The following is a 57,671-nucleotide window of genomic DNA, read 5'->3' as shown; positions in this document are numbered from 1 at the left end:
GCACATCAGGTTTGGCGACCAGTTCGTAGTCAACATCCTTGACGGTGGTCAAAACACCACCTTGCATGGGTTTGTGATCCGCATCGTGTGGCCCTGCCCATGCGAGTCCGCTGAGGAAAAGCGACGATGTGATCAAGAGCGTATGGAATTTCATGAGATGTCCTTTTGAGGTTTTGGTTGAGGTTGAAGAAACGAATGAATGGTCAGAATGCTTCAGCATCTTTGTCTTGCAAAAGCGCCTCGGCAGGTTTGCGGCCAAAGAGCCAAAACATGGCAGGCGTCAGAAAGGTGTCGAGCAGCGTCGAGCTGATCAAGCCCGAGAAAATCACCACGGCGACCGGGTGCAAAATTTCGGTGCCGGGGCGTTCGGCCTCGAAGAGCAAGGGTGCCAATGCGAAGGCAGTCACCAAGGCCGTCATCAACACAGGGCTCAATCGTTCCATCGAACCGCGCAAGATCATGGGCTTGGTGAAGGACTCTCCCTCAAAGCGCATGAGGTTGATGTAATGGCTGACTTTCAAAATGCCGTTGCGCACCGAAATGCCAGCCAACGTGATGAACCCGACCAAGGCGGCCACCGACAAGGGCTGACCTGACAGCCAAAGACCCAACACGGCACCCACGAGCGCCAAGGGAATGTTCACCATGATCAAGGCCGACAAAACGGCGGACTTGTAGCGGCTGTAAAGCACCACAAACATCAACACCACAGAGACCACCGAGAGCAAAGAGATCAGGCGCGAGGCTTCTTCTTGCGCCTGAAACTGTCCTCCAAGGGTGATGAAGTAGCCCTCTGGCAATCGAGAATCCGCCGTCACTTTGCGTATGTCGGCCACAACTTCTGACAATGGGCGGCCCGAAGCGTTGGCAGAAATCACGATACGCCGCTTGCCGTTGTCCCGACTGATTTGGTTGGGACCATCGGCGTCTTCAATCGTTGCGATTTTGGACAGCGGAATTCTGCCCGAGGGTGTTTCGATCAACACCTGGCCCAAGCCTTCCAGCGATCGTGCGGATTCTGGTAAACGCACAACCAACGCAAAGCGGCGACCTCCCTCCATGATTTGCGTGACACGTTCACCTTCCACCAGGGTCTGCAGTGTGGCAAGCACTTGCGCGCCAGACAGGCCGTATTGCGCCGCTGCCGCATAGTCCAACCGTACCTTGATCTGGGGTGCAAGAACTTGTTTTTCGATTTGCAGGTCAGCTATGCCCTCGATACCTGACAGCCGTGAGCGCAGCGCATCGGCTTGCCCGCGCAGCACGTCCAGGTCTTCGCCAAAAATCTTGATGGCGATTTGGGAGCGCACCCCAGACAGCATGTGGTCGATGCGGTGTGAGATGGGTTGCCCCACCTCAATCGAAGCAGGCAGGTTGACCAAGCGTGCACGGATGTCGGCACGGACCTCATCCATTGAGCGCGTCAACTCGCCTGAGGGTTTGATGCCCACGTCCAATTCGCTGACATGAACACCTTCGGCATGCTCATCCAGTTCAGCACGTCCGCTGCGCCTGCCCACATGCAGCACTTCGGGCACCTGCTTGACCAGCACTTCGGCCTGGCGCGCCAGGTCAGAGGACTCGGTCAAGGTCACGCCCGGGTTCAGCCGTATGCCCACCAGCAAGGTGCCTTCATTAAAAGGAGGCAAGAAGGTGGTCGGAAAAAACGGAACAGCCGCCGCAGCCAACACCACCGCCACACATGCACTGGTTATCGCCACGCGTGGCTTGTCCAGCACTTTTTGCAAACTGCCTTTGTAGCCTTGCTTGAGCCATGCCAGCACTTTGGTGTCGCCATGGTCCAGGTTTTTCATGCCCGGCAAGAGGTAGTAGCTCAGCACCGGCGTCATCGTTACCGACACCAACAAAGAGGCCAGTGTCGAGATGATGAAGGCAATGCCCAGCGGCACAAACAACTTGCCTTCCAGGCCCGGCAAAGCAAAAAGCGGCAGGAAGACCAGCACGATGATCACCGTCGCATAGAGGATCGCCGAGCGGACTTCCATGGACGCCTTGGCCACGAGCGCGAGCAGCGACAGGCGCTGACTGGGGTCCTTGGCACGGTCTTCTTTCATGCGCCGCAAGATGTTTTCCACATCCACCACGGCATCGTCCACCAGTCCGCCAATGGCAATCGCCAGTCCTCCAAGCGTCATGGTGTTGATCGACAAGCCAAAATACTTGAACACCAGTGCCGTGATGAAGATGGACACTGGGATGGCGGTGAGCGCAATGATGGTGGGTCGAACTGTGCCCAAGAAGAAGAAAAGGATCGCGGCCACAAACAGCGACGCACCGATCAACTTGCCTTGCAGCGTCGAGATCGACGCCTCAATGAAGCTGGCCTGGCGGAAGGTCACACGGGGTGCCTCCATCCCCTCAGGAAGGGATGCCTTGAGATCCGTAATCGCTTCTTCAATCGACTGTGTCAAACGGGTCGTGTCAGCGGTGGGTTGCTTTTGAACGCCCAGAATCACGGCGGGCTTGCCCTCAAAGCCTGCATCCCCACGTTTGATGGCTGCGGCAAAAGTGACCTCAGCGATCTGGCGCAACAAGATGGGCTGACCGTTCTTGGCGGTGATGGCCAGATTGCGCAAGTCCTCCAGGCGTGAAGTGCGACCAAGATTTCGAATCAGGTACTCGCGCCCGTTGAGTTCCAGAAACCCCCCCGAGGTGTTGGCCGAAAACCCGCGCAACGCCGACTCCAACTGGTCCAAGGAGATACCCAAGTCCGACAGGCGCGCTGTGTTGGGCTGCACCTGAAACTGACGCACTTCGCCGCCAATGGGAATGATCTGTGCGACACCCGGTATGGACAAGAGTCGCGGCCGGAGCACCCAGTCGGCGTACTCACGCACCGCCATAGGGGAGATTTTCTGCGGATCGACAGGAATAGCGATCTGCATGATCTCACCCATGATGGAGCTGATCGGTCCCATGCGGGGTATCACCCCGGCAGCCAAACCTTCTTCCATGGACGAGAGACGTTCAGACACCAGTTGGCGTGCCCGAAAAATCTCTGTGTCCCAGTTGAAGGTGACATACAAAAAGGACAGGCCAGCAGAGGAAGTAGAACGAACCGATTCGACCCCAGGCAAGCCATTCATGGCCGTCTCCAGAGGAAAGGTAATCAGTTGCTCGACCTCTTCGGGCGCCATGCCACCCGCCTCGGTCATGATCGTCACAGTAGGTTTGTTGAGGTCGGGAAAGACATCGACTGGCGTTCGAGACAATGTGAATGCCCCGTAAGCCATCAACACGGCACCCGCTATCAACACCAGAAGCCGGTTGGTCAGGCTATTTTCGAGAAGCCACTTGAACATATCGTGACCCCTTTAACGGACTTGGTTGATGAGCGTGGCACCTTGGGTCGCCACACGATCGCCAGACTTTAAGCCCGAGATCACCGTGACACGCGCTCCATCCAGGGGCTCGAACGTCACTGTGCGTGGTTCAAACTGCTCAGCTGCAGACTTGACCCACACCACGTTCTGATTGGCAGCGTTTTTCATCAGTGCCGACTGGGGGACCGCAATACCCTGTGTCTTTTGCTTGGACTGCACATAGACTTTGACGGGCTGTCCAACGGCCAGGCCTAATAGTTCCGGGCTTTGCACTTGGAAGTTCAGCGGCAGAGCTTGCTCTCGCAAACTGCGCGCTGCACCCATGAAAACCAGTGGTGTGCGCTGGTCGCCGACAGCCAATGTGGCACCGCCGATGTTGTTGGCCACTGAGCTATCAAAAGCCAAGGCTTCGATACGCAGCCGCTTCGGGTCGACAATTTCAAAAATCAATTCCCGCGTGTCCACCACTTGGCCTGCTACGACATGCGCCGAGGCAATCACGCCAGAAACGGGCGCGACCAGTGCTTCTTTGCTGCTGAGGCCGCCACCAATGGCCGACATGCGGTCGGTGAGGCTGAGCACATCACTCTCTGCGGCTTCCACTTCCTTGCGCGGCACGGTATCTGATAACTCGCGCAAACGTGCCAAACGCTTTTCAGCAAGCGCTTTGGCAGCGCGAAATTCGGCCAATTGAGTCAACTGGCTGGCCCGCTCTAGGGGGGCGACCGCAGGGACCACGTAGGCCAATACCTGACCCTTCTTGACGGTTTGCCCTGCGTTGGGCAGGCCATTAGGGCCGGGTTCTATGCGTCCGGCGTTGATGGGCTGGACTTTGCCCCCAGCGTTGGGGTCCATCAGTACCTGACCATTGAGTTCAAAGGCGCGTGGCAGCTCAGCGGTTTCCACCACCATCGTGCGCACATTCAGTTGGCGTTGGGCTGGTTTGGGCAGAAACACGCTGCCATCGGCCATGCGCTGTGGACCATTGGCATTGGCCGTCGCAGGCGCAGCGCCGTGGTCATGGCCTTCGCCCGCGTACGTAGGCAGCGCAGCACCTGTAAGGGTCAAAGCAGTGGCCAGTGCCATCCAGTGGCGTTTTTTTGAAGTGTTGATTGTTTTCATGCTGAGGCTCCTTAGGCCGTACGAGCTTGTTGACGAAAGCGAACGATCGCGCCTAATGCCATCAGGGCCAATAACCCCCCGCCGATCCACAGGGCGATGCCTTTCCAAGAAGAACCACTGACAGGTTCATCTTCGTCCTCGTGCAAATCGAGTTCGCCAGTCAGCAGGTCGTTCAGTTCACCGGCCTGAATGGTTGCGGTGATGGCAATGACGCCAGGTTTGAGCGTGTCCTTGAGGATGACTTCGTATTCACCTACGCCATGTTTTTCGGCTTTGTATTTGCCGCCTTGAATATCGATGTCAATTAGGGCGTCATTGACCGGACTGTTGTCTGTAAAACGGTCCAGGTAAATCGTCAGCTGCTTGCCATTGACAATGCCGACCATTTCCAGATCCTCTGAAAACGCGACGAAACGCGGCAGTGCTGTTCCCTGGGTTTTTGGCGCAGCTTCCGTGTGATCGTGACCCGCACCGGCAATGGCCATAGGACTGAGTAATGTGAATATCAGCGCCATAAAGGTGGCGACTGTTGAATGAATGATCTTCATAGTGTTCCTTGAATTTTTGAGGGGTGTCAGCATCACTGAGGCAGCAGGCCCAAGGACTGCCGCAATGCCGAAATGGCGGAGGCTAGGTCAATTCGGCTTCGAGCGGCTTGTCTCGCGGCCTCTGCAGCCTCTGCTTCAATGCGCAAGCGGGTGGGCAGATCCGACTCGCCCAGCCTGAACGACTTGTCAAAAAAGCTGCGGGACTCGTTGGCCAGCTGGGCTCGTCGCTGCGCAGCATCAAGTTGAGTGCGTGCGGCCTCCAGACGAGCAGCAGCGCCTTGTTTGTCGGCTTGAATGCGCGCCTGCTCGAGGACCAGTTGTGACTGCACTTCTATCGCTTCGGCTTGTGCAGTCGCAAGACGGGCGTCATGCCTAGGGCCTGCACCCAAGGGCACGCGAATGCCAATCAGCACAGTCTGGCCATAGCGTTCTCCAAATGCCCCACGGCCGCGCGTGGTGGCCACCGTGAGTTCCGGGTTGGATCGCCTCTGGGCGCTGATCAGCTGAGCCGTCCGCTCGGCCATCGTGATGCGATCCTCCAGTTCAGCCAACAAGGGATGCCCCACTGACGCACCCGTATGTGGGGTCGAATCTGGCGTTGGCTCCACCGCCGCGTTGACTTTCAAGTCTGCCGGTGCCGTCCTGCCTGTTAGCGCCATCACTTGTGCCAAGGCTGCGGCAGATGCAGCTTGAGCTTGGGCGGCATGCGCTTGGGCCGCAGCGACAGCGCCTTCGGCTTGATGCTGGTCGGACTTTGCCAGATCACCCGCGTTGGTCCGTTTGGCAACATCAGCGGCGAGGCGTTGTGCATTGGCCAGTTGTTCGCTCGCCAGTTCAGCATCTACGCGAGCTCGCAACCAGCCCCACCAAGCATCCCTGACGGAAGAAGCGAGCCGAAGTTGTGAGGCGAGCAGCTTGCGCTCAACCAACGAGATTTCAGCTTGCGCCAGATCGGCACTGGCTGTGCGTTGTCCGGGTAGCCAAATTGGAACGGCGATACCCACCTCAGCTTCCCGCGCACCGCTGTTGCCTGTCATCCGGTCTGATCGCTGACTTATCTCCAGCGAGGGCGGCTCGGGGGACAGCATCGACGCGGCTTTGGCCTGGGCCAGGGCGGCATCGCGACGCGATTGAAGCGCGTGCGCCTCGGGTTGCCTTTGCCACGCCGTTTCGAAAACATCTTTCAAGGACACCGAGCCACTCAACGCGGCGGCGGATGTGCCTTGTGCTTGGGCCGTCAGCACCAAGCCACTCAGGGTCATGACCAACAGCGCGATTCGAATCGGTGTCGGTCTTTTTTTGTACAAACTCATAGCTCATCTCCAATGGTGAAAACATCCAAGGAGATCAGCGAGCAGCGACAACACGTCGCTAGGCGATGACGCACAACGCGCAAAGCGTCATGTGCATCCGCACACAGGGGATTCGAAAAGAGGGAAAGGTAAAGAAACCCGAGGCTCGCCGATCAGGCAAGCACGGGCCATTGAGGCCGTTCAGGACGTTCACTTGCCATATGAGAAGCAATGACCTGAAGGTGAAGTGGGTGATCGTCAGAGGCTGCTAATGTGGTCTTGCTCAGATCGCTGACCAGGGCAGCGGCACAACCCATATGGCAAGTGGCACAGTCATGGTCCATGCCCGCCGATTGAGGGGGATTTTTGCTGGACTCTTGCTGGTCAATTGACGCATGGTCATGGGTGTGGTGACCAGGGTGCTTGGCAGTTACACTGGTTTCGTGCTCGCAATAGCTTGCCATTGCTGCCCAGCTGTATTGCAAGGGCAACAGAACCAGCAAGAAAATTGCCAAGAACTTTTTCATAAGTTGATAGTATAGTCGCTTCAGGCTTGCTTGATCACGGGACGAGGCGTTGGCCTCAGTAATCCTGAGGAAATGGAAGAGGTTTACAGCTGCCAAGGAGCCATCACTTGACTGCCTTGAGAAGCCGAAGCCCGTTGAAAACCACCAACAAGCTTGCGCCCATGTCGGCAAAGACCGCCATCCACATAGAGGCGTCATCAAAGATGGCCATCAGCAAGAATACTGCCTTGATACCCAGAGCGAGGGTGATGTTCTGCCACAAAATGACATGGGTCCGTTTGGATAGGCGAATCGTCTCGGGCAATCGGCGCAGGTCGTCGTTCATGACGACGACGTCAGCCGCTTCCATGGCTGTGTGAGTGCCCGCAGCGCCCATCGCAAAGCCAATGTTCGCCTTTGCAAGTGCCGGGGCATCATTGATGCCGTCACCGGTCATGGCCGTCACACCGTATCTTCCTTGGAACTCTTCAATCGCCTTGAGCTTGTCCTCAGGCAGCAGGTTGCCTCGGATTTCTGAAATGCCTGCCAAGTGTCCGACGGTGCGCGCCGTTGCGGCGTTATCACCTGTCAACATGATGGGAACGACCCCCAGCGCCTTCATCTCGGAAATGGCCTCGATCGATGACGGTTTGATCGTGTCCGCTACAGCGAAGAGCGCGATCACCCGGTCCCGATTGGCCAAAATGGTCACAGTTCGCCCCGCCTCCTCATGGACCGCCAGGCGTGCTTCCAATGGCGCAGAACACTGGCCGCGCTCTTCGATCCAGCGGTGATTGGCCAGGATGTAGGGGTGGCCATCGATCACCCCCTGGACGCCACGACCTGCGACCGCTTCAAATACTTCGACTTCCTGGGCTTTTACCGCTAGGCCTTGAGCAATCGCTTTCGAGACCGGGTGGTCTGAACGCGCAGCCAGGCTCTTTGCGAGCAGTTCTACCCGTTGCTCAGGCTCGTCGGGCGCGATGGGCTCGAACGCCACTAATTTGGGCTTCCCTTCGGTGATGGTGCCGGTTTTGTCCAAAGCGACGGCTTTGATCTTTCGGGCTTCCTCAAGGTAAACGCCTCCCTTGATCAAAATACCCCGCCGTGCCCCTACGGCCAGACCACTCACCACCGTGACGGGTGTGGAGATGACCAAGGCGCAAGGGCATGCAATCACAAGCAGGACCAAAGCCTTGTAGACCGCTTCGAGCCACGTGATCCCGGCCACCCAGGGCATCAGGACGGCAACCAGCAGCGCAAGGGCAAAGACCGCAGGTGTGTAGACGGCGGCGAACTGGTCAACAAAACGCTGCGTCGGTGCGCGAGAGGCTTGCGCTTCCTCGACGGCTTTGATGATCCGGCTGAGCGTGCTGTCTGAGGCGGGCGATGTGACCCGGACTTCCAGAGCAGAGGCCTGGTTGATGGTTCCGGCAAACACCTCATCACCAGGTCCTTTGTCCACGGGCAGGCTCTCGCCTGTCAAAGGCGATTGATCGACCGCGCTCTGACCCGCCAGCACGTTGCCATCAAGCGGAACACGCTCACCCGGAGAGATACGTACCACCGAGTTCAATGCAACAGACTTGACGCCAATCCGAAGCCAGCCGCCGTCCTCCTGGCGTACCTCGGCTTGCTCTGGTGATAAGGCAAGAAGGCTTTTGATGGCACCTCGAGCGCGATCGACCGCCCGCGCTTCGATGGCCTCTGCAATGGCATAGAGCGCCATCACCATGGCGGCCTCAGGCCACTGGCCGATCAGGAAGGCACCTGTGACGGCTACTGCCATGAGGGCGTTGATGTTCAATCGTCCTTGCCGCAGCGCAGTCAGCCCCTTTCCGTAGACGCCGAATCCTGAAAGGAAGATGGCACCCAAAGCGATGCCCATGCCCAGGGCTTTGATCCAGGTCGTCGCAGGGAAGGCGTACGCGATCGCCTCTGCTGCCAATGCCAAGCCGAGCGCAGCCAGAAGTTTTCCCCATATGTCCAAAAACGTCGCAGGCGCAGTAGGCGTAACCGAAGGGGTGTTGGCGTCTTCGTCGATGGGTTCAGGCTTAAAGCCCGCTTTTCGAATCGCCTGCAGTGCGTCTGGCAGTGCAGCTTGGCTCGCGGAAATGGTCAGTAGGCGTGCCCCAAGATCGAATCGCAGGGCTTCGATTCCCGGGATGCTATCCACAGCGCGCCGGATCTCGGACTCCTCTGAGGCGCAGTCCATGTTGGAGATACGGAACCTTTTCTGTGACTGGTCTGTGTTCATATGCGCCACGTCCTGCTCAGATTGCACCAAGGGTACGCAGGAAGCGGCTGAACATCCGCTCTCAGTCGGGCGGACCTGTGGCTTTGCGCCTTCGCAAGATGTACTTGTACTCATGATTTCTTCCTCGTTACAGCGATTAGAAACCCTGTAGCCACTTTAGAGTCAAGCGCCTAAAATATGGTCAACCGCTGATGGAGGACACCATGAGGATTGGAGAGCTCGCCAAGGCCACCGATACACAGGTGGAGACGATTCGCTACTACGAGCGTGAGGCCTTGTTGCCACAGCCGGGGCGAACAGAAGGCAACTACCGCGTCTATGGACCGGAGCACGTTGAACGACTTTCGTTCATTCGGTACTGCCGAAGCTTGGACATGGCCCTGAATGAGATTCGAGCGCTGTTGCGCATGAAAGATTCCCCCCCACAGGACTGTTCTGACATCAACGCCTTGGTTGATGAGCACATCAAGCATGTGGCGGTTCGAATCAGAGAGCTGAAGGTCTTGCAAAGGCAACTTGTTGAGTTGCGAACCGGTTGTGCCGGAAACGGCTCTGTCAGTGAGTGCGGTGTGCTTTCCGGAATTGCTCAGGCCTCTAAGGAAGTGGGGCCGGTGGGCAAGCGAGGCGCGCGCCATGTGCATGGGGCGCACTGATTTGCGTCAAAGGGGTACGAGTCCCTTTGAGCGCCCGTAAACACTGTTCCGAGATCCGCAAGCAAGGCGCTTTTTTCAAAGCATTCTCCAAATTGAGGATCTGTTCCTAGCGCGGTTGAAAGGCAATGATGCTCATACCCAGCAGGGCCACGGCAACACCCGCGACATCCCAATTCGATGGTCGGATGCCGTCGACGGCCCATAGCCAAAGAATAGCTGCAAAGATGTAGACACCCCCGTAAGCAGCGTAGACGCGTCCGGTGGCAGCTTCGTGCAGTGTCAGTAGCCACGCGAAGGCCGCCAGACTGACTCCGGCGGGTATCAGCAACCATGGAGATCCGTTTTGCTTGAGCCAGAGCCAGGGCAGGTAGCACCCCACGATTTCAGCGATTGCGGTTGCGAAATAGAGCGTGATGGTCTTCATTTGATCTCCTGTGCCTGATTTTCCATACTAGTTCATACCCCAGTTGCGTATTCCAGTGATGTTGACCAATCAACCCAGCAACGTGACCAACTAGTCCAATCGTTGTAACCATCGACAGCTATCGGCCAAAAGCGGACGATGCTGTTGTTGTATCAATCTGTGATTTAGGCTGGTTGTAGTCACTCGCGGTAAGTGGACGTCATAGTTGCGGCGATTACTACCGGTCATTTAAGCGGGAGGAGCTACGAGGACCGTTGTAATTGAAATACCGGTCACTCGACATGCCGCGTATGCGATCCGTGCTTATGCGAACATGATCGGGCGGTCTGGTGCTGGCTGTACAGACACCCCGCTGTCATGGAGTCAGTCGCCATCACTATCTTTTACAGTCCCGTCTCACCAAATCCGTAACCGCTGCTCCTCCCACAGCGCAGGCGGGTCCACCGCAAGATCAAACAGCGTCAGGTGATCCGGCAGCGTATCCTCCAAAATCGCCTCGACGATGTCCGGTGCCAGCGTAGTCAAATTCACCATCCGGCTGACGTAGCTGTTGTCGACTCCCTCCAGCGCTACATTTTCAGTCAGGTTTTTCAACTTGCCGTACTCCAGCATTGCCAACCACCGGTGGCCCCTGGCCAGCGCCAGTTCCAGCGGTGTGGCCGCCACGTCCCACGGCCGCAGCAGTTTCCCCGGTCGCCTTGATTGCTCATTGGGCAGTCTCATTTGTTTGCGCCCGCTGCGGCGGTTGTTATGAATCGGTACAGCGCGATCCGGCCCTCTCTTGTTCACGCAAAAGGCGTTATTCAGGGCCGACTAAGTAGTTCAGTCGCTTGCCTCATCCTTGCTTGAAGCCCTGGAAAAACAAGCCTGAATCGAGTCCACTCCTGGTCTGAAGTAACCGAGATCGCCCCGCCATGGGCCTCGACGATGGCTTTGGTAATCGACAGCCCCAAGCCTGCCCCGTCAGAAGCTGGGTGCCTGCGTGCTGAGTCTGCGCGATAGAAGCGCTCGAAGACTCTCTGCTGGACATCCAATGGAATCTCCTTGCCCGTGTTTTTGACAGTGACTTCAATTCCACGCGACGAACTTTCGATTCTGACGCCCACGACACCGCCGACTGGTGCATGCCTGAGCGCATTGGATAGGAGGTTGCTCAAGGCACGTCTGAACATCAAACGATCGCCATAGATTCGCCCATCACCTTCCACGCTCATCAAGATGCGTTTTTCGTCCGCAACGGCTTCATAAAATTCAACGAGTTCGCGAGCTCCTTGTGCTGCCGAGAAGGACTCCTTATGGGGCAGGTCTACCCCCCGCTCTGTCTTGGCGAGGAATAGCATGTCTGATACCACCCGAGCCAAACGCTGCAATTCCTCTGCGTTGGACGCCAGCGTATCTTGGTATGTCTTAAGGTCGCGTTGGGTGGACAGCGTCACCTGTGTTTGGGTGAGGAGATTGCTGATGGGTGTGCGAAGTTCATGTGCCAAATCCGCCGCAAAATCAGCAAGCTGTTTGAAGTCGTTCTGCAGGCGACCCAACATCTCATTGAGTTCCCTTGCCAAATCTGCCATTTCAATCGGGACGGCATCCTCGGGCATGCGCTCTTGCAACTGTTGGCCTGTCACTGCAGCGGCGCGACGTTTCATTGCGCGCAGCGGAGACATGCCTTGATGAGCCGCGAACCAAGCCAAGAATCCGCTTAGAAGAATGGCCAGCACAGCATAGATCGCAATGCTGCGCCGGAGCTCCCTCATGAATTCTTGGTGGTGCTGCGTATCGACGGCGAGTGATATTTGGAGCGGCCCGGCCATTCCCTGAACCATGCCAGCAGTAAAGCTCATCTCATGGAACTCGCGACCGCCACTCCTCCAAGACTGAAGCCCGTGGCCGTCGTCATTCGTGATGAATGATGCTTGCGTAGTCGGGCCGCTGTATCCGTTGGTCTGGTACAACTTTTCACCCTGCGGTCCTTTGACCAGAGCGTAAAGGCTGTGGTGATGGCTCAATGCTTCGTTCAGGCGACTGCGAGCTTCTTCATGGGATCGAGAACTGGCCAGAATGCCCTCGATCAGGTGCTTTTTATCATCCAAGGCGGCGCTATCGAGGTCGACGAAGTGCCTATCAGCCTCTACCATGAAAAGAAGCGCCAAGCCCAGGATGACCGAACTGGCCAGCGCTATAAAAAAGATGGTGAGGCGGGATGTCAGTGACAGCCTGCGAAACATCTAGCGACCCTCCGGCGCTTCGAGCACGTAGCCCATGCCGCGTACAGTTTGGATCAGCTTGAACTGGTGATCATCATCGATCTTGACGCGCAGACGCCTCATGGCCACCTCGATGACGTTAGTGTCGCTGTCGAAGTTCATGTCCCAAACCTGAGAGGCGATCAGCGACCTGGGCAGGACTTCTCCCTGCCTACGCATCAGCAGTTCTAGCAATCCAAACTCCTTGGCGGTGAGATTAAGGCGCTTGCCGTCTCGGGTGACGCGGCGGCGTAGCAGATCAAGTTGGAGGTCTGCCACCTGCAAGATCGTGGATTCGGTGCCACTACGACCGCGGCGCACAATGGTGCGAACTCGGGCCAAGAGCTCGGCAAAGGAAAACGGCTTGACGAGGTAATCGTCGGCGCCTAATTCAAGCCCCTTCACGCGATCTTCCACCTGATCGCGGGCGGTGAGAAACATGGCTGGCACTTGTAGGCCTTCATGACGTATCGCCTGCAGGACCTCCCAACCGTTCATGCCCGGCATCATCACATCCAGGATCGCGAGATCGTAGTTACCGCCAAGAGCTAGGTGAAGGCCGTCGGGCCCATTTCTGGCCAAGTCCACAACGAAACCGGCCTCGATCAGTCCCTGGCGCAGATATGCCCCGGTCTTAGGCTCATCTTCCACAATCAAAATTTTCATTGGCAACTGACCCTCTTTGGCAGACCTGAGTATGACGACTTCCATTTGTTGCGATGGCAAGATGACAAATATGTAATCTTTTCGACATCGTGCTGACGACTTGGTATTTTAATAATTCCCCCTATCTATGTTACCGATCACATTGAGGAAACCATGCTCGTCAGACGTTCACTATTATTCGCACAGACATGTCTCGCCCTGAGTTGTGCCATGTTAGCTGGTGTAGCCGCGGCCCAAGCCACCAGCGAGCCCGTGAAAAATCTTTCGGTGGTGGAAGTTGAGTACAAGTCTGCACTTAGTGACTTCCGCCCCTATAACGACCAGGCCATTCAGTCATGGGTCAAAGCCAACGACTTGGTAGGTCGTATTGGAGGCTGGCGCAGCTATGCCAAGGAGGTCGCGACAGGTGAGGCCCTGAAGGACGCCTCTGACGTGCCTGATACGCAATCTGGTCATCATGGGGGAGTCAAGCCATGAAGCGCATCCCAAGCACCTCGCTAGGGAAACTGGCGCTATCCGCGATCGCCTTGGCCACGCTTGCCGGTTGCGCCACTGTTAGCCTCGAACAAAACGTTGCCCGGGTGAACGAGGAGGCCAAGAGTTTTGCCGAAGGGCAGATTTCTCTCGCGCGGACTGCCGATGAGCGCGAACAGCGTGCGCAGGCGGCCCAGAAGCTGCTTCAAAACATTCTGGGTCAGCGCGAGGCGGTCCAGCTGGCGCTCGTCAACAGCCCATCGCTCCAGGCGTTGCTGGCTCAAGGTTGGGCGGAGTCCGCAGATGCGGCACAAGTGGGCACGATTGCAAACCCGGTCTTCTCCCTGGAACGCATGGTGGCCGGTGATGCGCTGGAGTTAAACCGTGCGCTTTCCTTTGGTCTGCTCGATATTCTGACCCTCCCTAGTCGCCAGGGAATCGCCAACCGTCGCATCGAAGTGGCCCATCTGCGACTGTCGAGTGATGTGGTCGACCAGGTCACCCGCGTGCGCCAGGCATGGGTCCGCGCCGTGGCTGCCCAACAGACGCTTCAGTATGCCAAGCAGGTGTATGAAAGCGCTGCAGCGAGTGCCGAACTGGCTCGCAGGATGCAGGCCATAGGCAACTTCAATCGCCTCACACGGGCTCGTGAGCAGGCCTTCTATGCGGACGCAGGGACCCGATTGGCAACAGCAACTCACCAAGTAACTGCTGCCCGCGAAGAGTTCGTACGCGTACTCGGTCTGGATGCCCAACAGGCCCAGATGCTCAAACTGCCGGACCGCTTGCCTGAACTACCCAAACAGGCGCTCGATCCGCAGGGCGTTGCGACGTTTGCTACGCGTAACCGCCTCGACATCCGTCTTGCCCAAAGCACACTGGATGCTTCCGCCAGAGCCCAGGGTTTGAACATGGTCACCAGCATCACCGACATTGAACTGAGGGCCATGCGCAACACCAGCACGAACAGCGTGGCGGGTGAGCGCAGCGTAGCGCGAGGGTATGAAATCGCGGTACGCCTGCCCATCTTTGATTGGGGGGGCATGCAGCGCGATGCCATGAACGCACGCACCTTGGCCGCAGCCAATCAGCTTGAGGCGACCGTCCGCTCGGCGGGTTCAAGCTTGCGAGAAAGCTACTCATCCTATCGCACGGCTTATGACATTGCACGGCACAACCGGGACGAGGTGATACCGCTTCGTAAGGTGATCTCAGAAGAGAACCAACTGCGCTACAACGGAATGATCATCGGCATCTTCGAGTTGCTGGCGGACTCACGTGATCAGGTCTCTACGGTCATGGCTGCGATCGGAGCCGAGCAGCAGTTTTGGCTAGCGGATGCCGCGCTACAAGCCTCACTGGTCGGGCGACCGATGAACACTCCGCTGGCAGCCATGCCCAGTGCGCCAGCCGGTGGCGCTGCGCCTCATTGAATGAAAGATACAACGATGACTTCCAGAAGAGACTTTTTTAAGTACGCCGGGATTGCTGGTGGTGCCGTGGCCGCCAGCGCGGTCAGCCGCGTGGCGATGGCCGCTCTGCCTGAGCCTGTAATACAGACCAGCCCTAACACCATGGCGCCGCTTGTCCCCAACAGCGGACGCGCCTACAACCCGGTGGTGACGCTGAATGGATGGACTTTGCCATGGCGCATGAATCAAGGCGTCAAGGAATTTCACCTGGTCGCCGAACCAGTAGTGCGGGAAATGGCCCCTGGCTTTAAAGCCCATCTCTGGGGCTACAACGGCCAGAGCCCGGGGCCCACGATTGAAGTGGTCGAGGGCGATCGCGTACGGATCTTCGTGACCAACAAGCTGCCAGAGCATACCTCCATTCACTGGCACGGGCAGCGCCTGCCCAACGGCATGGACGGTGTGGCCGGACTGAACCAGCCGGCTATTCCCTCCGGCAAGACGTTTGTTTACGAGTTCGTCGCGCGCCGGCCTGGCACCTTCATGTACCACCCGCATGCTGATGAGATGACACAGATGGCCATGGGCATGATGGGCTTTTGGGTGACCCATCCTAAGGTCAAGAATGATCTGATTGATGAGGTCCAGCGAGACTTCTGCTTCCTACTCAACGCCTATGACATCGATCCGGGCAGCTACACCCCCAAGATCATGACAATGCTGGACTTCAACCTGTGGAGCTGGAATAGCCGGATATTTCCAGGCATTGACAGCCTCAATGTTCGCCTGAACGACAAGGTGCGTATTCGCATTGGCAATCTGACGATGACGAATCACCCCATACATTTGCACGGCCATGAGTTCCTCGTCACTGGTACGGACGGTGGCCCGACACCCAAGAGCACCCGCTGGCATGAAGTGACGACCGATGTGGCCGTCGGTCAGATGCGACAGATCGAGTTTCTGGCAGATGAGGAAGGGGACTGGGCCTTCCACTGTCACAAAAGCCATCACACCATGAACGCCATGGGCCATAACGTTCCGACATTGATTGGTGTGGATCACCGTGGCATCGCCAAGAAGATCAATAACCTGATTCCAGACTACATGGTCATGGGTGAGCGTGGTATGGCCGACATGACTGAGATGGAAATGCCCATCCCTGACAACACCGCTGCGATGATGACTGGCCAAGGCCCCTTCGGATCGGTCGAAATGGGTGGCATGTTCAGCGTTCTGAAGGTCCGCCGTAATCAAAAGCCGGGGGACTACAAGGACCCGGGTTGGTACAAGCATCCCGAAGGCACGGTAGCCCATGAGTACACCGGGCCGTTGACTGAACCAGCGCGCTTCAAGGCGGAGGGTGGGCAGTCCATGCCTCGCGCCCAGATGCCCGCCAAGACGACCGAAGTCAAGGTGCGCAAGCCCTCATCACATAGCAATCACTGAATTTTTTTTCCGGAGTTAACGAATGAAACCCAAGCACATCACTTCTCGCCAAATCTTTGTTTTGGTTGCTCTGACCCTGTCAGCGTCGGCTTTTGCGGCTGGAAAGCACGCCGGTGGGCATGGCCATGCTGACGAGGAAACCGCAATTGGCAAACCAGGTGTTGCCTCCAAGGTAACGCAGACCATCAATGTCGATATGACGGATAACATGCGTTACACACCCTCATCTATTCAGGTCAAGCAAGGAGAGACGGTCCGCTTTGTTGTCAAGAATCAAGGAAAGGTCAAGCACGAATTGAGTCTGGGCACCCAGAAGGAATTGCTCGAGCATCTGGAGCAGATGAAAAAATTCCCAGATATGGAACATGACGAACCTGGCAAAGTGACACTATCTCCAGGACAGCAAGGCGAAATTGTTTGGCAATTCACGAAGACTGGAACCGTAAATTTTGCCTGCTTGATGCCAGGCCACTACGAAGCTGGGATGAAGGGCGCGATCAAGGTTGGCAAGAAGTAATTTCATTACAGGATAGGGCTGCTGAAATGACTGACAAAAACAGTTCAAAAAATTCAACGAGGCGGTTGCTATTGTTGGGAATAGCTTCAATGTGCTCGTCCTCAATTGCTATTGCAGCCAGCCCAAACGCTATAGCTATACAAGTCTGGAAAGACCCTAACTGTGGCTGTTGCAAAGACTGGATTATTCATTTAGAAAAGAATAATTTTTCTTTGAAAGTAAACGATCAAGGTAATAACGCAGCGCGGGCTCGACTGGGTATGCCTCAAAAGTTCGCTTCATGTCATACAGCTCTGGTCGGTGGATATGTGATTGAGGGGCATGTGCCAGCCGAAGACATTCAACGTTTACTCAAAGAAAAACCACAAGCGTTAGGTCTTGCCGTTCCGGGGATGCCTATCGGATCTCCTGGAATGGACGGTCCTGTCTACGGCGCAAGGCGTGACGCGTATCAAGTCTTGCTAATCCAAAAAGACGGATCATCAAAAGTTTTTAACTCTTACTCATGAGGAAAATATGAAAAATATTCAAACGAAAATTGCAATTGCACTATTGACCATTGGTGCGGCTCTTCCCTTAAGCAGTTTTTCCCAAGCTGTCATGGATCACAGCAAGATGAACATGTCTCAAATGACGCCGTCTTTAACCGACGGAGAGGTCAAGAAAATTGATCTCGAAACTGGCAAGGTCACGATCAAACACGGCGAAATCAAACATATGGATATGCCGGGAATGACAATGGTATTTACTGCTAAAGATAAGAGTTTATTGACCAGCATCAAGCCAGGCGAAAAAATTAAGTTTATGGTGATCAATGAAGGTGGCAAGATGATCGTCACTGACATCCAGCTAGTTCAGTAAGAAAACGTCGCTGCATCGAAAATGTGCAGGGCTCCCTGTTCATTGGGCGTCATAGCCTGTTGTGCAAATTGGCCCATGCATCAATGGATCCTATCCGTCAGCACTGGATAGGATGTGTGGTAGCGGTCATTGGCCTATGACCGAACTGACCGGCTGCCGAGCCTGATGGTTAAAGATCGACCGACCGCTACTGGCAGAAAGCCCACAAATGACTGCGGGACACGACCGGCAGCAACCGCTACAAACAAGTCAACGTCTTAAAAGATGTGACCGGCTGCAATGGGTCGGAAGCTGACTGACAAAATTTGTGTTGCGAAATAGGAATTTGACATTAAATGCGGGGGGGGGGCTACCGTCCAACCCATGGAAGAGTTAGTGTTAAAGCCATTGATCTCATTGACTGTCCACTGACACTAATTTTGGAACCCACACACGCAGAAACACGTTTAAGAATGGCTGAGGCACAACGCGGCAAACCAATCTGGGAGACGTGGGTTGACCGGGCTGGGCCTGTCAAGCTCTTGAAACGAGCCGACTATGGTCAGACTGCTTTTGGCTGGGGTGGGAGCAACGGCCCTTGAAGAAAGACGGCGGTAATGGGGGCCTCGCTGGTTGAAAACCAGGTTGACCAAGGTCGGTCCAGAGAAAAACCATTGACCAGATGCCCAAGTTTCAGATGTCGGTTTGATTTGATGTGCGACCAAGGGGTCATCGATTGATCTCACGGGAGAAGATGACCACTTCCATTCGCCATTCAGGGGATGGGTAGATCCAGTGTTTGCACTTGAGATCAATTTCATGGAATAGATCGAGTGCGATAGGCGCAATCTCTGGCAACACCTTCACCCAAGACTGGCAATGGTGGTAAGCGTTAAGCGCCAACTCTCGTAACTCTTGAGAGGAAATCAATTCTGATTTTTTGACGAGCAAGATGAGCGCAACCAACGCTTCAAATGTTCCGATTTCTGCCAACCGATAGGCCGTTTTTTCATCAAATTTCTGGAAACGATCTGGTTGCGGGATGGCCTGAAGCATTGGAGGTGCTGAAACCATCAGGAGATCCGTGATAGCAGGGGCTAATGCTTTCAGCTGATCGTCAATCCATCTCTGATTGAGCTGATCCCCACGCAACACAGCCCAAATAGGCGAATCAAAGTAGGACGCAGTACCGGGATAGTTTTGATCGGCAATATCAACTGAATATGGCTTGCCGACCATTCTTCGCGGGACACGCAAACCCGTTTGATAGCCATCCCATTTACGCGGGCGTACCACCCCTGCCTCTTTGTGTTTAACGATGGACGGCTCTATTGCCAACTCAATGGCGTAGGCACTTGGCAAACCCGACCTGGCTTTGACGGCATAAAACCAGACCTTCGTGCGCAAGACATCAATCGGATTTCGCTTGGGGCGACCCGGCTTTGGCGGTTGCAAAAAGGTGGGCATGGTCATGGTGTACAGAAACTCCGATTATCCGTTCGGGTTCCACAATTGCTAACTTTCGGAAACACTGCGTGACAACCGTAGAGAGACCCGAACAAATGACCACGAGTTCATGCGAGCCAGGCACCTTGGCTGAAAAATTGAAAACAGAAATGGAGCAAACCCATGGCCCACTGCTGGGAGGCCTGCGGTTGGCCAACGCTCTGGGACACGCCAGTGTGGCGGGGCTAAGACAAGCCAGATACCGTGGTCAAGTCGCCGTAACGCTGTTCACGTTGCCACATCGACGAGGTTTTTATGCACTCACCAGAGATGTCGCCCACTGGCTTGCGCAGGCACGGATCACGTCTAGCACTGAATAAAACGAGGAGGAAAAAACCAGAACGACGCTAAATCTAGCCACCCAGAAACGCAAAAGCCCGAGGCGGACACCTCGGGCCTAGCGTCCGACCGAAGCCGAATCAAGTAGTACCTTGTGGGTTGGAGTATCGGTCGAGCATCCCCTCATGTCAAGTGGGCGGGAGTGGGTTAACTCACCCCGAGTGCATGCCTCCTGCACTCGTTTGACCAAAGGAGCAGCCCATGAGGCTACCCGTTCATTTGCAGCGTGACATTGCACGCCAGCACTTTTATGACCCGACGTTGGCTCACCGAGCAATTTCAAGAACAACAGGGACGCACCACGACACGATCCGAAAATTTCGACAGCAAGTGGATGCCTCTGGCTTGAGTTGGCAAGAGCTTTCGCCGTTAGATGATGATGCCTGGCGGGCAGCACTTGGAACCCAAGATCGATCTATTGCGCAACTCAAGACGCATCCAGATTGTGAATTGATTCATGCCGAAATGCGGCGACCCGACGCAACTCTGGAGCGTCTTTGGCGAGAGTGGCGCGAGACCACCCCCGACGGGGTGGGCTACTCACAATTTGCCATGCTCTATAGAGCTTGGACAAAAAATCAACATGTGGTGATGCGACGCACGCACCGACCAGTTGAAAAGCTGTTTGTGGATTTTGCGGGCCGGACCGTTGAAATCCGAGATCAAAACGGTGGCCCATCGACCTTTGCTCAAATCTTTGTGGCTGTGCTTGGGTACTCAAACTACACGTACATCGAAGCTACGGCGAGTCAGACCACCAAAGACTGGCTGAAATGTCACGCTAATTGTTTCGAGGCTCTGGGTGGTGTGCCAGAGTGGGTCGTCAGCGACAACCTTAAAGCGGCCGTTTGGCGGCGTGAACGGGATCGAACGGTGATCAACCCCGCCTACAGAGATTGCCTGAGCCATTACGACACGGCACCTTTACCAACGGGGGCACGAAAACCCAAACACAAAGCCAAGGCTGAAGTGGGAGTGCAAATCGCTCAACGATGGGCTTTGTTTTCACTTCGTGATCGCATTTTCTTAAGCCTTGCCGAGTTGAATGCAGAACTCCGGATCAAGGCCGAAGAAATGAATCGCCATCCATTTAAACGGCTCCCTGGCTGTCGATTGGATCGCTTTTTGGAAACAGAAAAAGCGAGCCTCAAGCCATTGCCTGGAACGGCATTTGAATTGAGTGATTGGCGATATAGCGTCAGGGTACAGGATGACTATCACGTCGAACATCAAAGACGCTTCTATTCAGTGCCTCACACGCTTGCACGAGAAAGCGTGGACCTCAGGTTTACAGCCACTGTGATTGAAATTTTCCACCGAGGTCGAAGGGTTGCCCTTCACCCTTTGATTGAGATACAAGGAAATGCCAGAACGATACCAGAGCATCGGCCCGTCATACACAGCCGAGTGCTTGATGCCGAACCTCGGGCATTGTTGGCATGGGCGATGAACGTCGGCGGCAATGTGGAGTTGATGATTCGGCATCAACTTGAAAACCGAAGCGACATCACAAACGGCGTCAAAGCTGCACGACGAATGCGTGATCTCGCAAGGGACTACGGTGAGGCCCGATTTGAAGAGGTCTGCGCCTACGCGATGCCATTGAATATCACCTCACTTCGCAGCATCACATCCATCCTCAAAGAGGATGCAGACAAACGTTTTTCTATCACTCAAGCACCCAAAGTCAAAATCATTGGTGAATTGCGTGGTCCTAGTTATTTTGGAGAATCAGCATGAGCAGCACGCAACAAACCATCGCTCGCCTTCGAGAGCTCAAGCTCGTTCCAATGGCTGATGCTTACGACATGCAGCTTCAGCAACCCAAATTGCATGATGTCAGTTTTGATGATCGCTTTGCAATGCTTGTTGATCACGAGGCATCCGAGCGAGAGGGCCGAAAGTTGAAGCGTTTGATCCGAGGCGCAGGGATGCCTGAATTGGCTTCATTTGAGGATGTGGAATACAAGGTAAACCGTGGACTAGACAAGGCACAGTTGGCATCTTTGGCAAGCTGTGATTGGATAAGGCGTCAGCAAAATCTGATCATCCAAGGCGCTACGGGTGTTGGTAAGACGTGGCTTGCGTGTGCATTTGGCCAGCAGGCGTGCAGGCTAAAAATGCCAGTCCTGTTCTATCGCGCCAGTGATCTTTATGGGGCAATCACAGAGTCATTGCTTGATGGCTCATTGCCCGCTCTGAAGCTGTCATTGAGCAAACCAAGTATGTTGATACTTGACGATCTGGGTTTGGGTGAGATGAATCAACATGCGTCGCAGTTCTTGCTTGATGTGATTGATCGGCGAATGCGCACAGGATCATTGCTCATTACAACGCAATACCCAACTGACCAATGGCATGGGTTCTTTCCTGATCCCACGTTGGCTGATGCGATATTGGATCGCGTGGTGCATCAATCGCATCGGTTATCTCTGAAAGGGGAGTCCATGCGAAAAACAATGGCTCGCAAAAAAATGCAATCCAGCTGATAGTCTGAGTAGTCAGATTGACCATGTCAGTCTGACTACTATCTGGTCAAATCGACATACTTTTTTCTTTGGTCAACTTGCTGGACTGAGTGGTCAGCTTTGACTGGAATTGATGGTCACGAGGGATTGGAGCGGATGGTCAATAGGTTCTGGAATACGCACCCCAGTTGAGCTTCAAGTGTTGGGGCGCGCATCTCTCATAAGGTCTGTCACCTCAGCCTCTTGTGTGATGCGGAAATAACCCAACACGGTGGAGACGCTGTGGTGCCCCGTCATGGCCATGGTCTGAGCGAGGGGAACGTTTTGCAAGCCTGCCTCTGTCACGAACCCTGAGCGCAGGGAGTGGGCGGCATAGTTGCCGTCAATGCCTGCCAACAAGCATCGCTTTTTAACGATATCTTTGACAGCGGCAGGGGAGAGCGCTTCACCGATGTGACCGCCTTTGCGCACTCTTCGGAAAATCGCCCCGCTGGTGATGTGGCTGACGGTGAGCCATGCCGAGAGGGCTTGCGCTGCGAGCCCGAAAATGGGTTTGTGGTTTTCAGCGCGTTCTGCGCCGGCTTGGTTCGTTTTGGAGAACGCCAAGTTGTAGAGATAGGCATCGGGGCCGGTGCGTTTTAAAAACTGCATGTCTGCGCTGGCCACCTCGGATCTCCTGCGCCCGCCACTGGACCAGGCGAACAAGATCAGTGCTCTATCGCGGATGCCGATGACTGAGTCATCGCACGTTTGCAAGATGGCTTGAAGAGGCTCTTTGGTGAGGGCGTCTTTTTTGCGGGGGAGGGCACCCCGCTTGGCGTAGGCCTTGCGGGTGCGGGAGAGAAGCTCGCGCACTTTGGGGTCGTGGCAAGGGTTTTTGAACTCGCCAATTTGGTGGGCTTTGGACAGGACCGCAATTCGGTGAATCAGGGTGTTGTGTGCGAGTGCGCCGAGTTTGCCTTTGAAGCCGGATTTCACCAGGGCTTGATCGATCTCGATGGGCAGCTCGTGCGCCAGGCCTTTGTCGGTGGTTCGATCCGCGTGGTCGACGACAAACTGGAGCACACAGGCGGTGGGCACGGGCAGCTGTATTTGTCGGCCGTAGCGTGCACCAAACCATGCGGCCCAGTAGCGCAAGGCGCTGCGGTAGCTGATGAGGGTGTTTTTTGATTCACCTTCGCGCAGCAGATCTTCGACGGCGCGTTGGGTGACTTCGCTCAGAGCCTCTGGCTCCAGGGCGGGTGTATTTTTGAGCGTGGGCAGGCGCAAGTTCATGGGCGGCTTATTTCTTTGAAGAAATCTTACATAGCATGTAAGATTATTTATCTTTTTATCCTTTAAATCACGATAAATATCTCTTATCGTTGGTAAATTTACAGCAAGGAGCAGGGCGATGCAAGTTAAAAGTCCAAGAGGTGTTCAGCAAGCCGATGTCAACGGCGCAGCCGACGAATTGCTCAGTGAGCAACTCAAACCGACCATCGAACGTGTTCGCATGAAATTGGGCCGTGGATCGCCCAACACCGTGGGCCCGATGCTGGAGGTCTGGTTTTCTTCATTGGGAGAGCGTTTGAGAGGACCAACGGGTGAATCCGATAAAACAAGCGAATTGCCAGCTACTGTGCAAGTAGCCATGAAAACCCTCTGGAAAAGCGCTTTGCAGGAGGCTCACAGTACTTTTGAAGCATCAAAAGCAGATTTAGCGAACAAAGCAAGTCAGCAAGAACAGCAAATGACGACGGTGCTTGCTGAAATTGAAGCTGAGCGTGGAGCGTTCACGCAGAAGGCATCAGAATTAAAGCAAGCCCTTGATGCGCTTGAACTGAAGCATGCCGAAACACAAGGTCAAGCGCATAAGCTTCAAATGCTTGTGAACAAGAAGGATGAGGAACTCACATCATCGCGTCTGGCGCTTCAACAGCAAGTTGCCGAAGGCAATGAGGAGCGTCGCCGTCACGATGCGCAACTGCGGTCTCACAGCGCTGAAATCCAAGCGCTTCAGGCACAGTTTGTGTCTTCAGAACGAAGACTGATGGCGGAGATTGATCGCGAGCGCCAACAAGTAAAAAAATTACAGGCAGAGGTGGAGATTGAAAAAAAGAAGCAGATACGACATCAAAGTGAGGCTCTGGAAGTGGCAGGAAATTTGACCAAGCAACTGCACGAGCTGAGGATGCAAAACACGCAGCTATCAGAGCGCGCATCAGGTTATCTTGCACGCATCAACGACATGCAACCCAAAAAACTCAAATCTGCAGCAAAGAACAAAGCCGTACGAAGCGTAATCGGATAGAAGTTAGCACATCAACGTTTTGGTCTTGCCAAATCACCAGTCCTTGATAGCGTCAACTTTACTTGGAATATGTGAGTAGCTATAACTTTACTTGGAAAGTAGCGTCAACTTTACTTGTGTGACCGATCCCATCGGTTGCATTTGGCAAGATCATCACGTCTTTAGTTGCATACGATGTATATTATGTAAAGTGATCATGATCCAGCAACACCCTACACATCGCTAAAATGACCATGGGGAAATCTGATCGACATCGAGACCCACATGATCACTGTGCGATCAGATCATTGAAGATGATGGGTTCAGGGTGTCAGCACCAAACTGTGAACAGACGTGCTTTTTTGTTGCAGCGGGCGGTAATGGCCCGCAGCCCAATCACTGGCCATCGAGCGGCTTCGGTTATCAAAAATGTGACCTGATTGTCCAGTTTGGTAAATGAAGACAGATCGCTCAGGATCGGACAAGTCATACACCGCGCGCATGGAAGCCGCATGGCGGTTGGCAAAGGGTTCCTTGAGGTCGTTTGCCCAGTACTGACCAACGTTCACGGTGAACAAGTCCCCAGCACTTTCGGTGCGCACATCAAACAGGGTGTTGAGCAAAGGCACTTTCCCAAAAGGCTTGTGGCTGCTGATGGCCGGGTGCCAAGCACCCCAGCGCCAGGTGCGCATGTCCTTGCCTTGTTGGGCGGCAATGCGGGTCAAGGCACGGTCGAGCGCCGCAGACACTTGCGCTGGGCAACCAGCAGCACCACACCAAAAAGCGTCAGAGCGTTTCAGGATGCCTTCAACCGCAGCGCGAAAATGGCGTTTTCCGTACAGGGCTTTGAACCGATCGGCACCCAAATGCGGCACCAGCAAACCACGCGTCAATTCATCGGCCCATACGTTGAAGACCAGAGCAGCGGCGCTGTCCGCTGTCATTTGGCCATCAAAAGTGCCGAGCATTTTCAGGGCCTGATTACCCAGCGAGTGTTGCGGATTGGCCGTCATCACCACTGGCAGTAACGCTTTGGCACCCAACGATGTGACATCATTTTGAATGGCTTGCAGGCTTTCACGACTGTGCTTGGGGCGAGCAGCCAACAACTGCTCAATGCGATCAAAGCGCTCGGGCGTGGTCCAGTCGCCGCCTACAAAATGTGCGTAACTTGGCGGCAAGATGTTCTGGTTGGCGGTAGCGTGCCAGCCTTTCGCTTCAATGGTGTCGCGGTTCAAAGCGGGGTTTTGGTTCGCGGGTAACCAGCCGGTCCAATCGTATTGGGCCAACCAGCCGGGGGCCGGCGCGACACCCCGGATGTCATTTTTTGGCGAACGCATGGGCAGTTTGCCCACGGCCTGAAACGCCACTTCGCCAAGCGTATCGGCCATAACCACGCTTTGCATGGGCGCATGGTTGTCGTTGAATGCCTTTTGAAGTTCAGGCACGGTTTGCGCCCAGTTGGTCAACATGCCCGATTCAACGGTTTTGTTGTCCTCGGTCAAGGCTGACCAGCGCAAACTAACGGCGTAGCGCTGGACGTTGATGAGCTTGCCGTATTGCGGTTGCACATCGCTGATGACTGGCCCATGCCGTGAGTTGCGCACTTGGAGGGTCACATCGCCCTGCCCTTTGACTCGGATGGTTTCGGCGCGCTCTTCAAATGCGGCCCAGCCAGTGGGAGTGCGGTATTGTCCCGGTTTGGACGCGTCCAGTTGTTCTAGGTAAAGGTCCTGAACGTCCGGGCCTGTGTTGGTGAAACCCCAAGCCACACCTTGGGTGCGACCCAGCACCACAAAAGGCAAACCGGGCAAGGTGGCCCCGATCACATCCAGCGCGGGGTGTTTTTGTCCACCGGGCAATACGCCCGCAGGCGCTTTGAGGTGCGCGAAATACCAGATGGCCGGTGAACTCAAAGCCAGATGCGGGTCATTGGCCAGCAAGGGTTTGCCGCTGAAGGTGCGACTGCCGGGCACTACCCAGTTGTTGCTGCCCTTGCCTTCAAGAATACCGACATCACGCACCCAGTCGGCTGACCATTGGGCCAAGGCTTTGGGAGCAGGCTCGCTGGTCGAAGCGATTTTGTCCTTGGGGGCGTACACACCCAGCTCGGCATACAAGGCCGGCAGGTCCACTGCGGTGGCGGGTTTTTCACCCGGGTAAGGCGGTAGGAGTTGCCACAGTTGATCGTTATTCAAGACCTGCGAGGACGACAAACGGGCGAATTCTTGCCCCCAGTTGCCGCCCAGATCAAGCGCCATCATCAGCGCCCAGCCCAGGCTGTCTTCGGGCGACCAAGCCTGGCCTTTGGGGCCACCAGCCAAGGTGCCGAGCAGTTTGAATTCAGGCGATGGCCGCACAGCACCGCTAGCCCAAGCGTTCTGAATGCCCTCGCTGTAAGCCTGCAGGGCCGCTTGCGTTGCGGGTGATAAACCCTTCAACTGTTTTTGGGCCATGCCAATGATGCCCAGCGTGCGCATGAGTTTGTCGGTGTCCAAAGTGGCCACACCCAAAATTTCAGACAACTCGCCACGCATCAGGCGGCGGTTGAATTCGAGTTGCCAGCCGCGTTCTTGCGCGTGCACAAAGCCCATCGCACGCCAGGTGTCCAGGGCGGTAGCGCCTTCGATGCGTGTGACATCCGCATCATCGCGGCTGATGGTGGCCGGGGCACTCAACCCCACCAGCTTAAGTTGTCCGTCGAGTTGGGGCAAGCTGCGCATCAAGTGCACCGCCGACACACCGCCTGCCGCCAACACGGCGCAAAGCAGAAATAAGAAAAGTCGAGCGATCCATTTCATGTGTGTCTCCGGGTGGGCGTTGCGCACGCCTCTGGTCTCGCCTGTTCAGGCTTTGATGCTGTATCAAATGTGGCCCCAAACCATCAGCGCGTCACGCCCTTCGGTGACAAGGTCCACCTTGGCGCCAACGGGCAGCAGCACCTTGGTTGCGACATGGCCAAAGGGCAAGCCGGTGAGCACCGAAGCCTTGATCTGGCTGCGCAACCACTCGACCACGGTGGCCAGCTTGAAGCCTTTGTCGTGCGTGGGCACCAGCTTGAAGTTGGTGAATTGCCCGATCAAAACCGCCTTCTGCTGGGCCAATACACTCGCGTGCAGCAGCTGCGTGAGCATGCGTTCGATGCGGTAAGGGTGCTCGCCCACATCCTCAAGAAAGAGCACGCCACCCTTGACTTGCGGGAAGTACGGCGTGCCCAGCAGAGAGGACAACACCGTGAGGTTGCCGCCCCAAAGCTGCGCGTCTTTGACCAGCACGCGCCGCTCTGCTTCAGCCTTGGGCAATTGCCAGCCTGTTCCCTCCCCTTGCTCGAGCAGCAGGTCGTCAAAGCAGGCTTGCATGATGTCGTCGGGTTCTTCGTTTGGGCCAAAATCCGCGCCCAATGCTGGGCCTTGCCAGCTGATGCGGCCGGTCTTGGCATACACGGCTTGGTTGAAAGCGGTGAAATCACTCAAACCTACAAACTGCGTGCCGCCATCGATGGCTTTGGCGATCTGTTTGTAGGGCAAGGCGGGCAGGATGCGCGTGAGGCCATAGCCTCCGCGCGAGATGAGCGCCACATCGGCCCCGCTAGCTGCAGCGCGGGTGATGGCTGCGATGCGGGTCGCGTCGTCCCCTGCAAAACGCATGTGGCTGGCCAATGCAGCTTCGTCCACTTCGACCTCATGCCCTTGGGCTTTCAGGCGCTTCACGCCACGGCGAAAAGCGGCTTTGTCGCGTACTGCACTTGAAGGAGAAAAAATGTAAATGTGGGCCATGATTTTGAGTTGAATAGGGCTGATGCGACGCTGTGGTTATGTTGGGCATACAGACAGCTGATAGGCAAAATCCCGGCCTTTGTTGTGGGAACCCTCCCCGTGGGCGATGGCATGCTGTGGGTGTGTACCCAAAATCGCCCACAGGGGTGGGCTCCTACAGGGACAAAGACCGTTGCATGCATCAAGGTCTGAAGTGTCGCACAGCCGCCTCGGCAATCGCCCTGCCCTGCTCTTGCACAAAATGCCCTGCATCGGGCAGCAGCATGGGTTCGGGGCAGCCATTGATCTGGCTTTGCAAATGTCGCATCACTGGCTCGCCCAGCACCGGGTCTTGCTGGCCGATGGCCATGAAGCTCTGGCCTTGCCATTCGTCGCGCCAAAAATCACGCGCCTGCCGCGAAATGGCCGCACCGTGTGAATCGGCAAACTCCGGCACCATGGGCGGAAAAGCTTGAAGCGCGGAGCGAAAACCTTTGTCTGGAAACGGTGCGTTGTAGGCCGCCGTCTCTTGTGCCGTCATATTGCGGTTACCCCGCGCAAACAGCTTGCCCACATCGAACAGCGGCTGGTTTTGGCACCAATCGCGCCAGGCCAAAAAGCCTGCACTCAAGGGGACCTCGCCGGTGGCCAAGGTGGTGTTCATGGCCAGCAGGCCCTTGAAACGCTCGGGCGCAGCCATGGGCAAAGTCAGTCCCAAAATGCCGCCCCAGTCCTGCACCACCAGGACCACGCGCTGCAGGTCAAGGCGTTCGATCAAATCGATCAAAGACTGGCGATGGGTTTCAAAGTTGTGAAAAGACTCCTTCTTGGGCTTGTCGCTCTTGCCAAATCCGATCAGATCAGGAGCCACCACGCGGTGGCCTGCGGCCAGCCAGATCGGGATCATCTTGCGGTACAGGTAACTCCAAGCCGGGTTGCCGTGCAGGCACAGCCAAGTCAATGGGGCGTTCGAATCGCCCTCATCCAGGTAATGCATGCGCAAACCTGCAATGCTGGGCAGGTCGCTCACATAGTTTGGTTGCCAAGGGTAGTCGGGCAAATCGACAAGCGCCTCATCGGGTGTGCGCAAGGCGTCTTCTCTGAGGGGGTGTGGGTTCATTCTTTTAGGCCTGAAAAAGTCTTTGAGCAACTGGCTACATTCATCGGCTTGCACGCCGCCTGTCACCTGGGTTTGGTGGTTCAGCTGAGCGTGATCAAACAGGTTGAGCACCGAGCCCGCCACCCCGGTGCGCGGATCTGCCGCACCAAACACCACGCGGTCCACCCGGGCGTGCAGCATGGCGCCGCTGCACATGGCGCAGGGCTCCAGCGTCACATAGAGCGTGCAGCCATCGAGCCGGTAATTCCCCAACACGCGGGCCGCTTCTCGCAACGCCACCACCTCTGCATGAGCCGTCGGGTCGTGGCTGCCAATCGGGGCGTTGCGGCCCGTGGCGATGACTTGACCATTCTTGACGACCACCGCACCCACCGGCACCTCACTCGATTCGGCGGCCAATCGGGCCTGCTCCAGCGCCAGGCCCATCCAGTGGGCGTCTTGGCTTGGCGTGTCCACGCTCAAGACACCATACCCAACCGCTGCATCCATTGCGCGATGGCTTGCTCTTGTTCGCCCCCCTGGGTATAGGCGGCGTGCATGGCCGCGTGCGACTCGGGGCGGTGCTGGTTGATCTTGACCTTAGTTTTCAGGTCCAAAATCTTCAACTCAAAAGCCACGATGCCATTCAGCATGCCGTGGGCGTAACTCTCCGGCAGCCCCCGCCACTGCGCGGCATAAGCCGGTTCGTGGTCGGCAATCATTTGCTTAAGCATGGCGTCTTTGGCATCGTTGCCGTCCAGCATGCGAGCCTCAACCCGGGCATGCACCGCCAGATAAGTCCAGGTCGGCACGCGCAGCAAATCGGGGTAAACGGCTGGAGACATGTAGGCCTGCGGCCCCATGAAGGTCACCAGCGCCTGCGGCCGTGCTTGCAAGAACCCGGCATGCGGATTGGCGCGGGCACAGTGACCCAAAAGTGCCACAGACTGGCCACCCTCTTCGATCAGCTTGAGCGGCAAATGCGTGACAAACGGAAAACCATCACCGTCGGTGGACACCAGACTGGCAAATGGGTGCTCGCGCATGATGGCTGCAGCGTGCTGGGGATGATTGAATTGTTGGGGGAGATACATGCAAAGACTGTACCAAAAGAAAAGCACCCGAAGGTGCCTTTTCTGTCATTCCCACTCGATGGTGGCCGGTGGTTTAGAGCTCACGTCGTAAGTCACCCGGTTGATGCCGCGCACTTCGTTGATGATGCGGCCAGAGACTTTTTTGAGCAGCGCATAAGGCAACTCGGCCCAATCAGCCGTCATGAAGTCGCTGGTTTGAACGGCACGCAGTGCCACCACATAGTCGTAGGTGCGGCCGTCGCCCATCACGCCCACGCTCTTGACTGGCAAGAAAACGGTGAAGGCTTGGCTGGTCAGGTCGTACCAAGTTTTGCCCGATTCGTCGGTGAAGTTGCGCAGCTCTTCGATGAAAATCGCGTCCGCGCGGCGCAGCAGGTCGGCGTATTCTTTTTTGACTTCGCCCAAAATGCGCACGCCCAAGCCTGGGCCTGGGAAGGGGTGACGGTAGACCATCTCGCGGGGCAAGCCCAGTGCCACGCCGAGTTCGCGAACTTCGTCTTTGAACAGTTCGCGCAGGGGCTCCAGCAGTTTGAGGCCCAGTTGTTCGGGCAAACCGCCCACGTTGTGGTGGCTCTTGATGGTGACGGCTTTCTTGCTCTTGGCACCGCCGCTTTCAATGACGTCGGGGTAAATCGTGCCTTGAGCCAAAAAGGTCGCCCCCTTGTGGCCACCGTCGCCGGCTTTCAATTTCGCAGCCTGCTCTTTGAACACGTCCACAAACAAGCCACCGATGATCTTGCGCTTGGCTTCGGGCTCGCTCACGCCCGCCAACTTGCCTAGGAACAAATCGCTGGCATCGACACGGATGACTTTGGCGTGCAGTTTGCCAACGAACATCTCCATGACCATGTCGCCCTCGTTCAGGCGCAACAGGCCGTGGTCCACAAACACGCAGGTGAGTTTGTCGCCAATGGCGCGGTGGATCAGTGCGGCGGCAACGGAGGAATCCACACCGCCCGACAAGCCGAGGATGACTTCTTCGTCGCCCACTTGCTCGCGGATTTTTTCGACGGCTTCTTCGATGTAGTCGCCCATGATCCAGTCAGGGCGGGCCTGGCAGATGTCGAGCACAAAGCGGTTGAGCAGCGCCTGGCCCTGCACGGTGTGCGTGACTTCGGGGTGGAACTGCACCGCGTAAAAGCGGCGGGCCTCGTCGGCCATGCCCGCAATCGGGCAAGCAGGGGTCGAGGCCATGACCTTGAAGCCGGCAGGCATGGCCGTGACCTTGTCGCCGTGGCTCATCCAGACCTTGAGCATGCCGTGGCCTTCGGGTGTGGCGAAGTCTTCAATGCCTTTGAGCAATTCGGTGTGGCCGTGGGCACGGACTTCGGCGTAGCCAAACTCGCGTGTGGTGCCCGCCTCGACCTTGCCACCCAGCTGCTGGGCCATGGTCTGCATGCCGTAGCAAATGCCCAAGACCGGCACGCCCAACTCAAACACCGCATCGGGCGCTTTGTCGTCCACCTCGTACACGCTGGCGTGGCTGCCTGAGAGGATCACGCCCTTCAGGTTGCCGTCTTTGGCGTATTCACGCACCCAGTCGCTGCTCACATCACAAGGATGCACTTCGCAAAACACATGCGCTTCGCGCACGCGGCGGGCGATGAGCTGGGTGACTTGCGAGCCGAAGTCAAGGATCAGGATTTTGGAGTGCTGCATGGCAGGCGTCGTTCTTTGAGAAATGAAAAGGCGTCTGGGGTGCAGACGCCTTGGAGGTCAGTTAAAGGTTTTATTCGGCCCGGTAATTAGGGGCTTCTTTAGTGATCTGCACGTCGTGGACATGGCTTTCACGAATGCCCGCAGCCGTGATCTCCACAAACTGAGAGTCGTTGTGCATGGCCTCAATGGTGGCGCAGCCGCAATACCCCATGCTAGCGCGCAAGCCGCCCGCCATTTGGTAAATGATGGACACGACCGAGCCTTTGTAGGGCACGCGGCCTTCGATGCCTTCGGGCACCAGTTTGTCGGCGTTGGGGTTGCCGGTGCTCGACTCTTGAAAGTAGCGGTCAGCGCTGCCCTGCTGCATGGCCCCAATCGAGCCCATGCCTCGGTAGCTCTTGTAACTGCGGCCTTGGAAAAGCACGATTTCGCCAGGCGCTTCTTCGGTGCCCGCGAACATGCCACCCATCATCACCGTGCCCGCGCCTGCAGCAATCGCCTTGGCGATGTCGCCGCTGTAGCGGATACCGCCGTCTGCGATCAGCGGCACGCCTGTGCCTTGGAGCGCTGTGGCCACAGAGTCCACCGCCATGATTTGCGGCACGCCCACGCCTGCCACGATGCGGGTGGTGCAAATCGACCCCGGGCCAATGCCCACTTTTACCGCGTCGGCACCGGCTTCGACCAGGGCCAAAGCCGCAGCGCCGGTGGCGATGTTGCCGCCAATCACTTCGATGTGCGGGTAGTTTTGCTTGACCCAGCGCACGCGGTCGATCACGCCTTTGCTGTGGCCGTGCGCCGTGTCGACCACGATGGCGTCCACACCCGCACGGGCCAGTGCTTCCACGCGCTCTTCGGTGCCCTCACCCACACCCACGGCCGCGCCCACGCGCAGCTTGCCTGCGCCATCGCGCGCCGCGTTAGGGAAGTTCAGCTGTTTGGTGATGTCCTTGACGGTGATCAGCCCTTTGAGTTCAAAGGCATCGTTGATGACCAGCAAGCGCTCCAATTTGTGTTTGTTGAGCAGGTGCTTGGCTTGCTCGGGCGTGGTGCCTTCGGGCACAGTGATCAGGCGCTCGCGCGGCGTCATGATCTCGCTGACCTTTTGGTCGTAGCGGGTTTCAAAGCGCAAGTCGCGTCCCGTGACGATACCGACCACCTGGCGCCCATCACAAACCGGGAAACCTGATACGCCCAGCTCTTCGCTCAAGGCCATGACCTGGCGCACGGTGGTGTCTGGGGTGATCACAACCGGGTCGCGCAGCACGCCCGACTCATAGCGTTTGACCTTGGCCACCTGGGCGGCTTGCTCTTGCGCAGTGAGGTTTTTGTGCACGATGCCTATGCCGCCTTCTTGGGCGATGGCAATGGCCAGGCGCGCTTCGGTCACCGTATCCATGGCGGCGGACACCAAGGGCAGGTTCAGGCGGATGTTGCGGGTGAATTGCGTCGCAAGAGAAGTGTCCTTGGGCAGGACTTGGGAGTAGGCAGGAACGAGGAGAACGTCGTCAAAAGTCAGGGCTTTACCGAGTAAGCGCATAAGCTAAGGCTCCAAAAAATGGATTGTACCCGTGCCGATATAGGGATTTCATGCGCTCGATTGCGTGCTGATGACAGGGTCAACGGCGTGAAATGGTTCGAATCAGTTCCGCAACCAACGCCAGTCTCTTTGGAATTCGGTCAATCAACACAAATTCCTCATCGGATGAGTGGTAATTTCCTCCGGGCAGACCCAAAGATTCAATGACCGGCTTGCCGGACAGAGATGCCCATGCCGCATCGGTACCGCCGTATGTTCGAGGCAACAAACTCAAGCGCCCACCCAGATCAGCATAGATCGTCCGTGCCAACTCAGCCAGTTGTCGACCCTCAGCGGATGCGTTGTAGGCGGGAAAGCCAAGCCCAGACTGAATGTTGACATGGGCTGTTATGAATTTTTTGGCATTCAAGAGCTCGCGTACACGCAGCGCCAGCCTCTCATAAGCCTGTGCGTCAGGCACCCTCATGTCCGCAGAGGCAAAAACAGTGGGCGAGCTGTCCGAACTTTGAAAAGGCGCTTCTTTGAAGTCAACTTGAACTTTTGCGCCGGCAAGCCAAGTTTTTTCAGCCGCACTGGCAATGGTTTTCAGAATCTCTGCCCGATCAGCCTGAGCGCCAATAGACAACTCCAACACCAATGTTGACTCATTCGGAATGATGTTGGTCACAATGCCACCCTGCCAAGAACGCCAATGCCATGTCAAACCAGGAATGGGGGCAATCTTTGCCCCCACACGTTGAATGAGGTCAGCTGCTTCAGTCAATGCATTGATACCCAAGTGTGGATTGACGCCCGCATGAGAAGCTTTGCCCTGAACACGAAAAGTCGCCGTCATATTGGGCGAGGGCATGCGATCAAGGCGCCGGGCATCTTCGGCTTTGACAAGGGTCCAATTCATGCGCGTCTCTGGAACCTGCGCGGACACCTCGCGGGTGCGAAGCATCATGTCGGCCAGTTCCTCGAGGGGACGAGAGTCCTGACTCACACCCAGACCAGAGGACGCCATCCGTACCGAGAGTCCGGCCACGCCAGAAGTGCCCAAAACAATCATTTCTTCCACACCAGTGGGCTCGCCACTGAGCACGACATCATGCTCTTGCGCACGTCGGCGGATCAGATCTCGCGAGCCCAATGATCCACGCTCCTCGTCGCTGGTAAAAAGCAATGTGATTTGTCCGAAATCCTTGAAATCACGTTGTTTGAGAAGTTTCATCGCATGCAGAAAAACGGCTATTCCCCCTTTGTCGTCCGCTATGCCAGGGGCAATGGCTCGTGAACCTTCAATACGGAACGGCTTGGCCGAAGCCGTGCCGGGTGGATAAACCGTATCCATGTGCGCGATCAAGAGGAAATTACGCTTGCCTTGACCTTTGAAAACCAAGGCCACGTTAGGCCCGACCACGTTGGCGAAAGGTGTGATTCGTTCTGTTTGAGCCCCTAATTGCTGTCCGAATTGCTCGATCCATTCCACCACTTTGAGCATGCCTTGTGCTTGTCCTGTCCCAGAGTCGTGGCTTGTAAGCTCTTTCAGACTGGCCAGTACATGTGGCGTTTCAAGTTCTGCCAGCCTCAGGAGTTCCGTGTCTTTGGGCACCTGATTTTGGCTCCAAACAGGAAGGCACAACCCTAAAAACAGGCAGCACGTACAAGGTAAAAGGGAGCGCAAAACAGATGGAAATGAGGCCATAGGAGTCCCGAGAAAACGTGAACGTGGTGAACTGTGCTGGGATTTTGTACGATCGTTTAAGACGTTTGAATAGAAAAATTATTCAAGCTTTTGATAATGAAGCACCTTGAGCGACTTTTCCGGATCGATATCGGCAAATGCCACGGGGTTGGCCAAACGCTCGACAAACTTCAGACTTGGAGCAGCCTCAGCCACCTGACTGTGCAAAAACTGCGAGTCCAGCTCGGGCGCGTTCAGGCACAACAGCACATGGCCTTGTGGCTCCAGCAAATCGGGCAATCGCCGGATCAGCTTGATGTAGTCCTTGGTAGCGATGAAGCTGCCTTTTTGGTAACTGGGCGGATCGATCACGATCACGCCATAAGGCCCCATCTTGCTGATCTTGCCCCAGGTCTTGAAGATGTCATGGCCCAGAAAGCGCGCTTTGGCAGGCAAGTCGTTCAGGCGGTGGTTTTGCTGCCCCACGGCCAGTGCGGCCTGGCTCATGTCCAGGTTCACAACTTGCGCGGCCCCGCCTTGCAAGGCCACCACCGAGAACGCACAGGTGTAGGCAAAGAGGTTAAGAATATTTTCATGTAAGGCATGATTTTTCAGCCACTCGCGCCCGACGGCCATGTCGAGAAACAAACCGTGGTTTTGCCCGCGCATCAGATGCACGATGTATCGAGCGCCCTGCTCGGTCACCACATGAGGCTCGGGAACACTGCCCGCCATCAGGCGCGTTTCGGCTTCACCCGGGACCCGGCTCTGAAACACCCAATTGAGTGGAACGCCCGGGGCTACGGCTTGCCAGCGGGCTTCCAGAGCGATGTGGAACTGGGCCAGCTCTGCATCGTTCACTGGTTTGAAGCTGGTCAAGACCCAGACGGGTGCGAACCAGTCCAGCGACCATTGTTCAGAGCCGGGGTACAGACCGCCTCGTCCATGAAAAACACGCTGGACGTCCTCGCTCAGAGTGATCTGCGAGACCACGTTCAAAAGGGCTTGCATGGCGACTTTCAGTACCCTGCGGCCGAACCGCTCTTGCGCTTGGCAAACAGCCCAGTGCGCCCCTTGCCCTGGCGCTTGAAGCGCTGACGCCGTGCGACTTTGGGGTCGACTTTGAGCGGGCGGTACAGCTCAATGCGGTCATCCGCAATCACAAGTTGCGTCCAGAGCACTTTGCGCCCCCAGATGCCCGGCTGTTGAAACTTGAGCGATGACAGGGACACGGGATCGGCTGCTGGGCTGACTTCAAGCCACTGGGCAATGCCAAGATCCAGCGCAGACTCCACCGTGCTGCCCTCTGGCACTTTCAATCTCAACTCCTGCACATGTCGCGGCCCAAGACTCCAGCACAGCGTGACTTCAATCATTCGCTCAGCCATAAACCGCTTCGGCGCGTTTGACAAAGGCATCGACCAAGCTGGCGGCGATCTTGTCAAACACCGGCCCCACCAGTGCGGACAATGTTTTGCTGGAAAAGCCGTACTGCAAATCCAACTCGACCTTGCATGCGCGTTGCGAGCCATCGCCAACAGGGGTGAAGCGCCACATACCGCTCAGGTTGGAAAACGGGCCTTGCACCAAACTCATGCCGACCGATCGGCCTTCCTCGTGCTCATTGCGGGTGGTGAAGGTTTGCTGGATGCCGCCCAAGCTGATACCCACTTCGGCCACCATGCCATGGGCGTCTTTTTCGAGCACGCGGGCTTTGTCGCACCAGGGCAAAAACTCAGGGTAATGGTCCACGTCGGTGACCAAGCGAAACATTTCCTCTGGCGAATACCAGATGAGAACGGACTTGTGGATATTCTTCATACAATGTTGCGATTGTAGTTTTTCATTTCTTCTCTGAGCTTGCAGTTATTTTGCACGCCCTTGTGAACGGCCAGCCCGTCCTCATTTGCTCACCATGGCCACCACCAAAAAGTCCCCTTCTGCCCCTGTATTTGCCAAGATAGCCGAGAACAAAAAAGCGTCGTTCGATTATTTTATTGAAGAGCGCTACGAGGCGGGCATGGTACTGGAAGGCTGGGAAGTCAAGGCCATTCGCGAAGGCAAGGTGCAGCTCACCGATGGTTATGTGGTCATCCGCAACGGGGAGTTGTTCATCATCGGCTGCCTCATCAACCCGCTCAAAACGGCTTCGACCCACATCAATCCTGAAGCGGCGCGCACGCGCAAACTGCTGCTGAACAAAGAAGAGATCAAGCGGCTGATCAGCAAGATCGAGCAAAAGGGCTACACCCTTGTCCCTATCAATTTGCACTGGAAAGCAGGCAAGGTCAAATGTGACATTGCGCTGGCCAAGGGCAAGGCCGAACACGACAAACGCGACACCATCAAGGACCGCGAAGGCAAGCGCGAAGTCGAACGCGCCATGAAGAGCCGTCACCGCTGAACGGCAGTAGCTCACCGTATATTTGTAGGTCGCAGCTTCGGCTCCGACACCGCGCTGACTGCCTGTCAACCATGTCGTGGACTAAGCAACCGACCTACAGGGTCAGGTCAAATCGCGCAGCGGGTGATGATCTGAAGGCCAGGGGCTCGCAAAGAAACGAGCGGCTTCCGATAAATCCACATCTTCCGCCCGTGCAGGCTTCCAATTCGGCTTGTGGTCTTTGTCCACAGCCAAGGCGCGGATGCCTTCAACGGAGTCGCTGTCGTCTACAGAACGCAAGTGGAAGCAGTGGTGCACCATGTCGCGTTCCATGCGCAGATCATCAGCCAGGCTCAGTTGACGCGCGCGTCGTATTTGTTCCAGCACCACATGCAGCATCAAAGGTGAGCGGTGACGCAAAACATGTGCGGTTTTCTGACTCCACTCATCGGTAGCCGCTTCCAGCTTGAGCAACATTTCTGCCAAGGTGGGGAGACCAAAAACCTCATCGATTTGGGGTTGTGGCGTCAGCTTTTCGGGTGTCATCGCGCCCGCTTGGGCCATCACCCACCGCTCCACCGATTCGGCGTTCTCAAAGGGGCTGCTGATCAAGGTCTGCCAGATGGGCTCCAGCATCCCGCTGGCCAGCGAGATATCGGCCAGTTTGGCCGCGACCGCTTGGGGGCCGTTGAGCATCTGTCCCGTTAAGCCCAGGTACTCGCCCAATCGCCCCGGGCAGCGGCTCAGAAAATAGCCCCCGCCCACATCCGGAAACAATCCAATGTGGGTTTCGGGCATGGCCATCTTGGTGCGCTCGGTCACCACGCGCACGCTCGCGCCTTGGCTGATGCCCATGCCGCCACCCATGACGATGCCGTCCATGAAGGCGATGTAGGGTTTGCTGTAGGTGTGGATCAGGTGGTTCAGGCGGTACTCTTCAGTGAAAAAATCACCCAATGACGCGTTGCCTGCATGCGCTGCTTGGTGAAAAAATCGGATGTCACCCCCTGCACAGAAGGCGCCAAACGGCCCTTCTTTTCCCGTACCGCGCACCGCCACCGCAATAACTTGCGGGTTGGCTTGCCAATCGAGCAAGGCCCGAGTCAAGGCCCGCACCATGTCGAGTGACAGGGCGTTCAGAGCCTTGGGGCGGTTAAGGGTGATGCAGCCGATGCTGCCTTCGATCTGTGCGATGACTTCAGTCATTGTTGCCTCTCCAGCCTAACCATTGGTTCATGAGCAAAGCCCCCAAGACCAGGGAACCGCCTAACAATACGCTCATTTGCGGGGCTTCGTTAGCGCCCCACCAAGCCAAGGCGATGCCAAACACGATTTCCAGCAGACACAACAGTGACGCCTCCGGGGCTTTGAGCACCCGCACGCAAATCACCGACAACACACAGGGAATGGCCAATTGGAACAAGCCCAAAATGGCAAGCAAGCCAATATCGTGGGCCGATGCCTGAAAGGGCATGGCCAAAGGCATGGTAAGCAAAGTGGAGAAGACGGCCCCCAACAAAACCGAGGGCACCAAGTCCAGACTGTGGCCATCGCTTTGGCTCTTTTGCGCCAAGGTCCACTGCACGGCGCCTGCGATGGGCACACACAAGGCCACCAGGGAGCCCACCAGAAAATTCGGGTCGCCCAGGCTCAACTGGGTGCCATACATCCAGCCAATTCCGATCCCGGCCACCACAATGGCGATCCAGGTGCGCAAAGGTAACTGGTGCCGCAAAAACACGCGGGTGAACAAGGCGGTGAACAAAGGTCCCACGGCCATGGTGATCAACACATTGGCCACCGCCGTGAGCGTCAGCGCCACCATGAAGGCGGTGAACATGACGCTCCAACACACGCCAGACAGCCAAAAGTACCGGTTGCGCCATGGCAAGCGAGACCATACTCCCCTGCCCTGCCACAAAGGCAGAATGATCAACAGGGACACGACGGTGAAAAAGCTGCGCCAGAAGGTGACTTCAAAGCTCCGGGCTTCTTCCAAGTGCCGCGTCACCACCCCGGCCATGGACCACAGGGCGGTGCAGCCCACCATGGTCCAAACGGCCAAGCTGTGTGTCATGTGCATGGCCTGGGTCCGATCACTTGTTGCGCTTGCGGTCGCTTTCTTTCAAGAAACGCTTGCGCAGACGAACGCTTTTTGGCGTGATTTCGACCAACTCGTCATCCTCAATGAATTCAACGCCGTATTCCAAGGTCAGGTCAATCGGAGGCGTGATCTTGATTGCGTCTTCTTTGCCGGACACGCGGAAGTTGGTCAGCTGCTTGGTACGCGTGGCATTGACCACCAGATCATTGTCACGGCTGTGGATACCCACAATCATGCCTTCGTAAACCGGATCGTTGGCCTTGACGAACATGCGGCCACGGTCGTCGAGTTTGCCCAAGGCGTAGGTAAAGATTTCACCGTCGTCCATGGAGATCAGAACACCGTTCTTGCGGCCACCGATGTCACCCTTGTGGGTTTCATAGCCGTCAAAGATGTTGGAAATCAGGCCGGAACCACGCGTCAAGTTCAGGAATTCGTTGGTGAAACCAATCAGTCCGCGTGCTGGAATGCGGTATTCCAAACGGACGCGGCCGCGGCCATCGGGGTCCATGTTCACCAGCTCGCCTTTGCGCTCACCCAAGGCTTGCATCACGCCGCCCTGGTGGGTTTCTTCTATGTCGGCGGTCACCAGCTCGATGGGCTCATGACGCTCGCCATTGACATCGCGGAACAAAACGCGGGGCTTGGACACGGCCAATTCGTAGCCTTCGCGACGCATGTTTTCCAGCAGGATGGTCAGGTGCAATTCACCTCGTCCCATCACCTCAAAGATGCCTTCTTCGTCGGTTTCGCTGACGCGAAGGGCCACGTTGTGTTGCAGCTCTTTTTGTAGGCGATCCCAGATCTGGCGGCTGGTCACGTACTTGCCTTCACGACCGGCCAACGGCGAGGTGTTCACGCAGAAGTTCATGGTCAGCGTGGGCTCGTCCACTTTCAGCATGGGCAATGGTGCTGGGTTAATCGGGTCGGTCACCGTGACGCCGATGTTCAGGTCGGCAATGCCATTGATCAGCACGATGTCGCCAGGACCTGCTTCGGTCACTTGCACGCGGTCCAGGCCCTTGAAGGTCAGCACCTGGTTGACACGGCCTTTGATGGTCGAGCCGTCTTCCCCCTCCATGACCACCACGTCCATGTTGGGCTTGATGGTGCCTTGGCTGATGCGGCCCACGCCGATACGGCCCACGAAGGTCGAAAAATCGAGCGCGGAAATTTGCAATTGCAGGGGGGCTGCCGGATCACCCATATTGGGTTTGACGTGGTTGAGCACGGTGTTAAAAAGGGCCGACATGTCAGGGCCCCACTGCTCACCGGGTGCGCCCTCTACCATCGATGTCCAACCGTTGATGCCGGAGGCATACACCACCGGAAAGTCAAGTTGCTCGTCGTTGGCACCGAGTTTGTCGAACAAGTCAAAAGCAGCGTTCACCACTTTGTCAGGATTGGCACCGGGTTTGTCGACTTTGTTCACCACGACGATAGGTTTTAAACCCAAAGCCAAAGCTTTCTTGGTCACGAAGCGGGTTTGTGGCATGGGGCCTTCTTGCGCGTCAATCAACAGCACCACGCCGTCGACCATGGACAAGGCGCGCTCGACTTCGCCGCCGAAGTCCGCGTGTCCAGGGGTGTCCACGATGTTGATGTGGGTACCTTCCCAGCTCACGGCACAGTTTTTGGCCAGAATGGTGATGCCGCGCTCACGTTCGATGGCGTTGTTGTCCATGACGGTGTCGACGATTTTTTCATGGTCGGCGAAGGTGCCTGATTGACGCAGCAGTTGGTCCACCATGGTGGTTTTACCGTGGTCAACGTGGGCGATGATGGCGATGTTGCGAATTTGCTTGGTCATGCTTTCTCTTCCTTTAAACCTGCTCGGCCAGCAACGGCTCAAATGCAGGTGAACTTTCTAAAATCTGTTGTATTTCGATCGGGCTCAACAATCGACCCGGAACCAATTCGCCGCCATGCACCATTGCTGTTCCCAGCAAGGCGCGAGGATGTTCTCCGTACACCGCGACTTGATCACAATCAACCCAAGGGCCGTGTCTGCGCACCCCGTTCAAAAAACGGCTTGTGCTGTCGCTGTCCAGGTTCACCTCGGTGTAACCTGGCAACAAAACAGCCACTGGCAACAAAGCGCCCATGCGCTTGGCTTCGTCCATCGCTTCCAGATCCTGCAACGTCACGCACTGTGACGCGTCAAAAGGACCCGTGACCACCCGTCGCAATGCGCTCAAGTGACCACCACAACCCAGCGCCTCGGCGATGTCTTCGCCCAGCGTCCGGATGTAGGTGCCTTTGCTGCAGCGCACACGCAACCGCAAAAAAGGCGCATCGCCTTCCAGTTTCATATCCAGCAGATCCAGGTCATAAATCACCACGTTGCGCGCTTCGCGTTCAACGGTTTCGCCCTCTCGGGCATATTCGTACAAGGCCTTGCCGTCCTTTTTCAAGGCACTGTGCATTGGGGGCACCTGACTGATCGGGCCCATGAAACGGTCCAAAATCTCTACCACCATACCAGCCGTACATGACACTTCGCGCACCGCGATCACATCGCCTTCGGCATCCGCCGTGCTCGTCTTCAAGCCCAAGCGCACAGTCGTCTCATAGGTCTTGTCTGCATCCAAATGCTGTTGACTGAATTTGGTTGCAGCGCCGAAGCACAAAGGCAAAACTCCTGTCGCCAAGGGGTCCAAGGTGCCGGTATGCCCCGCCTTTTCAGCCCGCAGTAACCACTTGGCTTTTTGCAAAGCCTGGTTGCTGGAAAGTCCCAGCGGTTTGTCGAGCAGCAACACCCCGTGCACAGGGCGCCGCTGCACCCTGGTGCGTGGCGCGTTCATGCTTAGTCCTCTTGGGCTCGTGATGACACGGCCTTGGCGATCAAGGCATTCATGTCGGATGCACGTTCTGTTGTGCGGTCAAACAAAAAGTGCAATGTCGGCACGGTGTGGATATGCAAACGCTTGAACAAACCATTGCGCAGAAAGCCAGCCGCTGCGTTCAAACCCTCGGTGGCTTCTTCGGGATTGCCCGTTAAAACACTGAAGTAAACCTTGGCGTGGGCGTAGTCGGGCGTGACCTCGATCGCATTGATCGTGATCATGCCCACACGCGGGTCTTTCAACTCGCGCGCAATCAACTCGGCCAGATCACGCTGGATCTGGTCGGCCACGCGAAAACCGCGATTGGGCACAGAGGATTGCTTTCTACGCACCATTTACAGCGTTCTCGCAATTTCCTTGACGTCGAAGAATTCAAGGTAATCGCCTTCTTTGATGTCGTTGTAATTCTTGAGCTTGATACCGCACTCGAAGCCTTCCTTGACTTCGCGCACGTCGTCTTTGAGGCGCTTGAGCGAATCGAGTTCACCCGTGTAGATGACCACGTTGTCGCGCAACAAACGGAACTTGGCGCTGCGGGTGACTTGACCCGAAGTGACCATACAACCTGCAACCGTACCAATCTTGGAAGCCACGAATACGGTCCGAATTTCGGCCATGCCCATGATCTCTTCGCGCTGTTCGGGTGCCAACATGCCCGACATAGCGGCCTTGAGCTCATCCACAGCGTCATAAATGATGTTGTAGTAATGCAGGTCAACGCCATTGCCTTCGGCCAACTTGCGCGCGCCGGCATCGGCACGCACGTTGAAACCGATCACGAGGGCCTTAGAGGCGATCGCCAGGTTGATGTCCGACTCGCTGATGCCACCCACGCCGGAGTAAACCAACTGGACTTTGACTTCTTCGTTGGACAACTTGAGCAAGGAAGCGCCCAAGGCTTCTTGCGAACCCTGCACATCGGCCTTGATGATGATGGGCAGCATTTTGACTTCGCCTGCCGATATGTCGGTGAACATGTTTTCTAGCTTGGCGGCTTGCTGCTTGGCCAGCTTGGTGTTGCGGAATTTGCCAGCGCGGTAAGTGGCAATTTCCCGGGCACGTCGCTCGTCGCCCATGACCATGAACTCGTCACCGGCTTGCGGCACTTCGGTCAAGCCTTGAATTTCGACCGGAATCGATGGACCTGCCGTTTTGATAGCCACGCCATTTTCGTCCAGCATGGCGCGCACGCGGCCAAAGGTCTGACCCGCCAACACGACGTCACCTGTGTTCAAAGTACCGGACTGCACCAAGATGGTCGCCACTGGACCACGTCCCTTGTCAAGGCGAGCTTCGATCACCAAGCCCTTGGCCGCGGCTTTCACAGGTGCCCTGAGTTCCAGAATTTCAGCTTGAAGAAGGATTTGCTCTAAAAGCGCGTCGATGCCCATGCCGGTCTTGGCCGATACGGAGACAAAAGGTGATTCGCCACCAAACTCTTCGGGAACAACTTCTTCTGAAATCAGTTCTGCACGCACGCGTTCGATATTCGAGTCGGGCTTGTCCATTTTGTTGATGGCCACCACGATGGGTACACCTGCTGCCTTGGCATGCTTGATGGCTTCTTTGGTCTGGGGCATCACGCCGTCGTCACCAGCCACCACCAGGATGACGATGTCTGTGGCCTGCGCACCACGGGCACGCATGGCGGTAAACGCCTCGTGACCGGGAGTGTCCAGGAAAGAAATCATGCCACGGGCCGTTTCGACGTGATAAGCGCCAATGTGCTGGGTAATGCCACCGGCTTCACCCGAGGCCACCTTGGCTCGGCGGATGTAGTCAAGCAATGACGTTTTGCCGTGGTCAACGTGACCCATCACAGTCACCACAGGGGCACGTGACAACAATTCGGCGTGCTGGTCCAACACTTCGTCATCGGTAAAGGCTTCTGGGTCGTCCAGCGCCGCGACGACGGCTTTGTGTCCCATCTCTTCCACCACGATCATGGCGGTGTCTTGGTCCAACGGCTGATTCATGGTCGCCATCTGGCCCAGCTTCATGAGGTGCTTGATGACCTCAGACGCCTTGATGGCCATTTTGTGGGCCAACTCTGACACGGTGATGGTTTCAGGGACGTGCACTTCAAGCACGCGCACCTCGGCTGTTGCCTGCTGGCTTTGACCGTCATCACGGTCGCGTTCGTTGCCGCGACGTCCTCGTGGGCCAGTACGCCAGTTGTTGCGTCCCACACCGCCACTGGTGTCACCACGCGTGGGGATGGCCTTCTTCTTGGCCGGATCGCCCGCCCAGCTGGAAGACAGCTTCGCCGACTTGACTTCCTTGTTGGCGCCAGGTGCCGCAGGCGATGCAGCTTGCGCAGCCGCTGCACGCGCACCGGGTGCAGGTGTTCCTGCTGGCTTGTGCAAAGTCCCCTTTACTGCTGCTTTGGGCTCGGCTTTGGGCTCTTCCTTTTTGGCGACCAGCACTTTCTTGGGAGCGTTCATCATGGAACGAATGGCCTCGGCTTCAGCCAATGCCTTACGGCGGCGCGAATCCAGATCCAGTGCACGCGCCGTGTCTTCATCGGCCTTGGCTTTGGACTCTGCAGCGGCTTTTTGTACCAAGGCGTCACGCGCTGACTTCGCGGCTTCGGCTTTGGCGGTTGCCATTTGAGCCGCTTGTTCGGCTGCAGCAGCCTTGATATCAGCGGCAGATTCGATAGGCTCAAATACTGCTGGTGCAGCAGGCTTGGCCTGAGAAGCTGCATTGATGCTGGCCGCTTCGGCCCGCGCCAATTGCTCGCGCTCTTCGCGACTCGGAAGCGGCTTGGCCGCAGCAAGCCCGTCAGAAAGGGGCACGGTAGCAGACGGAGACTGGGCCACAGCTTGTGCTTCCTGAGCAGCCAAATCGGCGCGTTGCGCAGCTTCCTGGGCCTCGCGTAGCCTGCGCTTTTCCGCCAACTCTTCCTCCTGTCGAAGAATCAGCTCTGCCTGGCGCCGAGCTTGTTCTTCAAGGCGAGCCAAATCGGCATGGTCCAGTTGTGGCTCCACGATGTCCTCTTCGGAGGCTACAGGCTCGTCATCGCGTTTGATCAGCGTGCGTTTTTTGCGCACTTCGACCTGGATGGTACGGGCTTTGCCCGAGGCATCGGCTTGCTTGATCTCACTGGTCGATTTTTTGACCAGGGTGATCTTCTTGCGGTCGACGGACACGGTACCGTGGCTCGCTTGCAAGTAGCTGAGCAGTTTTTGCTTGTCGGCATCGGTCAACGCATCGCCTTCAGAGGCTTTGGTCACACCGGCAGATCTCAATTGATCGAGCAAGACATCGGCAGATTTTTTGAGTTCATTGGCGAACTCGGCAACAGTTGTACTGGACATAATTTTGTTCAAGCCTCCATCAGACTTCAGGCCTGGCCTGCGAACCAATGTTCGCGGGCTTTCATGATCAGGGCGGTGGCCTCTTCAACGCTTTGACCGGTGATGTCGGTCAGCTCGTCAGTGGCCAGATCAGCCAGGTCGTCACGGGTTTGAACACCCGCCTCAACCAGCTTGGAAATCAGCTCAGGGGTCAAGCCTGGCAGGTCGCGCAGGTCTTGAGAAACGTCTTCGACGCTCTCTTCACGCGCAATTTCAAGGGTCAGCAATGCGTCTTTGGCGCGGGTGCGCAGCTCGTTGATGGTGTCCTCGTCGAAGCTTTCGATTTCCAGCATTTCCTGGATGGGCACATAAGCTACCTCTTCGAGGCTGGTGAAACCTTCGCCGATCAGGATATCGGCGATTTCCTGGTCCACATCGAGCTTTTCCATGAACAACTGGCGAATGCCGGTGGTTTCTTCGGCTTGCTTTTGTGCAGATTCGGCTGCGTCCATGATGTTGATCTTCCAACCGGTCAGGTCAGAAGCCAAGCGTACGTTTTGTCCGCCACGGCCAATGGCAATAGCCAGGTTTTCTTCGTCCACCACCACGTCCATGGCGTGCTTTTCTTCGTCCACCACGATGGATTGAACATTCGCTGGGGCCAAAGCGCCGATCACGAACTGGGCGGGGTCTTCGCTCCACAAAACAATGTCGACTCGCTCGCCGGCCAACTCGTTGGTGACGGCGTTGACACGAGTGCCGCGCACACCCACGCAGGTGCCGATCGGGTCTACGCGCTTGTCATGTGACAAAACAGCGATTTTGGCGCGTGAGCCGGGGTCACGGGCGCAGGTTTTGATTTCCAGCAGGCCTTGTTCGATTTCGGGCACTTCCTGGCGGAACAACTCGATCATGAACTCGGGGGCAGAACGCGACAGCAAAATGGGGGCACCGCGCAGAGTCAGGTCGACTTCCATGATCATGGCGCGAACGCGGTCACCACTGCGCAGGTTTTCTTTGGGGATCATCTCGCTTCGTCTCAAGCGGCCCTCAATGCGTCCGGATTCACAGATGATGTCGCCCTTGTCCATGCGCTTGACGGTGCCGACAAAGATTTTCTCGCCCCGCGACATAAAGTCGTTGAGCAGCATTTCGCGCTCGGCATCCCGAATTTTTTGCAGAATGACCTGCTTGGCGGCCATGGCACCTATGCGTCCGATCGGTACCGACTCAATCGACTCTTCGATGTACTCGTCGACTTCAATGTCCGGTATTTGCTCTTTGGCTTCAAACAAGAGGATTTCCTGCTCGGGCAACTGCAAACCAGCCTCATCGGGCACCACGTGCCAACGGCGAAAACTCTCGTAGTTGCCGTTGTCGCGATCTACCGCAACACGGATGTCCACTTCGCCTTGATAAAGCTTTTTGGTGGCTTGTGCCAAAGCGGCTTCAACGGCACCAAATACCACATCGCGCTCAACGTTCTTTTCACGTGAGATGGCTTCGACCAACATCAACATTTCGCGATTCATGACTTGACTCTCCTATTTCACAGGGCCCATGTGTGGGACCCGAAAGTTTGCTCAAAAATGGGGCTGCCGTCAGGCTTCCAGCTTGGGCTTTCGCCCTTTGAAGTCCACCACGGGCGCGAGGCGCGCATCGCGCAACTCATCCAGCGTGAACCCCAATGCATGCGCAGGCAAAGGAATCCGCTTTTTACTGACCTTTTGACCGGGCTTGACCACAGGCGCATCGCTCCAGACGATTTGCCAGCCTTGACCGGTGGCGTCACGCTCGAGCGTGCCGCGAAATTTTTTGCGAGTCGGGTTAACCAATCCCACAGCGCTCTCACCCATAGGCGCTTTGAGCGTGATGTCAATCAACTCGCCTACAAACCGCACAAAGTCCTGTTCACGGCTCAAAGGACGGTCGATGCCGGGAGAGGACACTTCAAGACGGTTGTAAGCGACGCCGTCCACTTCAAGGGCGAATTGCAACTGACGATTGACTTTTTCGCAATCTTCCACGTTGATGAACAGCTCCGAACCTGGCTGCCAGGGCCAGTCGATGGTGATGCGCAACAAACCGCCCGCTGTGCGGTCAATCTCAACCAGGTCGTAGCCCAGGCCGGTTACGGTTTCTTGAACAATTTGCTGCAATGCCACAGAGCTTCTGAATGTCAACGTTAAAAAAGAAACAACCAAAAAAAACGGGCGGTGAAAACCCGCCCGTTTGGTCGTGAAGCCGGTATTCTAGCCGAAAAACCGCTCTAAGTGTGTGATTTTTCTAGGAAAACGATGCATCTGCGAACGGCATGCCGGTCAAATTGTCTCGGGAAAGGCCTGCACCAAGCTGCGGGTGTAGGGGTGGTGTGGATCACTCAGCACCTGCTCGGCCAAACCCTGCTCTACCACCTGCCCTGACTTGAGCACCATGACCTGGTGGGCCATGGCCCGAAGCACATCCACGTCGTGGGTAATGAGCAAATACGCCATGCCTCGTTTTTTTTGTAGCGTTTTAAGCAATTCAAGGATCTGTTTTTGGACCGTCACGTCGAGCGCGCTGGTGGGCTCGTCCAGCACCAACAGCGCGGGCTCGACCACCAAGGCTCTGGCCAAGGCGATGCGTTGGCGCTGCCCACCCGAAAAAGCATGCGGGTAGCGGTTGAGCACATCGGCAAACCCTTCGCCCACCAAGCCCACCTCGGCCAAAGCCGCGCGAACGCGTTGCTCGGTTTCATCTGGTGTCCAGTGCGGCTGGTGCAGCCGCAGGCCCTCGGAGACGATTTCACCCACCGTCATGCGCGGCGACAGGCTGCCATAGGGGTCCTGAAACACCACCTGCACCTGCCTGCGCAAGGCCTTGTCCCGAGCCGGGCTGCCTTGCTAAGTTTGCCCGGCAAAAGACAACTCACCCGAAAAAGGGATTAAACCCAGCACCGCCTGCGCGAGGCTCGACTTGCCCGAACCCGACTCGCCCATCACGCCCAAGGTGCTGCCGGGCGACAGCGAAAAATCCGCGCCGTGCACGGCAATGAAATGGTGCTTTTGAAACCAGGCTTTGAAACCGGGCACCGCCTTCGGATAGCGCACCTGCAGTTGACGTGCTTGCAAGATAGGTGACGTCTGCAAGGAGGCCTCGTCCACCAGACCCTCACGATTAGGGCGACTTGAGAGCAATCTTTGCGTGTAAGGATGCTGTGGCTGCTCAAAGACCGCTTGCAAAGTCCCTTGCTCCACCAGATGGCCTTTTTCCATCACCGCCACCCGATGGGCAAAGTGGCGCACCAAGGCCAGATCGTGCGTGATCAGCAGAACGGCCATGCCGGTTTTTTGCTGCAAATCGGCCAACAGCTGCAGCATTTGCAATCGCAAACTGGCATCCAGCGCGGTGGTGGGTTCGTCGGCCAGAAGAAGCTTGGGCTCGGACGCGAGGGCCATCGCCATCATGGCGCGTTGGCGTTGGCCGCCCGACAACTGGTGCGGGTAGGCTCCAAACCGACGTTCGGGGTCATCGATCCCGGTTTCGGACAACAAATGCACGGCCCGTGCATCGGCGTCGCGCCGGGACAAGACCTTTTTGAGCTGCAGCACTTCCGAGATCTGCGCGCCCACCGTCATCAAGGGGTTGAGCGCCGTCATGGGTTCCTGAAAAATCATGGCGATCTCGTCGCCACGGATGCGTTGCATTTCAGCAGGCGTTTGCTGCAGCAGGTCCCGGCCTTGCCACAGCACCTGGCCCGAAAGCTGTGCCGATTCCAGCAAACGCAGCACCGACAGCGCCGAGACCGACTTGCCCGAGCCCGACTCCCCCACCAAGGCCACGCGCTCACCCGCCTGGATGCTCAGATTCACGCCATGCACCACAGCCTGGCCACCAAAAGCGATGCGCAGGTCTTTGAGTTCCAACAAAGCTTGGGGCGTGCTCATGCATCCACCTTTCGTGGATCGAGCGCATCGCGCAAGGCATCGCCCATGAAAGTGAGCAGCAGCAAGGTCACCACCAGCACCACAAAGGTGGACATCGATATCCACCAGGCGTCGATGTTGTTTTTGCCCTGGGCCAGCAATTCACCCAAAGACGGCGTGCCCGGTGGCACGCCCAGGCCCAGAAAATCGAGCGAGGTCAAAGCCAAAATGGCCCCGCTCATGCGAAAAGGCAAGAAGGTCACCACCGGGGTCATGCTGTTGGGCAGCACATGTCGCCACATGATTTGCCAATTCCCCAGCCCCAGCGCCCGGGCTGATTTGACGTAGTCCAGTTGGCGGTTGCGCAAAAACTCGGCCCGCACGTAGTCGGACAAACCCATCCAGCCAAACAGGCTGAGCAGGAGCAGCAACAGCCCTACACTGGGCTCGAACACGGCCGAGAAGATGATCAGTAAATAGAGCTCAGGCATGGCACTCCAGACTTCGATGAAGCGCTGGAACACCAGATCGGTCTTGCCTACAAAAAAGCCTTGTACCGCCCCTGTCAACACGCCCAGCACCATGCCAAACAAGGTGAGTGCCAAAGCAAACAGCACCGAGACCCTAAAGCCGTAGAGCAAGCGCGCCAGCACATCACGCCCCCGGTCATCGGTACCAAGCCAGTTACGGGTCGTTGGCGGCGCTGGGTTGGGCAATGGGGCAAAGTAGTCGAGCGTGCTGTGGTGGTAAGGGTTGGGTGCTTGCAAAGCCCAGTTGCTGCCCCCGCTCAATTGTTGCAAGATGAACGGGTCCAGATAATCCGCCGGGGTCTCGAAATCACCCCCAAACACCTTTTCAGGCAAGGTCTGAACGACCGGGAAATACCACTGACCCTCAAACCGCACGACCAAGGGTTTGTCGTTGGACAAGAACTCGGCCCCCAAGCTCAGAATGAACAGCGTCACAAAAATGATCAGGCTGCTAAAACCGAGGCGGTTGCGCCTGAAACGCTGCCACGCACGCGCCGAGGGTGAGGTCTGATGCGGCAAGGCAGTGGTGTTCGCTGGGGTCATTTGTCAAACTTCACACGCGGGTCCACCCACAGGTAACACAGGTCACTGATCAGCTTGGTCACCAAGCCAATTAGGGTAAACAAATACAAAGTGCCCAACACCACCGGGTAGTCCCGCCGAATCACCGCCTCGTAGCTCAGCAAGCCCAAACCATCGAGCGAGAACAGGGTTTCGATCAACAAAGATCCGGTGAAAAACGCGCCGATGAAAGCCGCCGGGAAGCCCGTGACCAGCGGGATCAACGCATTGCGCATCACATGGCGGTACAGCACACGGTTTTCACTCAGGCCCTTGGCGCGGGCTGTCAACACATACTGTTTGCGGATTTCTTCCAAAAATGCGTTCTTGGTCAGCATGGTGATGACGGCAAACGAGCCCAGCACGCTGGCTGTGACCGGCAAGGCGATGTGCCACAAATAATCGACCACTTTGGCCCCCCAGCTCAGCTGCTCCCAGTTGGACGAAGTTAAGCCGCGCAGCGGAAACCATTGCAACTGACCACCAAAGATCACCAACAGGGCTACGCCCAAAACAAATCCTGGGATGGCATAGCCCACCAGCACCAACAAACTGGTGAGCGTGTCAAAGCGCGTGCCCGCCCGCACCGCCTTGGCGATGCCCAAAGGCACCGACACCAGATAGCTCAGAAAAAACGTCCACAAGCCCAAGCTGATGGACACGGGCAACTTTTCCTTGATCAGGCTCCAGACGTCTTTGGGGTAGAAAAAGCTTTTGCCCAGATCGAACTGCGCAAACTGCTTGAGCATCATCCAGAAACGCTCAGTCGGTGGCTTGTCAAAACCGTAGAGTGTTTTGATTTCGGCAATGCGGGCCGCATCCACGCCCTGCCTGCCCCGGTAACCGCTGCCTGCAGCCGCCGCGCCCTCCCCGCCTGTGTCCCGACCTTGCAGCTGGGACACCATTTGCTCAACGGGCCCACCCGGCACAAACTGGATCACCGCAAACGTCAACAACAACACTCCGAACAAAGTCGGGACCATCAGCAGCAAGCGTTTGAAAATGTAGGCCAACATGGGTCAGGGGGCCTTGGGGGCAGGTTGTGTAATTTGGGCCGCAGGTGCGGCCGAAGCATGGGGTGACCACCACACAGTGGTGACCAGTTTCTCCGGCTGGTAAAAACGCGGCAAGTCGGCGGGTCTGGCAAACGCCTTGGCCCGCCAGGACACCCGGTGCACGGCGCCATACCAGTGGGGCACCACATAATGGCCATGGCGCAGCACCCGGTCCAACGCGCGCAGGCTGGTTACCAGTTCCGGCCGAGACGTGGCACTCACCACCTTGTCCAGCAGCGCATCCACAGCCGGGTCTTTCAGGCCGATCACATTGCCCGAGCCCTCCACGTCGGCCGATCGGCTGCCGTACCGCTCGAGCAACTCGGTGCCGGGCGCTTCGCTGCCCACGGTGCGGTTGCTGATGATGTCAAAGTCGAACACGTCCATGCGCTTTTGGAGCAGCGCAAAATCGATCACCTTGTACTGAACTTGGATGCCCAGTTTTTCAAGGTTCTTGGCAAAGGGTGTGACCACGCGCCCCATGGAGCCCGAACTGTCCAAAAATTCGATGCTCAGGGATTGACCTTTGGCGTTGCGCAATGCGCCATCGCGGTAAGTCCATCCAGCGTCCTTGAGCAAATCACGGGCCTGGCGCAAATGGTCGCGCAAGGTGTGGCCCGAAGTCGGGTCCAGCGCGGTCTGGGGTGGTTGCGGCACGTCTTGCTCAAACACAGCGGCGGGTAGCTTGGCACGCAAAGGCAAGAGCAAAGCCAACTCGTCAGGGCCAGGTCGGCCCTTGGCTTCAAAATCGCTGGCCACAAAATAACCGCGCACTCGACTGTAAGCGTTGTAGAACAGTTGGCGGTTCAGCCATTCAAAATCCATGGCCAGCGCGATGGCTTGGCGCACGCGCACGTCCTGGAACTTGTCTCGGCGCGTGTTGAACAAAAAACCCTGAAAGTCACCCGCGTTGCCATGAGGCAATTCGGCCTTAATCAGCTCACCACGCTCAAACGCCCGCCCAGTGAAAGCTCTGGCCCATTCACGGGCAATGAAGGATTGCATGTAATCGAACTCGCCCGCTTTGAAAGCTTCGAGTTGCGCGGTGCTGTCTTTGTAAATCTTGTAGGTGATGCGGTCGAAATTGAACTGCCCCTTGCGCACGTTCAGGTCTTTGGCCCAGTATTGCGGATCACGCACGTAGGTGACGTCCTTGCCAAACTGCACCGGTCCGAGGCGGTATGGCCCCGACGCAATCGGAATGTCCACGACCATCTGGTCCAGCGGTTTGTGAGTTGCCTTAGGCCCCTCGCCTTGTAAACCCCACTTGGCACTGAACACGGGCAAGCTGCCCACGATCAAAGGCAACTCGCTGTTGGGGCGCACAAAATCGAACCGGATACTGCGCTCGGCCAAAACGGTCGCGCCCTTGACCTCACCAAAATACGTGCGGTATTGGGGTGCTGCCTGCTTGCTGGTCAGGCGCTCAAAGGAATGGCGAACATCGGACGCCAGCACGGGGTCGCCATTTTGAAATCGGGCTTGCGGGTGGATCTGGAAAGTGACCGACATTCGGTCTTTGGCCACCGAGACATCCGAAGCCAACAAGCCATAAGCCGTGGTCGACTCGTCCATGTTGCCCACCAACAGGGTGTCAAACATCATGCCCAACATGGAGGGCGGTGCGCTGCCCTTTAATGTGAAGGGGTTGTACTTGTCGAAGTTGGACTGGCGGGTCGGCGGCACCAGCACAATCTCGCCCCCTTTGGGTGCAGCCGGATTGGCGTACGAGAAATGGGTAAAGCTTGCAGGGTAGCGGATGTCGCCAAATTGGGCATAGGCGTGGGCGGCGAAGGCATGACCGGACAGGCTGAGCCCCAAGGCCAGCAACCAGTTTGTCCAAGATCGAGCCAAAGGTCTTCGCATGCGACAATTCTGCACACATTTTCCAGGAGTTGAAGAGATGACGATAAAAACAGGTTTTTTGTCAGGCAAAAAGTTGCTGATCACTGGCGTGCTGTCGAACCGATCGATCGCTTACGGCATTGCCAAGGCCTGCCACGCGCAAGGCGCCGAGCTGGCGTTCAGTTATGTGGGTGAGCGCTTCAAGGACCGCATCACCGAGTTCGCGGCCGATTTCGACTCCAAGCTGATTTTTGATTGCGACGTGGGCAGCGACGAGCAGATTGAGAAGCTGTTCACCGACTTGACGGTCACTTGGCCCAAGTTCGACGGTTTTGTGCACGCCATCGGCTACGCCCCGCGTGAAGCCATTGCTGGCGACTTTCTGGACGGCTTGTCGCGCGAGGGCTTCAAGATCGCCCATGACATCAGCGCTTACAGTTTTCCGGCCATGGCCAAAGCGGCCCTGCCCTATTTGAATGACAAGTCGGCTGTGTTGACCCTGACGTACCTGGGCGCGATCCGCACCGTGCCCAACTACAACACCATGGGCCTGGCCAAAGCCAGCCTGGAGGCGTCGGTGCGTTATCTGGCCGAATCGTTGGGCAGCCAAAAACGTGGCCTGCGCGCCAACGGCATTTCGGCTGGTCCCATCAAGACCTTGGCGGCAAGCGGCATCAAGGGTTTTGGCAAGATTTTGTCGGTGGTGGCCGAGGCCTCGCCGATTCGCCGCAATGTGACAATTGAGGACGTGGGCAATGTGGCGGCGTTCATGTTGAGCGACTTGGCAGCGGGCGTGACGGCCGAGATCACCTATGTAGACGGTGGCTTCAGCCAAGTGGTCGGCGGTATTGCAGAGCCAGCGGCTGCGGCTTGATTGGGTTGTTCGCTCCTTGGGTACGTGTCTTTTTTAAGACCGCTCGAGAGGATGCGGGCGCTGCCCGGGCTCATAACTCGCTTCGCTCGCCAAATCGCCCGGTTCAGCACCCACATCCTCTCGGGCTGAGTGAATGTTCGTGTTGCCATGGGCTAGGTGAACGTGGCAGGACTGCTCGAGTGCAAGGACTGGTTCAACCACCAGCGCTTGGCCACTGGCCATAAAAAGTGGGATTGAACAAACATCTCCTGGAATAGAAAAAAGCGGCGAAAGCCGCTTTTTTCTATTCACCCCCGCAGGTGAGTTGGGGCCCTGTGCGGGGGCGATGTGGCAAAGCGAAGCGCCTCTGAGCCCCCGCACAGGACCCCAACTCACCTGCCACACACGGTTCTCAAGCCTTCACGCAATCCGCAAAGTACCGTTTCTTGCCATCGTCGTCTTTGATCTCGACCAAACCATGGATGTCAGTCTCGAAACCCGGGCACTTCTCGTTGAACTCGCGGGCGAACTTGAGGTAATCCACGATCTTCTTGTTGAAGACCTCGCCAGGGATCAAGAGCGGAATGCCCGGTGGGTAAGGCGTGACCAGACCGACAGTGACACGGCCTTCCAAGTGGTCTATTTCCACCCGTTCTGTCTTGCGCTGGGCAATGTGGGCATAGGCATCTGAAGGGCGCATGGCCGGGGCCAGATCCGACAAATACATGTCGGTCGTCAAAATGGCGATGTCGTACTTGGCGTACATCTCGTGCACATGCTGGCACAAATCGCGCAAGCCCATGCGCTCATAGCGCGGGTGCTTTTGGCAGAACTCCGGCATGATTTTCCACATCGGTTGGTTCTTGGCGTATTCGTCCTTGAACTGCTGCAAAGCCGTGAGCAGCGAATTCCAGCGGCCCTTGGTGATGCCGATGGTGAACATGATGAAGAAGCTGTACAGGCCCGTCTTCTCCACCACCACGCCATGTTCGGTCAAGAACTTGCTGACGATGGACGCCGGAATGCCTGTCTTGTCAAACTTACCGTCCAAATCCAAACCTGGTGTCACGATGGTTGACTTGATCGGATCCAACATGTTGAAGCCGTCGGCCAGTTGGTTGCCAAAGCCGTGCCACTTGCTTGATTTCTTGCGTGGATCGTTGTGCAAGATCCAGTCGTCGGCACGGCCAATGCCTTCGTCGGCATATTTTTCCGGGCCCCAGACCTTGAACCACCAGTCTTTGCCGTACTCGGCGTCGATCTTGCGCATAGCGCGGCGGAAATCGAGGGCTTCAGCAATGCTTTCTTCCACCAGCGCAGTGCCGCCGGGTGGCTCCATCATGGCGGCGGCCACATCGCAGCTGGCAATGATGCTGTACTGCGGACTGGTCGAGGTGTGCATCAGGTACGCCTCGTTGAACAAGTGCCTGTCCAGCTTGGTGTTTTGCGCATCTTGCACCAACACATGGCTGGCTTGGCTGATGCCCGCGAGCAACTTGTGGATGGATTGCGTGGCATAGACCACGGACTCTTTCGGGCGGGCCCGCTTTTTGCCCATCGCATGGTAAGGACCATAAAACGGGTGAAAGGCCGCGTGGGGCAACCAAGCTTCGTCAAAGTGCAAATTCTCGACGTAGCCATCCAGCATGCTCTTGATGGTTTCGGTGTTGTAGAGCACGCCGTCGTAGGTGGATTGCGTGAGCGTCATCACACGGGGCTTGACCTTTTTCGGGTCCACGCCCTTGAGCAAAGGGTTGGCCTTGATCTTGGCCATGATGGCCGAGGGCTCGAACTCGCTCTTGGGAATCGGGCCGATGATCCCGAAATGGTTGCGCGTGGGCTTCATGAACACCGGAATGGCCCCGGTCATGATGATCGAATGCAATATGGATTTGTGGCAATTGCGGTCCACCACCACCACATCGCCGGGGGCCACCGTATGGTGCCAAACAATCTTGTTGGAGGTGCTGGTGCCGTTGGTCACAAAAAAGCAGTGGTCAGCGTTAAAAATGCGCGCTGCATTGCGCTCGCTCTCGCCAATGGCACCGTTGTGGTCAAGCAATTGGCCCAATTCTTCCACCGCATTGCACACGTCGGCGCGCAGCATGTTCTCGCCATAAAACTGGTGGTACATCTGGCCTACGGGGCTTTTGAGGAAAGCCACGCCACCGGAGTGACCGGGACAGTGCCATGAATAAGAGCCGTCTTCGGCATAGTCGAGCAGTGCCTTGAAGAATGGCGGCTGCACACCTTCGAGATAGCTTTTGGCTTCACGAATGATGTGGCGCGCTACAAACTCGGGCGTGTCTTCAAACATGTGAATGAAGCCGTGCAGTTCACGCAAGATGTCGTTGGGCAGATGGCGAGAAGTCTTGGTCTCGCCATAGATGTAGATGGGCACGTCGGCATTCTTGCGACGCACTTCATCAATGAAAGCCCGCAAGTTGATGACGGCTGGGTCCAAGTCTGGCCCAGGAGAAAATTCTTCATCGTCGATGGACAAAATGAAGGCACTGGCTCGACTTTGCTGCTGCGCAAACTGGGATAAGTCGCCGTAACTGGTGACCCCCAAGACCTCAAGACCTTCGACCACGATGGCGTCAGCCAAAGCACGGATACCCAAGCCCGAAGTGTTTTCAGAACGGTAATCTTCGTCAATGATGACGATGGGGAAACGAAATTTCATGGGCTGATGGGGCTGTGCGCCAAAGAAAGGTCAAAGGGATTTGAAACAGTGGCGAAGTTTAAGGACAAAAAGGCCATGCTGAGCGACACAGATCACAAATTGGCAAAAAACCCGCTGCGACTCCATGGCTTAACCCCCTGCACAAGAATTGCAAGGGGCCTGCGGAAAGGTGTTTTTCCACTGTTACAATGGCAGGCTTCGGAGCGGTGGATGAGTGGTTTAAGTCGCACGCCTGGAAAGCGTGTGTGGGTTAATAGCCCACCGCGGGTTCGAATCCCGCCTGCTCCGCCAGAAACCCAGTAAAAACGCGCCTTTGGGCGCGTTTTTCTTTGTGCGCCCAGCATGGGCGCACACCTGCGGGTGCAAGTCCCGCTGCGAGCTGGTCACAGTGAGCAAAGTGAAACGCAACTGCGTGAGGGTGACCGAACGTGGGAAGGAAGCGTGGATCGTAAATCG

46 protein-coding genes, 1 tRNA gene and 3 pseudogenes (1 of these 50 running past the window's edge) are annotated in these 57,671 nt (G+C 56.6%); 13 read left to right on the top strand and 37 right to left on the bottom strand.

The features are described 5' to 3' along the window. The 7 genes from B9Z49_RS13635 to B9Z49_RS13605 all read right to left on the bottom strand — a co-directional run. A protein-coding gene (locus B9Z49_RS13635) for a hypothetical protein (RefSeq protein WP_053176209.1) crosses the window boundary here: on the bottom strand, window positions 1-154 show its beginning. The gene continues 221 nt to the left of window position 1, outside the view; only the first 154 of its 375 coding nucleotides appear in the window; its start codon is at window positions 152-154; its stop codon lies beyond the left edge, outside the window. A 49-nt stretch (window positions 155-203) separates the two neighbouring features. Then, window positions 204-3,323, bottom strand: coding sequence for an efflux RND transporter permease subunit (locus B9Z49_RS13630; protein WP_053176211.1), 3,120 nt, complete (start codon window positions 3,321-3,323; stop codon window positions 204-206). Window positions 3,324-3,335: 12 nt separating this feature from the next. Then, window positions 3,336-4,466 carry an HlyD family efflux transporter periplasmic adaptor subunit gene (locus B9Z49_RS13625; RefSeq protein WP_108353990.1) on the bottom strand — a complete coding sequence of 377 codons (1,131 nt, stop codon included), beginning with the start codon at window positions 4,464-4,466 and terminating at the stop codon, window positions 3,336-3,338. Window positions 4,467-4,477: 11 nt separating this feature from the next. Next, entirely contained in the window at window positions 4,478-5,014 is a 537-nt protein-coding gene (locus tag B9Z49_RS13620; RefSeq protein WP_233254624.1) for a hypothetical protein, read from the bottom strand. A 32-nt stretch (window positions 5,015-5,046) separates the two neighbouring features. Beyond that, window positions 5,047-6,327: a TolC family protein gene (locus tag B9Z49_RS13615; protein WP_089957647.1), complete on the bottom strand. Its 1,281-nt coding sequence runs from the start codon at window positions 6,325-6,327 to the stop codon at window positions 5,047-5,049. Window positions 6,328-6,479: 152 nt separating this feature from the next. After that, window positions 6,480-6,833 (bottom strand): hypothetical protein, encoded by a 354-nt coding sequence (locus B9Z49_RS13610; protein ID WP_089957644.1) that lies wholly within the window; start codon window positions 6,831-6,833, stop codon window positions 6,480-6,482. Window positions 6,834-6,936: 103 nt separating this feature from the next. Then, the gene (locus B9Z49_RS13605; protein ID WP_108353988.1) at window positions 6,937-9,183 is read right to left on the bottom strand and encodes a cation-translocating P-type ATPase; all 2,247 of its coding nucleotides are present in this window, start codon (window positions 9,181-9,183) and stop codon (window positions 6,937-6,939) included. Between the two features lie 89 nt (window positions 9,184-9,272). On the opposite strand from B9Z49_RS13605, the gene cadR reads away from it, so the two are divergent. Continuing rightward, on the top strand, window positions 9,273-9,722 hold the full coding sequence (cadR, locus tag B9Z49_RS13600) for a Cd(II)/Pb(II)-responsive transcriptional regulator (RefSeq protein ID WP_108354073.1): 450 nt from the start codon (window positions 9,273-9,275) through the stop codon (window positions 9,720-9,722). Between the two features lie 106 nt (window positions 9,723-9,828). Here the strand turns inward: cadR and B9Z49_RS13595 are convergent, their stop codons facing one another. The 4 genes from B9Z49_RS13595 to B9Z49_RS13580 all read right to left on the bottom strand — a co-directional run bounded on the left by B9Z49_RS13595 (window position 9,829) and on the right by B9Z49_RS13580 (window position 13,055). Then, window positions 9,829-10,146: a YnfA family protein gene (locus B9Z49_RS13595; protein WP_053176984.1), complete on the bottom strand. Its 318-nt coding sequence runs from the start codon at window positions 10,144-10,146 to the stop codon at window positions 9,829-9,831. A 396-nt stretch (window positions 10,147-10,542) separates the two neighbouring features. Beyond that, window positions 10,543-10,869 (bottom strand): LacI family transcriptional regulator, encoded by a 327-nt coding sequence (locus tag B9Z49_RS13590; RefSeq protein WP_194944739.1) that lies wholly within the window; start codon window positions 10,867-10,869, stop codon window positions 10,543-10,545. Between the two features lie 80 nt (window positions 10,870-10,949). Continuing rightward, window positions 10,950-12,371 (bottom strand): heavy metal sensor histidine kinase, encoded by a 1,422-nt coding sequence (locus tag B9Z49_RS13585; protein WP_089957701.1) that lies wholly within the window; start codon window positions 12,369-12,371, stop codon window positions 10,950-10,952. Further along, window positions 12,372-13,055: a heavy metal response regulator transcription factor gene (locus B9Z49_RS13580; protein ID WP_089958025.1), complete on the bottom strand. Its 684-nt coding sequence runs from the start codon at window positions 13,053-13,055 to the stop codon at window positions 12,372-12,374. Between the two features lie 210 nt (window positions 13,056-13,265). On the opposite strand from B9Z49_RS13580, the gene B9Z49_RS13575 reads away from it, so the two are divergent. The 6 genes from B9Z49_RS13575 to B9Z49_RS13550 are packed head-to-tail and all read left to right on the top strand — an operon-like array spanning window position 13,266 to window position 17,768. Beyond that, window positions 13,266-13,532 (top strand): hypothetical protein, encoded by a 267-nt coding sequence (locus B9Z49_RS13575; RefSeq protein WP_228769235.1) that lies wholly within the window; start codon window positions 13,266-13,268, stop codon window positions 13,530-13,532. Further along, window positions 13,529-14,962 carry a TolC family protein gene (locus B9Z49_RS13570; RefSeq protein ID WP_089957694.1) on the top strand — a complete coding sequence of 478 codons (1,434 nt, stop codon included), beginning with the start codon at window positions 13,529-13,531 and terminating at the stop codon, window positions 14,960-14,962. Before B9Z49_RS13575 ends, B9Z49_RS13570 begins: the two co-directional genes overlap by 4 nt. Window positions 14,963-14,977: 15 nt before the next feature. Next, window positions 14,978-16,390: a multicopper oxidase family protein gene (locus B9Z49_RS13565; RefSeq protein WP_089958022.1), complete on the top strand. Its 1,413-nt coding sequence runs from the start codon at window positions 14,978-14,980 to the stop codon at window positions 16,388-16,390. Window positions 16,391-16,412: 22 nt separating this feature from the next. Beyond that, entirely contained in the window at window positions 16,413-16,907 is a 495-nt protein-coding gene (locus B9Z49_RS13560; protein WP_089957691.1) for a plastocyanin/azurin family copper-binding protein, read from the top strand. Between the two features lie 26 nt (window positions 16,908-16,933). Then, window positions 16,934-17,416, top strand: coding sequence for a DUF411 domain-containing protein (locus B9Z49_RS13555; RefSeq protein WP_089957688.1), 483 nt, complete (start codon window positions 16,934-16,936; stop codon window positions 17,414-17,416). Window positions 17,417-17,423: 7 nt separating this feature from the next. Continuing rightward, entirely contained in the window at window positions 17,424-17,768 is a 345-nt protein-coding gene (locus B9Z49_RS13550) for a copper-binding protein (protein WP_089957684.1), read from the top strand. Between the two features lie 708 nt (window positions 17,769-18,476). Here B9Z49_RS13550 and B9Z49_RS13545 read toward each other — a convergent pair. Then, on the bottom strand, window positions 18,477-19,214 hold the full coding sequence (locus B9Z49_RS13545) for a hypothetical protein (protein ID WP_158273501.1): 738 nt from the start codon (window positions 19,212-19,214) through the stop codon (window positions 18,477-18,479). A gap of 579 nt (window positions 19,215-19,793) precedes the next feature. Between B9Z49_RS13545 and istA the strand changes: the two genes are divergently transcribed. Further along, window positions 19,794-21,332, top strand: a complete 1,539-nt coding sequence (gene istA, locus B9Z49_RS13535; protein WP_108353987.1) for an IS21 family transposase — start codon at window positions 19,794-19,796, stop codon at window positions 21,330-21,332. Continuing rightward, window positions 21,329-22,081, top strand: coding sequence for an IS21-like element helper ATPase IstB (gene istB / locus B9Z49_RS13530; RefSeq protein ID WP_100117900.1), 753 nt, complete (start codon window positions 21,329-21,331; stop codon window positions 22,079-22,081). The genes istA and istB overlap by 4 nt, the downstream gene beginning before the upstream one ends. 174 nt (window positions 22,082-22,255) lie before the next feature. On the opposite strand, the gene B9Z49_RS13525 is transcribed toward istB, so the two are convergent. Continuing rightward, window positions 22,256-23,329: a site-specific integrase gene (locus B9Z49_RS13525; RefSeq protein WP_228768235.1), complete on the bottom strand. Its 1,074-nt coding sequence runs from the start codon at window positions 23,327-23,329 to the stop codon at window positions 22,256-22,258. Between the two features lie 124 nt (window positions 23,330-23,453). Here B9Z49_RS13525 and B9Z49_RS13520 point away from each other — a divergent pair, with 124 nt between their 5' ends. Next, on the top strand, window positions 23,454-24,353 hold the full coding sequence (locus B9Z49_RS13520; RefSeq protein ID WP_108353986.1) for a DNA-binding protein: 900 nt from the start codon (window positions 23,454-23,456) through the stop codon (window positions 24,351-24,353). A gap of 302 nt (window positions 24,354-24,655) precedes the next feature. Here B9Z49_RS13520 and B9Z49_RS13515 read toward each other — a convergent pair whose 3' ends face one another. The 10 genes from B9Z49_RS13515 to B9Z49_RS13470 form a co-directional block, all read right to left on the bottom strand. After that, window positions 24,656-27,133: a penicillin acylase family protein gene (locus tag B9Z49_RS13515; RefSeq protein ID WP_108354072.1), complete on the bottom strand. Its 2,478-nt coding sequence runs from the start codon at window positions 27,131-27,133 to the stop codon at window positions 24,656-24,658. Window positions 27,134-27,196: 63 nt separating this feature from the next. Further along, window positions 27,197-28,108, bottom strand: a complete 912-nt coding sequence (locus B9Z49_RS13510) for an LD-carboxypeptidase (RefSeq protein WP_108353985.1) — start codon at window positions 28,106-28,108, stop codon at window positions 27,197-27,199. A 181-nt stretch (window positions 28,109-28,289) separates the two neighbouring features. Beyond that, on the bottom strand, window positions 28,290-29,696 hold the full coding sequence (tadA, locus tag B9Z49_RS13505; RefSeq protein WP_108353984.1) for a tRNA adenosine(34) deaminase TadA: 1,407 nt from the start codon (window positions 29,694-29,696) through the stop codon (window positions 28,290-28,292). Then, a complete protein-coding gene (locus B9Z49_RS13500) occupies window positions 29,666-30,280 on the bottom strand; it encodes an FMN-binding negative transcriptional regulator (RefSeq protein ID WP_108353983.1) in 615 nt (204 codons plus the stop codon). The genes tadA and B9Z49_RS13500 overlap by 31 nt, the downstream gene beginning before the upstream one ends. A gap of 45 nt (window positions 30,281-30,325) precedes the next feature. Further along, window positions 30,326-31,939 (bottom strand): glutamine-hydrolyzing GMP synthase, encoded by a 1,614-nt coding sequence (gene guaA, locus B9Z49_RS13495; protein ID WP_108353982.1) that lies wholly within the window; start codon window positions 31,937-31,939, stop codon window positions 30,326-30,328. Between the two features lie 70 nt (window positions 31,940-32,009). Continuing rightward, window positions 32,010-33,479, bottom strand: coding sequence for an IMP dehydrogenase (gene guaB / locus B9Z49_RS13490; protein ID WP_108353981.1), 1,470 nt, complete (start codon window positions 33,477-33,479; stop codon window positions 32,010-32,012). Between the two features lie 79 nt (window positions 33,480-33,558). After that, window positions 33,559-35,166, bottom strand: a complete 1,608-nt coding sequence (locus B9Z49_RS13485; protein WP_108353980.1) for a M20/M25/M40 family metallo-hydrolase — start codon at window positions 35,164-35,166, stop codon at window positions 33,559-33,561. 78 nt (window positions 35,167-35,244) lie between these two features. Continuing rightward, entirely contained in the window at window positions 35,245-36,156 is a 912-nt protein-coding gene (locus B9Z49_RS13480; RefSeq protein WP_108353979.1) for a class I SAM-dependent methyltransferase, read from the bottom strand. A gap of 8 nt (window positions 36,157-36,164) precedes the next feature. After that, window positions 36,165-36,533 (bottom strand): RnfH family protein, encoded by a 369-nt coding sequence (locus tag B9Z49_RS13475; RefSeq protein ID WP_108353978.1) that lies wholly within the window; start codon window positions 36,531-36,533, stop codon window positions 36,165-36,167. Next, on the bottom strand, window positions 36,526-36,966 hold the full coding sequence (locus B9Z49_RS13470) for a type II toxin-antitoxin system RatA family toxin (RefSeq protein ID WP_108353977.1): 441 nt from the start codon (window positions 36,964-36,966) through the stop codon (window positions 36,526-36,528). The genes B9Z49_RS13475 and B9Z49_RS13470 overlap by 8 nt, the downstream gene beginning before the upstream one ends. A gap of 94 nt (window positions 36,967-37,060) precedes the next feature. Between B9Z49_RS13470 and smpB the strand changes: the two genes are divergently transcribed. Beyond that, the gene (gene smpB, locus B9Z49_RS13465) at window positions 37,061-37,549 is read left to right on the top strand and encodes an SsrA-binding protein SmpB (protein ID WP_108354071.1); all 489 of its coding nucleotides are present in this window, start codon (window positions 37,061-37,063) and stop codon (window positions 37,547-37,549) included. A gap of 102 nt (window positions 37,550-37,651) precedes the next feature. Here smpB and B9Z49_RS13460 read toward each other — a convergent pair whose 3' ends face one another. From B9Z49_RS13460 to B9Z49_RS13405, 13 genes and pseudogenes are all read right to left on the bottom strand, one after another. Then, the gene (locus B9Z49_RS13460) at window positions 37,652-38,734 is read right to left on the bottom strand and encodes an enoyl-CoA hydratase/isomerase family protein (protein WP_108353976.1); all 1,083 of its coding nucleotides are present in this window, start codon (window positions 38,732-38,734) and stop codon (window positions 37,652-37,654) included. Continuing rightward, window positions 38,727-39,611, bottom strand: coding sequence for a DMT family transporter (locus B9Z49_RS13455; protein WP_108353975.1), 885 nt, complete (start codon window positions 39,609-39,611; stop codon window positions 38,727-38,729). The genes B9Z49_RS13460 and B9Z49_RS13455 overlap by 8 nt, the downstream gene beginning before the upstream one ends. 13 nt (window positions 39,612-39,624) lie before the next feature. Next, the gene (gene typA / locus B9Z49_RS13450; protein WP_108353974.1) at window positions 39,625-41,442 is read right to left on the bottom strand and encodes a translational GTPase TypA; all 1,818 of its coding nucleotides are present in this window, start codon (window positions 41,440-41,442) and stop codon (window positions 39,625-39,627) included. A gap of 13 nt (window positions 41,443-41,455) precedes the next feature. Next, window positions 41,456-42,436, bottom strand: a complete 981-nt coding sequence (gene truB / locus B9Z49_RS13445) for a tRNA pseudouridine(55) synthase TruB (RefSeq protein WP_108353973.1) — start codon at window positions 42,434-42,436, stop codon at window positions 41,456-41,458. A 2-nt stretch (window positions 42,437-42,438) separates the two neighbouring features. Next, complete coding sequence (gene rbfA, locus B9Z49_RS13440) at window positions 42,439-42,813, bottom strand: 30S ribosome-binding factor RbfA (protein ID WP_369913554.1); 375 nt, start codon at window positions 42,811-42,813, stop codon at window positions 42,439-42,441. After that, window positions 42,814-45,183, bottom strand: a pseudogene (gene infB, locus B9Z49_RS13435) (translation initiation factor IF-2); the annotation flags it as partial. Window positions 45,184-45,329: 146 nt separating this feature from the next. Beyond that, window positions 45,330-45,798, bottom strand: a pseudogene (locus B9Z49_RS22565) (translation initiation factor IF-2 associated domain-containing protein); the annotation flags it as partial. 26 nt (window positions 45,799-45,824) lie between these two features. Then, on the bottom strand, window positions 45,825-47,309 hold the full coding sequence (nusA, locus tag B9Z49_RS13430) for a transcription termination factor NusA (protein WP_108353971.1): 1,485 nt from the start codon (window positions 47,307-47,309) through the stop codon (window positions 45,825-45,827). Between the two features lie 69 nt (window positions 47,310-47,378). Continuing rightward, entirely contained in the window at window positions 47,379-47,942 is a 564-nt protein-coding gene (gene rimP, locus B9Z49_RS13425; RefSeq protein ID WP_108353970.1) for a ribosome maturation factor RimP, read from the bottom strand. Window positions 47,943-48,098: 156 nt separating this feature from the next. Next, window positions 48,099-49,706 (bottom strand): annotated as a pseudogene (locus B9Z49_RS13420) (ABC transporter ATP-binding protein). Further along, window positions 49,703-50,758 (bottom strand): ABC transporter permease, encoded by a 1,056-nt coding sequence (locus B9Z49_RS13415; protein WP_108353969.1) that lies wholly within the window; start codon window positions 50,756-50,758, stop codon window positions 49,703-49,705. Before B9Z49_RS13415 ends, B9Z49_RS13420 begins: the two are co-directional and overlap by 4 nt. Further along, window positions 50,755-51,792, bottom strand: a complete 1,038-nt coding sequence (locus B9Z49_RS13410; RefSeq protein ID WP_108353968.1) for a microcin C ABC transporter permease YejB — start codon at window positions 51,790-51,792, stop codon at window positions 50,755-50,757. The genes B9Z49_RS13415 and B9Z49_RS13410 overlap by 4 nt, the downstream gene beginning before the upstream one ends. A 3-nt stretch (window positions 51,793-51,795) precedes the next feature. Continuing rightward, the gene (locus B9Z49_RS13405) at window positions 51,796-53,697 is read right to left on the bottom strand and encodes an extracellular solute-binding protein (RefSeq protein WP_108353967.1); all 1,902 of its coding nucleotides are present in this window, start codon (window positions 53,695-53,697) and stop codon (window positions 51,796-51,798) included. Between the two features lie 37 nt (window positions 53,698-53,734). On the opposite strand from B9Z49_RS13405, the gene fabI reads away from it, so the two are divergent. Then, window positions 53,735-54,550, top strand: a complete 816-nt coding sequence (fabI, locus tag B9Z49_RS13400; RefSeq protein WP_108353966.1) for an enoyl-ACP reductase FabI — start codon at window positions 53,735-53,737, stop codon at window positions 54,548-54,550. 391 nt (window positions 54,551-54,941) lie between these two features. Here the strand turns inward: fabI and B9Z49_RS13395 are convergent, their stop codons facing one another. Beyond that, complete coding sequence (locus B9Z49_RS13395; RefSeq protein ID WP_108353965.1) at window positions 54,942-57,215, bottom strand: arginine/lysine/ornithine decarboxylase; 2,274 nt, start codon at window positions 57,213-57,215, stop codon at window positions 54,942-54,944. 200 nt (window positions 57,216-57,415) lie between these two features. Between B9Z49_RS13395 and B9Z49_RS13390 the strand changes: the two genes are divergently transcribed. Then, window positions 57,416-57,506: transfer RNA gene (locus B9Z49_RS13390), tRNA-Ser, on the top strand. The last annotated feature ends 165 nt before the right edge of the window (window positions 57,507-57,671 follow it).

Source organism: Limnohabitans sp. 2KL-51 (assembly GCF_003063645.1).
Classification (GTDB): domain Bacteria; phylum Pseudomonadota; class Gammaproteobacteria; order Burkholderiales; family Burkholderiaceae_C; genus Limnohabitans_A.
This window is presented reverse-complemented; position numbering and strand designations above follow the sequence as displayed.

Bases quoted from the DNA above. Each gene is read 5' to 3' on its own strand.
- guaB (WP_108353981.1), bottom strand. From the start codon at position 33,479: ATGCGCTTACTCGGTAAAGCCCTGACTTTTGACGACGTTCTCCTCGTT.
- B9Z49_RS13510 (WP_108353985.1), bottom strand. From the start codon at position 28,108: ATGGCCCACATTTACATTTTTTCTCCTTCAAGTGCAGTACGCGACAAA.
- B9Z49_RS13470 (WP_108353977.1), bottom strand. From the start codon at position 36,966: ATGAAGAATATCCACAAGTCCGTTCTCATCTGGTATTCGCCAGAGGAA.
- B9Z49_RS13410 (WP_108353968.1), bottom strand. From the start codon at position 51,792: ATGTTGGCCTACATTTTCAAACGCTTGCTGCTGATGGTCCCGACTTTG.
- istB (WP_100117900.1), top strand. From the start codon at position 21,329: ATGAGCAGCACGCAACAAACCATCGCTCGCCTTCGAGAGCTCAAGCTC.
- fabI (WP_108353966.1), top strand. From the start codon at position 53,735: ATGACGATAAAAACAGGTTTTTTGTCAGGCAAAAAGTTGCTGATCACT.
- typA (WP_108353974.1), bottom strand. From the start codon at position 41,442: ATGACCAAGCAAATTCGCAACATCGCCATCATCGCCCACGTTGACCAC.
- B9Z49_RS13405 (WP_108353967.1), bottom strand. From the start codon at position 53,697: ATGCGAAGACCTTTGGCTCGATCTTGGACAAACTGGTTGCTGGCCTTG.
- truB (WP_108353973.1), bottom strand. From the start codon at position 42,436: ATGAACGCGCCACGCACCAGGGTGCAGCGGCGCCCTGTGCACGGGGTG.
- nusA (WP_108353971.1), bottom strand. From the start codon at position 47,309: ATGAATCGCGAAATGTTGATGTTGGTCGAAGCCATCTCACGTGAAAAG.
- B9Z49_RS13580 (WP_089958025.1), bottom strand. From the start codon at position 13,055: ATGAAAATTTTGATTGTGGAAGATGAGCCTAAGACCGGGGCATATCTG.
- B9Z49_RS13455 (WP_108353975.1), bottom strand. From the start codon at position 39,611: ATGCACATGACACACAGCTTGGCCGTTTGGACCATGGTGGGCTGCACC.
- B9Z49_RS13550 (WP_089957684.1), top strand. From the start codon at position 17,424: ATGAAAAATATTCAAACGAAAATTGCAATTGCACTATTGACCATTGGT.
- B9Z49_RS13555 (WP_089957688.1), top strand. From the start codon at position 16,934: ATGACTGACAAAAACAGTTCAAAAAATTCAACGAGGCGGTTGCTATTG.
- guaA (WP_108353982.1), bottom strand. From the start codon at position 31,939: ATGCAGCACTCCAAAATCCTGATCCTTGACTTCGGCTCGCAAGTCACC.
- B9Z49_RS13515 (WP_108354072.1), bottom strand. From the start codon at position 27,133: ATGAAATGGATCGCTCGACTTTTCTTATTTCTGCTTTGCGCCGTGTTG.
- B9Z49_RS13570 (WP_089957694.1), top strand. From the start codon at position 13,529: ATGAAGCGCATCCCAAGCACCTCGCTAGGGAAACTGGCGCTATCCGCG.
- B9Z49_RS13485 (WP_108353980.1), bottom strand. From the start codon at position 35,166: ATGGCCTCATTTCCATCTGTTTTGCGCTCCCTTTTACCTTGTACGTGC.
- B9Z49_RS13595 (WP_053176984.1), bottom strand. From the start codon at position 10,146: ATGAAGACCATCACGCTCTATTTCGCAACCGCAATCGCTGAAATCGTG.
- B9Z49_RS13630 (WP_053176211.1), bottom strand. From the start codon at position 3,323: ATGTTCAAGTGGCTTCTCGAAAATAGCCTGACCAACCGGCTTCTGGTG.
- smpB (WP_108354071.1), top strand. From the start codon at position 37,061: ATGGCCACCACCAAAAAGTCCCCTTCTGCCCCTGTATTTGCCAAGATA.
- B9Z49_RS13565 (WP_089958022.1), top strand. From the start codon at position 14,978: ATGACTTCCAGAAGAGACTTTTTTAAGTACGCCGGGATTGCTGGTGGT.
- rbfA (WP_369913554.1), bottom strand. From the start codon at position 42,813: ATGGTGCGTAGAAAGCAATCCTCTGTGCCCAATCGCGGTTTTCGCGTG.
- B9Z49_RS13500 (WP_108353983.1), bottom strand. From the start codon at position 30,280: ATGTATCTCCCCCAACAATTCAATCATCCCCAGCACGCTGCAGCCATC.
- cadR (WP_108354073.1), top strand. From the start codon at position 9,273: ATGAGGATTGGAGAGCTCGCCAAGGCCACCGATACACAGGTGGAGACG.
- B9Z49_RS13605 (WP_108353988.1), bottom strand. From the start codon at position 9,183: ATGAGTACAAGTACATCTTGCGAAGGCGCAAAGCCACAGGTCCGCCCG.
- B9Z49_RS13460 (WP_108353976.1), bottom strand. From the start codon at position 38,734: ATGACTGAAGTCATCGCACAGATCGAAGGCAGCATCGGCTGCATCACC.
- B9Z49_RS13615 (WP_089957647.1), bottom strand. From the start codon at position 6,327: ATGAGTTTGTACAAAAAAAGACCGACACCGATTCGAATCGCGCTGTTG.
- B9Z49_RS13575 (WP_228769235.1), top strand. From the start codon at position 13,266: ATGTTAGCTGGTGTAGCCGCGGCCCAAGCCACCAGCGAGCCCGTGAAA.
- tadA (WP_108353984.1), bottom strand. From the start codon at position 29,696: ATGGATGCAGCGGTTGGGTATGGTGTCTTGAGCGTGGACACGCCAAGC.
- B9Z49_RS13475 (WP_108353978.1), bottom strand. From the start codon at position 36,533: ATGGCTGAGCGAATGATTGAAGTCACGCTGTGCTGGAGTCTTGGGCCG.
- B9Z49_RS13480 (WP_108353979.1), bottom strand. From the start codon at position 36,156: ATGCAAGCCCTTTTGAACGTGGTCTCGCAGATCACTCTGAGCGAGGAC.
- B9Z49_RS13625 (WP_108353990.1), bottom strand. From the start codon at position 4,466: ATGAAAACAATCAACACTTCAAAAAAACGCCACTGGATGGCACTGGCC.
- B9Z49_RS13620 (WP_233254624.1), bottom strand. From the start codon at position 5,014: ATGAAGATCATTCATTCAACAGTCGCCACCTTTATGGCGCTGATATTC.
- B9Z49_RS13520 (WP_108353986.1), top strand. From the start codon at position 23,454: ATGCAAGTTAAAAGTCCAAGAGGTGTTCAGCAAGCCGATGTCAACGGC.
- istA (WP_108353987.1), top strand. From the start codon at position 19,794: ATGAGGCTACCCGTTCATTTGCAGCGTGACATTGCACGCCAGCACTTT.
- B9Z49_RS13610 (WP_089957644.1), bottom strand. From the start codon at position 6,833: ATGAAAAAGTTCTTGGCAATTTTCTTGCTGGTTCTGTTGCCCTTGCAA.
- B9Z49_RS13590 (WP_194944739.1), bottom strand. From the start codon at position 10,869: ATGAGACTGCCCAATGAGCAATCAAGGCGACCGGGGAAACTGCTGCGG.
- B9Z49_RS13415 (WP_108353969.1), bottom strand. From the start codon at position 50,758: ATGACCCCAGCGAACACCACTGCCTTGCCGCATCAGACCTCACCCTCG.
- B9Z49_RS13560 (WP_089957691.1), top strand. From the start codon at position 16,413: ATGAAACCCAAGCACATCACTTCTCGCCAAATCTTTGTTTTGGTTGCT.
- B9Z49_RS13395 (WP_108353965.1), bottom strand. From the start codon at position 57,215: ATGAAATTTCGTTTCCCCATCGTCATCATTGACGAAGATTACCGTTCT.
- B9Z49_RS13585 (WP_089957701.1), bottom strand. From the start codon at position 12,371: ATGTTTCGCAGGCTGTCACTGACATCCCGCCTCACCATCTTTTTTATA.
- B9Z49_RS13545 (WP_158273501.1), bottom strand. From the start codon at position 19,214: ATGCCCACCTTTTTGCAACCGCCAAAGCCGGGTCGCCCCAAGCGAAAT.